Here is a 57,671-nt window from a genome sequence, read left to right on the forward strand (position 1 = left end):
AGAAGTAGCAGCTACTTCTTCCGCTGCCCCTCGACTTGCATGTGTTAGGCCTGCCGCTAGCGTTTATCCTGAGCCAGGATCAAACTCTCCATTGTAAAAAATTTAAATCATTAGAGTCCTGACTACTTGAATTTCCTGAAATAATTTAGGAATTGATAAATACTACATTTACTTGTTTTTCTCAAATATTACCAATAATTCAAAGAACCTGTTTCATGTTGCGAAAAGTTCGCAAAGACCGCTAAAAAAATCGCTCTGATTTTAAGAGCGAATCGGACTGCAAAAATACGGCGGATTTTTAAATTTCCAAATGTTTCTTTGCAAAATTTGCAAATTTTATTTTCGACAACCTTTTGAAAGAACTGCTTTACTTTCGTTTAGCGGGTGCAAATGTAGAGACTTTTTTTTATCCTGCAAATTTTATCCGATCTTTTTTTGTTTTTTTTATTCATGCATTCATCTCATCCGTCCATTTCAATACATATAAAAATCTGTATTATTGTATATTAACTACAATTATCAATCCTTCAAATATTCATCTTTTTTAAATTTCATTCTTTCTCAAAGGTCTGCATTCTTTTAAAGCGAATCGTCAATAGAGATCATTGGAATATTCAATCTCCAACCGATAAATACTTAATCGGAATCGATCAAACATCTGGCAATACAAATCAAATAGGCAACTTCGCTCTTTTAGTATTTAAGGTATATATAGACATTATATTAATCGAACTATTACCTTTACAATATTTATAACATTTGCATTTAGTCGAATGATAAGTTTTGCAAAGAAATACGGTATAACACCCGTTATCATGACTGAATATCCGGATTTTCACTTGTTCAAGAAAAACAGCAGATCCTACAATATCGAAAGATGGCCTTGTTACAGCATAACGGAAGTATCCAAATTAGACGAATTAAATACACCCTATTGTTTTGTTCTTAATCCGGATATGACAATGAGTGCTGTTTTCATTCCAGAAAAAGCACTTCCATCGGTCACCAGTCTTTACTTGCAGGGAATTCTCGACCGTTTCTTTACAGTTGACCAAAACAATTGACAAACCGTTGCACTGCACCCAAAAGAACATTTAAGGAATCTTCATTGAAACAACAATTATTCCCTCATCCATGAATAAGGCCTCTGTAAAAACAGAGGCCTTATTCATCTAAAAGAGAGAAACATCAATAACTCCTGGCAAAAAGGACGCGGCGGTGCGAAGGCTTTCCGCTGACGATGCAGACTCCCTCTTCGGCGGGGGCGTCGACCGGAATGCACCGGATCGTCGCTTTCGTCTCGTTCTTGATGCGCTCTTCCGTTTCGGGCGAGCCGTCCCAATGGGCCAGGATAAAGCCGCCTTTGTCGTCGAGCACCCGTTTGAACTCGTCGTACGTGTCGACCCGCGTAATCATACCGTCGCGGAATTTCAGCGCTTTATCATAAATATTCTGCTGTATCTCGCCGAGAAGCCGTTCGACGGCATCTTCCAGCCCTTGTTGCGGAACGGTCGCTTTTTCGAGCGTATCGCGGCGAACCAGTTCGATCGTACCGCCGGCAAAGTCGCGCGGCCCCATCGCCAGGCGAACGGGTACGCCTTTCAACTCGTATTCCGCGAATTTGAAACCGGTGCGGACATTGTCCCGCGCATCGATTTTAACGCTGATTCCCCGTTTTTTCAGTTCGGCGGCAATCTCGTCCAGCCGGGCCAATATCTGCGCCAGCTCTTCGGAGCCTTTGTAAATAGGGATCATCACGACCTGTATCGGAGCCAACTTCGGCGGCAGCACGAGCCCGTTATTGTCGGAGTGCGCCATGATCAGGGCCCCCATCAAACGGGTCGAAACGCCCCACGAGGTCGCCCACACATAATCGAGCTTACCCTCCTTATTGGTAAACTGCACGTCGAACGCTTTTGCGAAATTCTGTCCGAGAAAATGCGACGTTCCGCTTTGCAGCGCTTTCCCGTCCTGCATCAGCGCCTCGATCGTCAGCGTGTCGTCGGCCCCGGCGAAACGTTCGCTGTCGCTCTTGTGCCCCACGATCACCGGCAGCCCCATCCACTTTTCGGCAAATTCCTTGTAGACGCCGATCATTTTTTTCGCTTCGGCCATCGCTTCCTCCCGGGTTTCGTGCGCCGTATGCCCCTCCTGCCACAGGAACTCGGCCGTCCGCAGGAACAGGCGCGTACGCATCTCCCAACGCACCACGTTAGCCCACTGGTTGCAAAGAATCGGCAGGTCGCGGTACGACTGAATCCAATTTTTATAGGTATTCCAGATAATGGTCTCGGAGGTCGGGCGGACGATCAGCTCCTCCTCGAGCCTGGCATCGGGATCGACGATCACGCCCTTGCCGTCGGGATCGTTTTTCAGCCGGTAATGGGTCACCACGGCGCACTCCTTGGCAAACCCCTCGACATGATGCGCCTCCTTGCTGAAAAACGACTTCGGGATAAACAGCGGGAAATAAGCGTTTTCATGCCCGGTATCTTTGAACATCTGATCCAGCGCACGCTGCATCTTTTCCCAGATCGCATAACCGTACGGTTTGATCACCATACATCCGCGAACTGCCGAATTCTCGGCCAGTCCCGCTTTTACCACCAGATCGTTATACCACTGCGAATAGTTTTCGTCCCGTGATGTCAACTCTTTCAGCTCTTTTGCCATATCAAACTACTTTTCAGTCTTAAAATACTTCGGTTTGTGAATTTACAAAGGTATAGTATTTTTCCAAAAATCGTAAAAATTGAATATCTTTGGCAACGAGGCTGGATCGGTTTTTCCCTGGAAAAAGGAAAAACATTCGACCCGCGCCACGCAACGTTCGGAGGGCGCAGATGCATTCTTTAAAACGGCGCGCGCGCCCTCCGGAACCGTGAAATTTATTTCCGGAGCAATAACTTTCGGGTATAATTTTCGTTATACCTATATATGATGGAATGCGGCGGCGGCGAAAAGGCCGCCATTCCGCGAAACAGAAAAAATAGAGTGCCATGAAAAGCCGAAAATTAATAACCGTATTGGGCAGCGTGGTCGTTGCCACGCTGCTGGGAGGATGCAGTGCAACCGTCTATTCGAGCACTTCATCCGCTGCCACCGACGATTTATACGTAACGCACAACCGGAAAGCGATCGCCGCCGAGAAGCAGCAGCGTCTCATCCGGCAGCAGGAAGCGCAGCGCGCCGCGGAAGAGGCCGAACGGGCCCGCCGCGAGGAAGTGGCCCGGGCCGTATCCGAACTGAACGACCGACAAGAGGACGAATCGCGCAGCAGCTTGATCGCGGGCGGTTACGGCGGAGATTCTTACGCAAGCCGTCTGAAAAGTCTCGGTTCGCTGAGCGACGACAGGCAGAGCGACGTCCAAAACGAAAATGCCAACACCTCGGGACGCTATGCCTCCGCCTACGATCCGGCCTATTACGACGTGACGGTCCTCGGCGACCAAGTGCTCGTAGAACCCAAATACGCCCCCTCCTTGTACGGCGACTGGGGAACAGCCAACGTAAACATCAATCTCGGACTGTGGGGATGGAGCTCCCCCGCATGGAACTGGAGCAGCCCGTGGTGGTGGGGATGGAGCCCGTCGTGGAGTTGGTATTCGGGATACTACCCTTATAACAGTTGGAACTGGGGATGGAATTGGGGATGGAACAGTTGGAACGGCTGGTACGGAGGATGGTACGGCGGCTGGTATCCGCCCTATTACGGAGGATGGTACGGCCCGCATCATCACTGGGGATACGATTATTACCCTAAATACAATAATAAGAACACGGTTTGGAACCGTCCGAGAACCGGAACGGGCGGCACGGTATCTTCCGCAGGGCGGGGGTCGTCGGGACCCAGCTACCGCCGGGGAGGAACCACTTCATCGACCTACCGGCCCGGAACGACTACCGGCTCGTCGCTGAACGGCGGCTCGTCGTACCGCCGGGGCGGTACGACCTCGAGCGGCAGTTCGATCGGCAGCACCGGTTCGGGAACGTCTTCGGGCAGTTCGTCCTACCGGCGCGGCGGAACCGCATCGGGGCCGACTACCACCGTAAGCCCGTCGGTTAACAACAATTCGGGATCGTCGTACCGGCGCGGAAGCACCGCTCCCTCTTCGGGCAGCAGCTACTCGCCGAGCACCGGGTCCGGCTACCGGGGCGGAGGAGGAGGATACACCGGCGGCGGACAATCGTCGGGCGGCGGCGCAAGCTATCGGAGATAATCTTCGGCCGGCTTCCGGCAACGACAAACCTCGAACACGAAACTCAACATCGAATTAATCAAAGAACGAATTATGAAAAAAAACAAATTCGTCACGCTATGCGTCATCGCGGCGCTTCCGTTCGCAACGGCGACCGCCCAGACTCCGGGCGACCTACTGAATCTATCTCAGTACAACTATTCATTCGGAACGGCACGCAGCGCGGCGCTCGGCGGAGCTTTCACATCGCTCGGCGCGGATCTCTCTTCGATGAACATCAATCCGGCAGGTCTGGGAATCTACCGGGGATCGGAAGTCGGCATATCGCCGTCGCTGACCTGGAGTAACATGGAAAGCGGCTTTCAGGGACGGAGCAACGACTATTCGCGCACCCGGTTTTCGCTGGGCAATGTCGGGGCAGCGCTGAACCTCTACCAGGGAACAGGCGCGCTGACCAGCTTCACGCTGGGCGTAGGTTATACGAAACTGGCCGATTTCAATACCACGTCGGCGGCTTACGGACAAGGGATCGGACAGTCGATGACCGAAGTATTCGCGGAAGATATCCGCGGAGTCAGCGAATCGACGCTGCGAATGACTCCCGAAGACCCGATCAGTCCGTTCCAGAGCCTCGCTATCGGACAATGGGGTGGAATTCTGGCCTACAACACCTATGTGCTCGACCCGGTAGGCGACAACTATTACGCCCCGTGGAACAACCTTTCGAAAGACGCGCGGATCAACCCGTCGCTGTACAACATCAACAAGGGAAGTATCGGCGAATACGACATCTCCGGCGGATTCAACTTCCAGAATATCCTCTACCTCGGATTTACGGTCGGGATTCAGGATATTTACTTCCGGAACGAAAACAATTACAGCGAAACTTACAGCAACAATACGCTGCCGCTGAATCGCCTGAATTACATCCGGACGCTGCGTCAGGACGGCACCGGCGTGAATTTCAAGTTCGGGGCCATCCTCCGTCCGGTCGACAACCTGCGGATCGGCGTGGCCGTCCATACGCCGACCTACGTCAGCATGAACGAGGAGTACACCGAATACATGTCGGCGGAATTCAACACCCAGCAAAACTGGCAGGAGAGCCCGTACGCCCCCAACCAGTACAACATCAACACCCCCACGCGGCTGCTCACGGGTATTTCGTTCACGCTCCCGGGCGTAGGGCTGATCACGGCCGATTACGAACGGGTATGGTACAACAACATGAAGATTCGAAACATGAACGGAAACAACTGGGAATTCGAACAGGATCTCAACCAGGACATCAAGTCGTTCTTTCAGCCGGCGAACAACTTCCGGGTGGGCGTCGAGGCGACTCCGCTAAAAAACTTCTACGTGCGGGTCGCTATGCCAATTACGGGGAGTGCATCCGGACGAAGGACGCCTTCATCAACCAGGCGAACGTCCGTTCTTACGAGAACTATTCGGCCGGCTTGGGATTCCGTTTCCAAAATTTCTACCTGGACGCGACCTATATTTACACCGCGTACAAATACGCTCCCTACCAGATGTTCTATTTCTACGACGATAAAGATAAATACACCATCCAGTCGGGAGCCGTCGATACCAAGCAGAACCGCAACACGATCACCCTGTCGGCGGGACTCAAGTTCTAAACGCCGTCCCCGTTATACGACACTCCCGGAACCGTTCGTAACGCGTTCCGGGAGTGTTTCGTTTCATATCTCCACCAGGTTGTGCTTGATCGCATAGACGACCAGGTTCGCCGTATTCCGGCATCCGGTTTTAGCCAGGATATTCGACCGATGCTTATCGACAGTGCGTTTCGAAATAAACAGCGCATCGGCGATCTCGTTGTTCGACTCGCCGCGGCAGATGTGCAGCAGGATCTCCGACTCGCGTTGCGAAAGCTGTTCGGGACTATCCTCCGGCACCGACGACGGAGTCGATTTGAGGTTGCTTACCAGATTGAACAACAGCTCCTGCGAGAAAAAACTTCCTCCGTCGACCACCGTTTCGATCGCGGCTACGACGTCCTTGATTTCTGAATTTTTCAGAATAAAACCTTTCACGCCGAGCGACACCATTTTGAAATAGTAATCCTCGTCGCCGTACATCGAGAGCGTGATAATCCGCAGGTCGGGCCAACGTTTCAGCGCTTCTTCGGCGGCCACAATGCCGTTCATTTTCGGCATCTCGATATCCAACAGCACGACGTCCGGAGTTTCGCGCCCCAGCAGTTCGAGCAACTCGCAACCGTCGGAAGCCTCCCCGGTCACTTCGAAATTCCGGATGCCCGACAACAACGTCTTGAGTCCGTTGCGGAACAGCGTATGATCGTCCGCCAACACTATTTTACAAGTTCTTTCCATAACCGTCCTTTTTTACACATGCACCTCGACCACCGCATTCATTCCGCGGCCGGGCGTGCTTTTCAACGCGAAATCGCCTTTCAGCGAACTGACCCGAGACTGAATGTTAGCGATTCCCATTCCTTTCTGTTCGACCTTCGCTACGTCGAACCCGCATCCGTTATCGCGGTAATCGAGCCGCAGCACGCCGTCGGCGTAAACCAGCGAAACGGTAGCGACCGAGGCCCCGGAGTGTTTCAGGCTGTTGTTAATCAACTCGCACACGATCCGGTACAGGATCACTTCGATATCCATATCGAAACGTTCCGTCCGCAGGTTCGTCGAAAAATTGATCCGCATCGCGCCGCGCGGCAGCCTATTGATGAAATTCGAGATCGCCCGCGATAACCCGAAATCGTTCAGGATATGCGGGCTGAGATTGACCGAGATCTCGCGCAGGCTGCGGATCGCTTCGTCGATCACGTAGTTGGCATTGCGCAGTATCTCGCGGTTGCGTTCATCCGTATCGCCGGACGAAAGCGCCGAAATAGACATCTTTGCGGACGAAAGCAACGGCCCCAATCCGTCGTGCAGATCTTTCGAAAAACGCTGCCGTTCTTTTTCCTCGGTACGCAACACGGTGTTCAGTATCCGCCGTTCGCTGATCCGCCGCTGACGCTCGGCACGGGCGATGTAATTGAAAATTTTCTGCACCAGGAGCATCCCGACCGCGAAACAGAGCGAAGTAACGATCCCTGTCCAGATAAAGAACTCCGACGGCAACCGCCACTCCTTCAGATCGGTGATCTGAACGTACTCCCCGAGACGCAGAAACGCCATGCAGGTCAGCGCGACCGTAAACAACATCCACGACAGGTTGTATTTGGTACGGCGCGTCAGCCCGATAGCGACGATCGCCGCAATGATTTGCAGGATGACGGATATGATCAGCAGTATCTCTTTAACCATTGCAGAATAGCCGTTTAACAGTGGAACGGAGTTCGAATATTTTGTAAATATACAAAATTTTCAGATTAACCGTCCCCGCCGCTGGCGAAGCGTCCTGTCCCGGCTGCCGAAAACAACTATCCGCCCGGCGGGGACGGGAACGACAAAACGGGGAACCAGCCTGCTGGTTCCCCGTCGTATAGAATCTTTCGTATCCGAAAAGCTATCCGGACTATTTGGCCACCACTCTTTTCTTCTCTTTGATACGGGCTTTTTTACCGGTCAGTTCGCGCAGGTAGTAAATACGCGCACGGCGAACGACACCCACTTTATTCACCTCGATACGGTCGATATGCGGCGAGTAAACCGGGAAAATACGTTCCACGCCAATACCGTCCGAAATTTTACGAATCGTGAACATCTTCGTAATACCGCTGCCCTTGATCTGAATGACCGTGCCGCGGAAACTCTGGAGACGTTCCTTGTTACCCTCGACAATCTTGTAGGTCACGGTAATCGTGTCGCCGCTTTTGAACGAGGGAACTTCCGGCTTCACCCACATCGAATCCTGGGCGATCTTGATTAAATTATCCATCTCTTTTCAATTAAATTTATAGTGGGAATATTGCGGGCCCCTACGTCCTCGCAAGAGATTCCTGCACTTTGGGAGGGCAAAGATAACGCTTTCCGTTGAAAAAACAATATTTTGCACTCGAAACCCGTGATATTTTCGAACTTTCAGGGAATTCCGGACGGACGATCCGCGCCGTCCGGCCGGAAAATACCGCTGCAATTCGTTAGCAGTTCAATGCGGCTCCCGCCTTGAACCACTTGATTTGCTGTTCGTTGTAAGTATGATTGGCTTCGAACGACTCGGACGTTCCGTCGCTGTGGCGCAGCGTAACGGTCATCCGGCTGCCCGGCGCAAACGTTTTCAGGCCGGTCACTTCGATCCGGTCGTCCTCGCGGATGCGGTCGTAATCGGCCGGATCGGCGAACGTCAGCGCCAGCATACCCTGTTTTTTCAGGTTCGTTTCATGGATTCGCGCGAACGACTTGACAAGCACGACCTTCACATTCAGGAAGCGCGGTTCGAGCGCGGCATGTTCGCGCGACGATCCCTCGCCGTAGTTCTCCTCGGCCACGACGATCGAACCGATCCCCTTCGCCTTATACTTTTTGGCCACAGACGACACGCCGTCGTAACTGCCGTCCAGCGTATTGAGCACCGAATTGGTCTGTCCGTTGAATTTATTGACGGCTCCCATCAGCAGGTTGTCCGAAATGTTTTCGAGGTGTCCCCGGAAGCGCAGCCACGGCCCCGCCATCGAGATATGGTCGGTCGTGCACTTGCCGGACGCCTTGATCAGCAGCCGCAAATCGGTAAAGTCGTTCCCGTCCCACGCGGCAAAAGGCTCCAGCCGTTGCAGACGATTCGAACCGGCGGCGATCGCCACCTCGCCGGAAGCGTGCGGATCGGGCGCGACGTACCCGTTGTCTTTCACGTCGAACCCGGAGGCGGGCAACTCGTCCCCTTTCGGTTCGTCGAGCATCACGGACTGTCCGGCAGCATTTTGCAGCGTGTCCTTCATCGGATTGAACGTCAGGTCGCCGGCGATGGTCAGCGCCATCACCAGTTCGGGCGAAGCCACGAAAGCGTGCGTATTCGGATTGCCGTCGGCCCGCTTCGCAAAGTTCCGGTTGAACGACGTCACGATCGAGTTCGGACGCGTGTTGTCCGGCTCGTGCCGCGCCCACTGCCCGATGCACGGACCGCAAGCATTGGCCATCACGGTGCCGCCCGCCTCAAGCAGCGACTGCAAGATTCCGTCGCGTTCGGCCGTATAGCGCACCTGCTCCGAACCCGGATTGATCAGCAGCTTCGCTTTCGTCTCCAGCTTTTTGGCGGCCGCTTGACGCGCCACCGAAGCGGCGCGGCTCAGATCCTGGTACGAAGAGTTCGTACACGATCCGATCAAGCCGACTTCCATCCGCTGCGGGATCCCTTTTTCGCGCACCCAGGCGCCGAATTCGGAGATCGTATGCGCGGCATCGGGCGTAAAAGGCCCGTTGATATAGGGTTCCAACGACGACAGGTCGATTTCGATCACCCGGTCGTAATATTTTTCCGGCTCGGCGGCCGTTTCGGCGTCGGCGCGCAGCGAACCGGCTATGCCGTCGGCCAGCGCGGCCACTTCTTCGCGTCCGGTAGCGCGCAGGTAGCGCGCCATCGACTCGTCATAGGCGAACAGCGAAGTGGTGGCCCCCACCTCGGCGCCCATATTGCAGATCGTCGCCTTGCCGGTCGCAGACAGCGAAGCCGCCCCGTCGCCGAAATATTCCAGAATCGCATTGGTTCCGCCCTTGACGGTCAGTATCCCGGCCAGTTTCAGGATCACGTCTTTCGGCGAAGCCCAGCCGCTGAGCCGCCCGGTCAGTTTCACGCCGATGATCTTCGGCATTTTCAGCTCCCACGGCATCCCTGCCATCACGTCCACCGCATCGGCCCCGCCGACGCCGATAGCTACCATGCCGAGCCCGCCGGCGTTCGGCGTATGCGAATCCGTCCCGATCATCATGCCGCCCGGAAAAGCGTAGTTTTCCAACACGACCTGATGAATGATACCGGCCCCGGCTTTCCAGAAACCGAGCCCGTAGCGATTGGCCACGCTTTTGAGAAAATCGTACACCTCGCGGTTCGAATCGTTGGCGGTAGACACATCGGAAGCGGCCCCCCGGTCGGCCTGAATCAGGTGGTCGCAGTGCACCGACGCCGGAACGGCCGAACGGTCGCGGCCGGCGTTCATAAACTGCAACAGCGCCATCTGCGCCGTGGCATCCTGCATCGCCACGCGATCCGGACGGAAATTCACGTAATCGACCCCTCTGCGGAACGCTTTCGCATCCGACGCATCGTACAGGTGCGCATAGAGGATTTTCTCCGCCAGCGTCAGCGACGTTCCTTTCACTTTCCGGGCCTGCTCCACCCTGGCGGCGAACGAGCCGTAAACTTTCCGAATCAACTCAATGTCAAATACCATTTTCTCTATATTTATTAAATTACCCTGCTTTTCGATACGGGCATAAAAACGCAAAACGGAAATTCTCCCGTTTTGCAAAGATAATCAATTTATCAAAAAGAGTCCCCGCTCCCGACGGATTTATCGGCTCTGCGGAACGGTCATTTCGCGATCTGCCCGGCCGTGTGCCTGAGTATCTCGGCCCGTTTCCGGTCGCGGGCTTCCGAAACGAAAGCGATCAGCCCATCCGGGTCGTCGCAACTGACGATGTAGGTATCCTCGTAAATATCCTCGATCAGCACCAGGTTGTTCCGCTCCGCCGCATAGACCTTGTACAGCGTCCACTCCCGGAAGCTGAAATAGTAGCCGTAATATCCCCAGAACCCGTAGCTGCCGAGCAACGGCCACAGCCGGCGGAATTCGCTGCGTTCGATCCGCCGGATCAGTTCGATATCCTCGATGTGAATCCGCGTCAGGTCGACGATGCAATGGATCTCGAGCGCCGCGTCGTCCAGCAGGATGTAACGCGGAATGGACAGGATGTACAGCGTGATGATGCAGACGACGAAAAAGAGTCCCCAGGCCGGCAGGTAATCGCCTCCCAGGACGAAATGAAACCAAACGAACAGCCCGGCGAGAATCAACAACAGGGCCGCCGTAATCCGCCGGCAGCGCCGGTCGTAGCGGTATTTATATTTTTTTTCCATCGGTACTTCCTCCCTAAGACGGCTGGCGATTATCCTTTCCCGGCCGCGTTTCTGCGTTCCTCCCTTTTTTTGTCGTTGCGCTCTTTCTCCCGTTCGGCCCGGCCGGCTACCATACATAGGAAAACGGCGAAAACGGCCGCAGCCACGCCGGATTCGACCAGCATCGACTGCATGTTCTTGCCGCTGTGGAACGCCCATGTTTCCGCCCCGTACGTAATCGCGAAAATCACGACGAAAAAAAGCGCGGCGTACAAAAGAAAATTCAGAACCACTTTCATAACGAATCACCTATTTCGGTCATCGATCCAATACGTTTTACGAACGTTTCCGGCGACGATCTTATTTTACATCAAATGTGAAAAAACGATTTTCCGACGAAAAAACTACGCCCCGAAATACTCCTTAAGATACGTATGGAAATTTTTCAGCGTTTCGTCCATCGACACGTACGATTTGCCGCCGGCGGCGTTACGGTGTCCCCCGCCGTCGAAATAACGGCGCGCGAACACGTTGACGTCCACGTCGCTGCCCCGCGAACGGAGCGACACCCGGATGCTGTGCTTCGTCTGGATAAACATCGCCGACATGCGGATACCCCGGATCGACAGCGGATAATTGACGAACCCCTCGCTATCGCCCTGTATGAAGTTGAAGCGCCGCATCTCCTCCTCGGTCAGGGACACGTACGCCACGCCGTACCGATAGTCGGTCACCATCTTGTCGTTCAGCATGTACCCGAGCAGCCGCATCCGTCCCTCCGAAAAATTGTCGTACACGCTGCTGTTGACGTACGGCACGTTCACTCCGCGGTCGATCAGCACCGCTACGGCCCGGAACAGATCGGAAGTCAGGTTGCTGAAACTGAAATTGCCGGTATCGGTCATGATGCCGACATACAGCGCCTCGGCCATCGCCTGGTCGATCGCATCGGTTCCGGCCAGCGCCTCGATCAGCTGATAGACGATATAGGAAGTCGAACAGGAGTGCGTATCGGAAAACTGCACCGTATAACCGTCCACCGGCGGATGCAGGTGATGGTCGATCAGTACGCGCTGGGCCGTCGTATTGGCCGTCGCCGTATCGGTCACCCGGTCGAGCCGGTTGATCTGATTGAAATCCATGCAAAAGATCACGTCCGCCTCGCCGATGAACTTCGCCATCTCCCCGTCCGCATCCTCCTTGAAAACCCCGATATACCCGATATCGGTCATCCATTCGAGAAAATAAGGGTACCGGTTCGGCGCGATGCAGCGCGTCGTATGCCCCAGACGTTCGAGGTACGCGCGCCACGCCAGCGCGGCGCCGATCGTATCGCCGTCCGGATTGGTATGTGAAAGAAGCGCCATTTTTTTGGGAGCGCCGCCCAATATCTCCCGCAGTTGATCCAGTTTCTGTTCCGTAATTACCATAAAAATTTTTCTTTTTTTAATCGAACGGCCCGTCCGTCCCTCCCGGAGCCGTAAATATCATCCCCCGTATCCTTCCTTCCGGCTGCGGTTCGCCCGCCGGCGTATAAGGCCCGCGCAGCAGGTCGTCCGCCTTCGACGTCGCGGCGACCGGCGACCCGGCTATGTCCGCCAGGGCGTACTGCAATACGAACTCGTCCGGATCGCCCAATTCGAGCATCTGATCCTGATTATCGTCGTCGTCCGCCGGAAAATCGGGATCGAAACCGTCCGCGTAATCCGATTCGTAATCGCGGTTGAAAGCCCGGCCGGTAATCGGACGTAAAACGATCCCGTAAACGTTCGACCGGATCTCCGACGATCCTACGTTTTTTCCTTCCGTCGTCGTTCCCACCACCTTCACCGGCATATACGGCCGCAGGTTGTTGATCACCAACTCGCTCGACGAAGCCGTCCACGGGCCGGTCAGCACATAAAGCCGGGCGAGATTCAGGTTGCAGCCGCCCACCTCGCCTTCCGGCAGGAACCGCAGCACCGTCTCGCCGTACAGCGCATGCAGGTCGTCGTTGAAACGTTCGATGCAGAAAACCTGTCCCAGCGCGCTCTGCGGCGCGATCATGCTGCACAGCAACCGACAGGTATTGACGTAACCGCCGCCGTTATAACGAAGATCCAGCACCAGTTCGTTGATATGCTGTCGTTTGAAATCGGCGAATACCGCTTTGAGTTGTTCGTCGTACCGCCCGTCCGACGCCCCGGCAGGCTCCGACAGGAATTCGTTGTATACGAGATAACCGATCCGCCGGGAACCGCGTACGATCAGCGTATCGGTCAGTACCGGAGAGACGTCCAGCGTTTCGGCGGCGTCCATCGAAACAGATTTCTCGTAAACGGTTTGATAAATTTCGAACCCGCCCTGCATCGTTTTTTCCATCCGCTCCACCCACAGTGTGACCGCTCCGCCCCGCCGCAGTACCGACGTGTTGTTCGACCCGATCGGTTTTCCGTCGACCAGACAGATCCAGTCCCCGCGCCGTATTCCGGCTCTATCGGCGGGCGATCCCTTCACCACGAACTGCACCCGGGCCGCCACATACGTTCTGGAATAGTCGGTATAATAGCACTTGTATTCGATCCCGTAAGTGGCAACCTTGCCCGAAACGGCCGTTTTCGACGTTCCGCTACGTTCCATAGACGAGTAAAAATAGTTATCCGTCCCGGTATGTTTCCCGTCGTTGTCGGTCGGACGCGAGGACAACAGTCCGGTGAAAAAGTTTTCGCACGACTGGTTGTAATCGGGAGTTATCGTCTTCGTATAATCGTTATAGAGGTACTGCCGGATCATCTGCGAATAGATCCAGCGGTTGGCGGCAGCATCCGTAGCAGGATCGGACGCTCCCCCTTCCGAAGGGCCTTTGGCACAGGATATCAGCGCCAAACCCGCCAGCACGGCAAACCACCCTTTCAGTCCGTTCATAACTCCGGTTTTAATCCGACAATTCCGTCCCCGGACGCCGACCGCCCGAAGGTGGCCTGATCCGGCATTTTACAAAAATAGTAAATTATCGGCAGATCGTCGCAAAAAATCACTTTTCCTTTCGCCCGTAATAACGACACCACGGAGTCAGGCCGCACTGATCGCATTTGGGTCTACGGGCCAGGCATACGTAACGCCCGTGCAGGATCAGCCAGTGGTGCGCGATCGGGAGCAATTCGGGGGGAATATGCGCCGTCAGCTGATGCTCGGTCTGCAACGGCGTTTTGGCCCCCGTGGTCAGCCCCAACCGGTCGGACACCCGGAACACGTGCGTGTCCACCGGCATCACGGCCTCGTTGAAAACGACGATCCCGATCACGTTGGCCGTCTTGCGCCCCACGCCCGGCAATCGCTGCAACTGATCGAGGTCGGACGGCACCTCTCCGCCGAACTCCGACACCAGCATCCGCGCCATGCCGGCCAGGTTTTTCGCCTTGTTGTTCGGATAAGAAATACTTTTGATATAAGGATAGATCTCCTCGGGCGTCGCTTCGGCCATGCGTTGCGGGGTCGGGAAACGCTCGAACAGCGCCGGAGTAGTCATGTTGACCCGTTTGTCGGTGCACTGCGCCGACAGGATGACCGCCACCAGCAATTGGTACGGGTCTTTGTAGCGCAATTCGCTCTCGGCGACGGGCATATTCTGCTGAAACCATTCCAGGATTCGGGCGTATCGTTCAGTCAGTCTCATGGCAAATCGATTTTAAATAGTTCGAAACCGGATAGATTATTCTATGACAATGACAAAGTTACAATATTTTTCCAAGGATCGGAACGAGGATCGCCGTAGCCAGCCCCATCAACCCGATGGCCAACCCGCTGATAGCCCCCTCGACGGCCCCCAGTTCCATCGCGCGGGCCGTTCCGAGCGCATGAGCCGCCGCGCCCATCGCCAGTCCTTTGGCGATCCGGCTTTCGACGCCGACCCGGCGGAGCACCCACGGCCCGACGATGCCGCCGAACACGCCGACCACGATTACCGCCACGGACGTCAGGGCCGGAATCCCGCCCGAGTTGGCCGACACCGACAGCGCGATCGCCGTCGTAACCGACTTCGGTTCGAGCGAAGCGACTACGGCAGGCTCGGCCCCCATCCAACGGGCGATCAACGCGACGCTGACGATCCCCACGGCGCTGCCGACCAGGATCGCCACGACGATCGAAATCACGTTCCCCCGGATGTTGTAAATCTGATCGTGCAGGATATACCCGAGCGCGACGACCGACAATCCCAGCAGAAAATCGATCACCTGCGTCTGCCGCATGTAATGCTCGTATTCGATCCCGCTCAGCCGCAAAAAGGCGATCAGCACGACGATCGAAACGAAAATCGGATGCAACAGCGCCCAGTTGACCTTGCGGCGCAACCACATCGCGCCGATGTAAACGCCGACGGTCAGCGTCAGCAGGAACACCTGCGAATCAGCGATCTCCTTTATCATCATCTTCTTTTTTAGACCGTTTTTTCGACTCCAGTTTCTGCTCCACCAGCCCGACCACCGCGATCACCAGCACCGTGCTGACCAACGAAGCCACGATGATGGCCAGCATGTAGCGGCTCAGCAACGTGTAGGACGTGATCAGTCCGACGCCGACCGGAATAAAGAACAACATCATGTTGTCGAGTAGGAACATCGACACCTTTTTCACATGCCCCGGACGCACCCACTTCAGCGACAGCGCACAGAAAAGCAGGATCATCCCGATCACGCTGCCCGGAACGAAATTCCCGATCAGGGCCGCGACGAAGCATCCCAGCAGATAAAACAACAAAATCAGAAATATACCGTACATTTTCAGGAACTAGTCATAAATAAAATACAATACGCCGAAACCTTTCGGTCGATTTTCATCCGCCTTACCCATTCCATTCCGTCCGACGGCCGGCACAGGCCGGACGCGACCCGTCACCCCCGCCGCAACGGGGTCAACTTCGCGAACCGCCGGAGCAGCGTTTTCCGTCCCGCTCCGTCGAACTCGACCGTAATTTTCACGTCGCCCGACCACTCTTCGACCTGCGTCACGCGTCCCGTTCCGAATTTGTCGTGCCGCACCAACATTCCGACCTCGAACTCGTCTCCCGAGCCGGCACTTTCCGCCGGACGGGGAGCGGACGGAATCCGCTGCTCCGGTTCGACCTGCGGGCGGCTGCCCACGCTGCGGAAACGACTGTCGGGCACGACCGGCGACATCTCCCGGACAGAAGCCGCCGCATATCGAAACCCTCCCTGCGCAGGACGTTCGGACGAACGTTCCCCGCGGGACTGCTCCCGGCCGGAATAATACGTCCGGGCGTTCCCCGTATAATCTTTGCGCCCGGCTTCCTGCTTCCGGTAACCGCCCCGGCCGCCGTATGCCGTCCGCACCGGAGCGTCGTTCCCTCCTTCCGGCGCCGACAGGTCGTCGGCGTCGAACTGGATGTCGAGAAACTTCGGGTCGATCTCGCCGAGAAAACGGCTGGGCCGGCAAAAAGTCATTTCGCCCCATTTAAAACGCGACTCGGCGAACGAGAGCACCGCTCCCCGTTTGGCCCGCGTCAACGCCACGTAAAACAGCCGGCGCTCCTCTTCGAGCCCCTCCTCGTTGCCGAGGCTCATCATGCTCGGGAACAAGTTCTCTTCCAGTCCCGCCACGTACACGTATTCGAACTCAAGCCCTTTGGCGCCATGCACCGTCATCATCGTCACTTTATTGCGCTCTTCGGGCTTCTCGTTGTCCATATCGGTCAGCAGCGCAACGTTTTGCAGCCATTCGTCGAGCGTCACGCGCGCCTGCGCGTCGTCGCCCGATTCGGCCGCGATCCGCTTTTGTTCGTCGGTATAGGCCCTGACCGAGTTGATCAGCTCTTCGATATTTTCCAGCGCGCTGACCGCTTCCGGGGTCTGCTGCATTTTGTAGGTTCCGATAATTCCGGAACGGACGGCGATTTCCAGACCGAGCTCGTAAGCTTCGGCCGTGGCCCGCATACCGGACAACTCGCCGATCATCCCCGCAAAAGCGGTCACTTTTTTACCGGCGGCCCCTTTCATCTCCATATCGTCCGACGAAAGCGTGCTGACCGCTTCCCACAGGCTCAGATTCCGTTCCGCCGCGGCTGCCGCAATCCGGTTCACCGTCACGTCGCCGATCCCGCGCGCCGGGGTGTTGATTACCCGGCGGAACGCCTCGTCGTCTTTCGGGTTCACGACCAAGCGCACGTAAGCCAGCAAATCCTTGATCTCCTTGCGTTGGTAGAACGACACGCCGCCGTAGATTTTATAGGGAATGTTTCGCCCGCGGAGCGACTCCTCGAGCGAGCGCGACTGCGCATTGGTACGGTACAGAATCGCTATCTCGCTGTAAGAAAGATCCTTTTCTCGCACCGTCGAAGCGATGTCGCCGGCAATCAGGATCGCCTCCTCCTTATCGGTATAGGCCTTGATCACCTTGATTTTTTCGCCCTGCTCGGCAGTCGAGAAGGAGCGTTTGCGGATCTGCTTCGTATTTTTTTCGATGATGCTGTTCGCCGCATCGACGATCGTCTGCGTCGAACGGTAATTCTGTTCGAGCTTGAAAATCCGCGCATCCGGAAAGTCGTTGCGGAACCGCAGGATGTTTTCGATCTTCGCTCCGCGAAACGAGTAGATGCTCTGCGCATCGTCGCCGACGACGCAGACGTTCGAATGCTGCTCGGCCAACCGCCTGATAATCACGTACTGCGCGAAATTGGTATCCTGATACTCGTCGACCAGAATGTAGCGGAACTGCGCCTGGTAGCGGGCCAGCACATCCGGGAAATCTTTGAACAGGATATTCGTATTGAGCAGCAGGTCGTCGAAATCCATCGCCCCGTTCTGCCTGCATTTCTGCACGTAGAGTTTATAAATATCGACGAACTGCGGTCGGCGGCGCTCCCGGTCTTCGGCCTGCAGCGAAGCGTTCGCCTCGTAAGCGCCCGGCGTGATCAGGTTGTTCTTCGCCAGCGAGATCCGGGCGGCGATATCGCCGGGCTTGTAAGTCTCGTCGCTGAGATTCATCTCGCGGATGATCTGCTTGACCAGGTTGCGGGCGTCCGACGCGTCGTAGATCGTGTAGGAAGAGGGATAGCCCAGCTTGTCGGCCTCGGCGCGCAGGATGCGCGAGAACAGCGAGTGGAACGTTCCCATCCAGATCCGGCGAGTGGCCTGCGGCGACAGCAACTGCCCGATCCGTTCGCGCATCTCGGCCGCCGCTTTGTTCGTGAAAGTCAGCGCGAGGATCGTATCGGGGGCTACGCCCTGTTCGAGCATATAGGCGATGCGGCAGGTCAACACGCGGGTTTTGCCGGAACCGGCCCCGGCCACGATCAGCGACGGACACCGGAAGTTGACGACGGCCTCGCGCTGCGCATCGTTCAGTTTTTGGATATATTCAGACACAACGATCGACATTATTAACGCCGCAAAGGTAAGCATTAGAATCCGGAAATTTTCGCAAAAACGTCCCTTCGGAGAGCAAATCCCTCCGGCGGACGGCGCGCAAACGACCGCCGAAACGGATAACGGTCTGAAATTTGGCACAAGAGGGCATAAATTAAAAATTTTACAATAAATTTGCGTGTCAATCGTTTAAATCAATGCCCGAAACAGAGAACGGCATACGGATTATACGTAATTTTTCAAGATATGAGTGAAGTAATCAATATCAAGGAACTCAACGAGCGGATCGAGCGCGAAAGCGTCTTCGTCGATACGCTGAACCTGGAGATGAGCAAGGTGATCGTCGGCCAGAAACACCTGGTTGACACGCTGCTGATCGGCCTGCTGTCGAACGGCCACATCCTGTTGGAAGGCGTCCCGGGACTGGCCAAGACGCTGGCCATCACGACGCTGGCGCAGGCCGTGAACGCCCACTTCAGCCGCATCCAGTTCACCCCCGACCTGTTGCCGGCCGACCTGATCGGTACGCTGATATACAGCCAGAAGACCGAAGAGTTTTCGGTGAAGAAGGGGCCGATCTTCGCCAACTTCATCCTGGCCGACGAAATCAACCGCTCCCCGGCCAAAGTGCAGAGCGCGCTGCTCGAAGCAATGCAGGAGCGTCAGGTTACCATCGGGGACACGACCTACAAACTGCCGGAACCGTTCCTCGTACTGGCCACGCAGAACCCGCTCGAACAGGAAGGCACCTACCCGTTGCCCGAAGCGCAGGTCGACCGTTTCATGCTGAAAGCGCGGATCACCTATCCGAAGAAACAAGAAGAACGCGACATCATGCGACTGAACATGCTGGGCGGCGGGCTGCCCAAACCGAACCGGGTCATCGCGCCGGAAGACATTCTGAAAGCCCGCGAGGTGGTCAGCGACGTCTATATGGACGAAAAAATCGAGAAATACATCGTAGACATCATCTTCGCCACGCGCGAACCGTCTGAATACAACATGGCGAGGCTCGCTTCGCTGATCAGCTACGGCGGCTCGCCGCGCGCGAGCATTTCGCTGGCGAAGGCGGCCAAAAGCTACGCCTTCATCAAGCGGCGCGGCTACGTGATCCCCGAGGACGTGCGCGCCGTATGCCACGACGTGCTGCGGCACCGTATCGGACTGACCTACGAAGCTGAGGCCGAAAACGTCTCCACCGAAGAGATCGTCACCGAAATCCTCAACAACGTCGAAGTACCTTAGTCCGTAAACCGTCATGGAGAGCAGCAGCGATATTCTCAAACAGGTCCGCAGGATCGAGATCAAGACGCGGGGGCTGAGCAACGATATCTTCGCCGGCAAATACCACAGCGCTTTCAAAGGGCGCGGTATGGCCTTCAGCGAAGTGCGCGAATACCGCGTGGGCGACGACGTCCGCGATATCGACTGGAACGTCACCGCCCGCAGCCGCCAGCCGCACATCAAGATCTACGAGGAAGAGCGCGAGCTGACGATGATGCTGTTGATCGACGTCAGCGGTTCGCGCATGTTCGGCACGACCGAAAAGCTCAAGAAAAACACGATCACCGAGATCGCCGCCGTGCTGGCCTTTTCCGCCGCGCAGAACAACGACAAGGTAGGCTGCATCTTCTTCAGCGACCGCGTCGAAAAGTTCATCCCGCCGAAAAAGGGCCGCGCGCACGTGTTGATGATCATCAAGGAGTTGATCAGCTTCATGCCCGAGAATAACGGCACGGACATTTCCGAAGGGCTGCGCTACCTGACCAATATCCTGAAAAAACGTTCGACGGCCTTCGTACTGTCCGACTTCATGGACACGGCCGACGGTCACGCCCGGTTCGAAGACGCGCTGAAAATCGCCTCCGGCAAACACGACATGGTCGGAATCCGGGTCTACGACCGCCGCGAACAGCAGCTTCCGGATGTGGGAATCCTCGAACTGAAAGACGCCGAGACGGGCGAAAAAGTGTGGGTCGACACGGCTTCGCGCGCCGTCCGCGACGCCTACGCCCGTAACTGGGAACAGACCAGCGCGCTGATCGATTCGTCGTTGAAACGCTGCCGGGTCGACAACGTGAAGATCGCGACGGGAGAAGACTATGTCACGTCATTGATGAAACTCTTTAAACGCCGGTAACCGGCGCCAAGCTGACAAACCGTATGTTTTACGTTAAAAAAATATTCACCGTAGCTCTGCTGCTGATCGCAGGTTCGCTGTCCGCACAACCGAAAACGCCGTCCGTCGAGGCGCGGTTCTCGGCCGACTCGGTGTTGATCGGCGACCAGTTCCGGCTCGACATCGAGGTCGACAAGGACGTGATGGAGGTCGTCGAATTCCCCGTTTTCGACAGAGGACATCTGGGCGGCGATTCGACCGACATCGAAATACTCGCCGAAGGACCCGTCGATACGTTGAAAACCGACGGACGCCGGATTACGCTGAAAAAATCCTACTTGCTGACCTGTTTCGAAGAGGCCGACTACCGTATCGGAAAGTTCCCGGTGCTTTACATCAATAAAAACATAATCGACACGTTGTGGTCGATGGATTCGCTGCGGATTTTCGTCAATACGCTGTCGGTCGACACGGCCACGCAGACGATCCACGACGTCAAGCTCCCGCTCGAAGTTCCCGTCCGGTTCGGCGAATACGGCGGCTACTTGCTGACGGGTCTGCTCGGGGCCGCGCTGATCGCCCTGGTCGTCTTCCTGCTCGTCAAACGGTTCCGCGGCAAACGGCAGTCCGGCGGCAAACGCGTCCCGGCCGAACCGCCGCACGTAACGGCGATCCGGCAGCTCGAAAAACTGCACTCGCAGAAACTATGGCAAAGCGGGAAACAAAAAGCCTATTACACCGGCATCACCGACATCCTGCGCGAATACCTGAGCACCCGTTACCCGGTCAAAGCGCTGGAAATGACTTCGCAAGAGATCTTGGACAGGATGATCCGCGAATCCTTACCGGAGAAATCGATCAAGCGGCTCAAAGACATCCTGATCACCGCCGATTTCGTAAAATTCGCCAAATTCACACCGGATGCGGATCAGAACGAAACGGTCTACACGGACGCTTACTATTTCATCGAAGAGACCAAAGCGGTCGAGGTGGAACAGCCCGCCGCCGAGATCGAACCGATCAAAACCGAGGAAAAGAAGGAGGACGACGCATGATACGCCATACGATCATAACCTGTCTGCTGCTATTGGCGGCCGGGACGGCGGCGGGACAGAAATACCCCGAACGCCGCGACATCCGTTCGGGCAACAAATTTTACGGGAAAGCGGAGTACTCCGAAGCCGAGATCTCCTACCGCAAAGCGCTGGAAAAACAGCCCGATTCCTACGAAGCGAACTTCAACCTGGCCGACGCGCTGTACAAACAGAAACGTTACGACGAAGCGGCCGGACTGAACGAACAACTGGCTGCCGACTCGGCCCGTCTGGACAACGCGGCTTCGGCCTATTTCAACCAGGGAAACGCCCTGTTCCAGCAGCGCAAACTGCAGGAAGCCCTCGAAGCGTACAAAAACTCGCTGCGGTTGAATCCGGCCGACATGGAAGCAAAGTTCAACTACGCCTACACAAAAAAACTGCTCGACAAAGACAAAAACGATCAGAACAAGAACGATCAAAACAAAGACCAGAACAAGGACAACCGGAACGACCAAAATAAAAACGATAAAAACGATCCGAACCAAAATCCGGATAAAGACCGAAACAAAGACAATCCGGATAATAATCAAAACGGCAACGATCCCGACAAACAGGATCAGCAGCCTCCGTCCGGCGGACAGCAACCGCCGCAGGGGGGCATGAGCCGCGAAGAAGCCGAGCGGATGCTCGACGCCGTCCAGGGCAGCGAGGACAAGACAAAGAAGAAAGTGGACGAAAAGAAGGCGGTGACCGTCGGAAACTCGGGAAAAAACTGGTAGGGCCGTCCGGTGAAAAAATCTGTTTAAATCAGCAATCGACGTGGTGGACATAACAAAATTCGCGAATCCCAAATTATTATGGCTGTTGCTGCTGCTGCTGCCGATGGTCGCCTATTACATCTACCGGATGCGGCAGGGGAAGGCTACGATGCGGATATCGACCGTAGCCGGCGTACGGCGGCTTCCGCACGGGCTCAAATACTACCTGCAGCACCTGCCGTTCGTTCTGAGATGCCTGGCGACGGCGCTGCTGATCGTGGCGCTGGCCCGCCCGCAAAGCACATCGAAAAACACCAGCAGCTCGACCGAGGGGATCGACATCGTGCTGGCGCTCGACATCTCCGGCAGTATGCTGGCAAGGGATTTCCAGCCCGACCGGATCTCGGCCGCGAAAGAGATGGCCGCCAATTTCATCATGGACCGTCCGAACGACCGGATCGGCCTGGTGGTATTCGCCGGCGAAAGCTTTACGCAGAGTCCGCTGACCACCGACAAAGCCTCGCTGGTCAATATCCTCGGCACCGTCAAAAGCGGCATCATCGAAGACGGCACGGCAATCGGCAACGGGCTCGGCACAGCGGTCAACCGGCTGCGCGAGAGCTCGGCCAAAAGCAAGGTGGTGATCCTGCTCACGGACGGCGTCAACAACAGCGGGCAGATCGCTCCGCTGACCGCGGCCGATATCGCCCAAACGCTCGGCATCCGTGTCTACACGATCGGCGTCGGCAGCGAAGGGACGGCTCCATACCCGGCGCTCGACATGTGGGGCAACATCAGCTACGTACCGATGAAAGTCGAGATCGACGAAAAAATGCTGACCCAAATCGCCGAAAAAACGGGCGGCAAATATTTCCGGGCGACCGACAACAACAAACTGCGCGACATCTACGAAGAGATCAACCAAATGGAAAAAAGCCGCGTGGAGGTGGAAAACGTCACCCGTTATTACGAACGGTTCGCCCTTTTCGCGCTGGCCGCGCTCGCGTTGCTGGTTTGCGAAATGTTGATCCGTAAACTGTGGCTGCGCCAGATTCCGTAAAACCGTACGACTATGTTCAGATTTGCAACACCCGAATATTTCTACCTGCTGATCCTCGTCCCCGTGCTGATCGGCGTCTACTGGTACTCGGTACGCGTCCGGCGACGGGCGTTGGAACGCTTCGGCGACCCGGAAACCATCCGGGGACTGATGCCGGAGGCCTCTCCGAAACGGGTACGCACCAAGTTCACGATCTTCGCGCTGGCGCTGGTCTTCATCGTCATCGGCCTGGCGCGACCGCAGTTCGGTTCCAAGCTGAAAGAGGTCACGCGCACGGGGATCGAAATGATGCTGGCGGTCGACGTATCGAACAGCATGTTGGCGCAGGATTTCGAACCGAATCGACTCGAACGCACCAAATTCGCGATCGACCGGCTGATCGAACAGCTTCATCAGGATAAAATCGGACTGATCGTATTCGCCGGCGATGCCTATATGCAGCTTCCGATCACCTCCGATTACGTCATCGCCCGCACGTTTGCGAACAACATCTCCCCTACCATGGTTTCGAGACAGGGAACGGCCATCGGCGCGGCCATCGACCTGGCGTCCCAATCGTTTTCGTCGGGTAGCGACGGCAGCCGCGTCATCGTCATCATCTCGGACGGCGAGAACCACGAAGACGACGCCATTGCCGCAGCAAAGGCCGCCGCCGAAAAGGGGATCAAGATCTATACGATCGGCATCGGAAGTCCGGAAGGCGCCCCGATCCCGATCGACGGGAATTTCATCAAGGACGAAAAAGGAAACATGGTCGTATCGAAACTCGACGAAGCGACGCTCGAACAGATCGCCCTGTCGACCGGAGGCGCTTACATCCGCGCCACGAACCGCAGCCTCGGACTCGACGAAATCGTCAAGAAGATCAACGAAGTCGAGAAAAAACAACTATCGTCCAGCGTTTTCGAAGATTTCAACGAACAATACCAATACCTGATCGGAATCGGACTGCTGCTGCTACTGATCGAATTCGTCATGCTCGAACGGAAAAGCCGTATCCTGAGCCGCTTGAATATTTTCCGAAAACAATAAAGCCCTCCGGGAAGCATTATTTTTCCTGGACGGTCGATCCGTCGGTAAAGCCGGCAAAATTCGAAAGGATTTTCGCCGGCTTTTCGGTTTCTCCCGTCTTCCAAAATCCGCTTCCCGGGCACTGTATCCGATTCAGAATATCGACATACCAAACAACCCGGACAAAAATGTATAAAATTACTTTTTAGGCGATTTTTTTCGCGGGCGCACATGAATCTCATGGAAAATCAAGTAAATTTGCAGAATATTCGATTTTATTCAGAAAACTAAACCCGACGACAGATGCCGGTACGCTACTTCAAATACGACCAACCTTTCGCGCTCGAAAACGGAGAGAAGCTTCCCGAGCTGACCATCGCCTACCACACGTTCGGAACGTTCAAAGGGAACAACGCGGTCTGGGTCTGCCACGCGCTGACAGCCAACTCGGACGTAGCCGACTGGTGGCCGCATACGGTCGAACAGGGCCGGTTTCTCGACCCGAAGCGTTATTTCATCGTCTGCGCGAACATCATCGGCTCGCATTACGGATCGACCGGTCCGTTGAGCATCGATCCCGCGACCGGGAAGCCGTACTACGGCACATTCCCCTTCATCACGGTACGCGACATGGTCAACGCCCATTTTCTGCTGGCCGACCACCTCGGCATCGCATCGGCTCACGCCGTCGTCGGCAGTTCGATCGGCGGATTCCAGGCCCTCGAAATGGCGCTGACGCGACCGAACTTCGCCCGAAAACTGGTATTGATCGCAACGGCGGCCCGCAGCCAGCCGTGGGCCATCGCTTTCAACGAATCGCAGCGCATGGCCATCGAAACGGACGCCAGTTTCGGACAGGAAGACCCTGAAGCCGGGAAAAAGGGTATGCGGGTTTCCCGGTCGATCGGTCTGCTCAGCTACCGCGGTTCGTCGGCTTACAACGCCACGCAGCAGGAAAACGACAACCTGTACAAAATAGCCGGATTCCGGGCGACGACCTACCAGCAATACCAGGGTGACAAACTGTGCCGCCGTTTCGACGCCTACTCCTACTACCGCCTGACGCAGGCTTTCGACTCGCACAACGTCGGACGCTACCGCGGCGGCATCGAAAGCGCGCTCGGATCGGTCGCGAGCCCGACGATGGTCGTGGGAATTTCGTCGGACATGATCTTTCCCGTCTCGGAACAGGTCTTCCTGTACCGTCACATCCCGCAATGCCAGCTACGGCTGATCGACTCGCCGTTCGGCCACGACGGGTTCCTGGTCGAATACGACAAGCTGAACGCGCTGCTCAAACCGTTCATCGGTACGCCGACGGCCCGGTAACATCCCGTTATTTTCACCGGGAATGTTGCTTTTCGGCATTTTTTTTTCGATATTGCCGCAACCCGGATCAAATCGGAATACCTAAAATATTTAACCAAACTGATATGAAACTTTCTACTTTTTGCCGGATTCCGGCCCGCCGCATTGCGAAAACAGGCATCTGCACCCTCTCCGTACTACTGGGAACGGGACTTTTCGTATCGGCGCAAACCGTTACGGACCGGTTCGCGCCGCTTCCGGCAGGCGCCGTCCGGCTGACCAATTTTCTCGAAAACGACATCCGGAACTCGATCGAACATTGGAACAAAGGCGAACTGCCCTACCGCGAATTCGTGGAATTTTTCCGTTCCCAGGCTGCGCCCCAATTCGCCCTCGGCGAAATGTGGGGCAAAGCGGTGCGCTCGGGCTGCATGTTTTACCGATACACCCAGGACCCGGAACTCAAAAGCATCCTGAAGGCGACGGTCGAAGACCTGCTTTCGGTACAGAATCCCAACGGCAGTATCAGCTGTACGCCCGAAGAGCAGCAGCCCGGCGGGGAGAACGGCGACCTGTGGGAGCGCAAGTACGTCATGCTCGGACTGGATGAATACTATCGCTGGGTCGAACAGAACCCCGCCGTACTGGAGGCGTTGAAAAAACACGCCGACTGCCTCATCGCGCAAATAGGACATGCGCCCAAGACGGAAATCGTCGATCTGGGCTGGAGCGCCACCAACATCGGCCACGAAGCGTGCCACATCGAATCCAGCACGCTGCAGGAACCCTTCATGCGGCTGTACAACTGGACCGGCGAGCAACGGTACCTGGACTTCGCCTCGTACATCGTCGAATCGGGCGGAACCAAGCATTTCGATCTGATCCAGCAAGCCTGCGACAACACTCTCCCTTACAAGATGAGCGGCCATTACCCCAAGGCGTACGAAATGATGTCGATGTTCGAAGGGGTCGTAGAATACTACCGGGCAACGGGCGACGAGCGCTGCAAACAAGCATTCATGAACCTGTACGACAACATCCGGAAAAACGAAATCACCATCATCGGCAACGCCGGGGCCGATCAGCCTACCACCCCTACGTCGCCGGGGAGGCGTGGGGCAACACCGCTTTCGAACAAACCAACCCCGACATCACCCGCATGATGGAGACCTGCGTGGGGGTAACCTGGCTGAAATTCTGCTCCCAGATCATGCGCCTGACCGGCGATCCCTCGCCCGTGGACGAGATCGAAAAATACGTCTATAACGGCCTGCTCGGGGCGATGAAACCTTCGGGCGACGGGTTCAGTTACGTGAATCTGCTGAACGGCAACAAGGTCGTCAATTACGGCTGGGGCTGGCATTTCGGCGATTTTTACGTCACCTGTTGCAACCTCAACGGTCCGATGGGACTGGCCTACATTCCGTACGTAGCCGTCATGGAAGACGATCGGGGGCCGATCGTCAATCTGTACAATGCGAGCGAAATCGACATGACGACGCCCCGTAAACGCCCGCTGAAACTCTCCCTCGAAACGGATTTCCCGCTGACCGGCAACGTGATCATCGAAGTCACGCCCGAAAAGAAAGAAGAATTCACCCTGAAATTGCGCATTCCTTCCTGGAGCGCGAATACCGTCGTCAAAGTGAACGGAAAGACGCAGGAAGTCGCGCCGGGCACCTACGCCGAATTGACGCGCAAATGGCAGGCCGGCGACCGCATCGAGGTCGCTTTCGACATGACCTGCCGCGTCATCGACGCGCCGCACGGCAGCAACCGCAAAGGAGATAATTTCCAGGCGGTCGTCTGGGGCCCGATCGTACTGGCCCGCGACCAGAACATCGATCCCGATTACGACAAGCCGGTACGGATAATCGCCGACGAAAACGGAATCGTCAAAATCAGAAAAGTGAACCCGACCCTGCCGACCACACGAATAGAGTTTGCGGTTCCGACCGCCGACGGCGAGATCCGGATGACCGACTACGCCTCGGTCAACGGATGGGAGGGAGCCCAAATATGCACCTGGCTGCCGGTAAAAACGGAATAGACGGCCGGATTCATCCAAAAAGCGGAGATACACGGACGAACGCGTTCATGTGTTTTCCAATCGAACGCACGATCCTCCCGGCAAGACGCTCCAGTCTGTCCGGACGACATACGGAAACGAATCAGCGACGGGAAACTCTGAAATTCCGTCGCCTGATTCGTATTCATTCCGGAAATCTGACAATCCGGAAATTTCGCCGGGCGGCAGTCAGGCCTATGCTCCCGGACGCACTTCGTTCGTCAGTCTCCGCCCGTCCGAGAAATCGCGGACATTTTGCAGGGTCGTATGCGCGATGTTATCCAGCGCCTCACGGGTGAAAAAACCTTGGTGGGAGGTCACGATCACATTGTTGAACGACAACAGGCGCGCCAGCATATCGTCGCCCATGATCCGGTCGGAGGTATCCTCGTAAAAGTAAGCCGCTTCCTCCTCGTAAACGTCGAGACCGGCCGAACCGATCTTTTTCTTTTTCAACCCCTCGATCAAAGCCTCCGTATGGATCAGTTGTCCCCGCCCCGTATTAATGAGCATCATCCCTTCTTTCATCTGATCGATGGCTTTTTCATTGATCATATACCGGGTCTGCTCGGTCAGGGGACAATGCAGCGAAATGATGTCCGATTGCCGGAACAACTGTTCGAGCGGCACGTACTCCACTCCTTCGTTCGCCGCGAACTCCCGGTCGGGATAAAGGTCGTACGCCAGTATATTCAACCCGAAACCCTTTAATATGCGGATCAACACCTTCGCTATTTGGCCCGTTCCGACGATTCCGGCCGTTTTTCCGTACATATCGAACCCCAACAGGCCGTGCAATGAGAAATTACCGTCGCGCGTACGCCAGTAGGCGCGGTGGATCTTGCGGTTGAGCGCCAGCATCAACGCTACGGCATATTCGGCCACGGCATAAGGCGAATAGGCCGGCACGCGCACCACCGGAATGCGGTGCCTTGCCGCGGCATTCAAATCCACGTTGTTGAAACCCGCGCAACGCAATGCGATCAGCTTCACTCCCATGGCGGCAAGCCGGCCGATGGTTTCGGCATCGGCCGTATCGTTCACGAAAATACACACGACGTCGGTATCCTGCGCCAGAGCCACATTATTGAGATTCAAATGGCTCCGGTGGTAGTTGAATTCGAATCCGAGGCGGCATTGGCCCGGTCGAACGAATCCCGGTCGTAAGGCTGTGTTCCGAAAAATGTTATTTTCATTTGTATTTTTTTAATGTATCGGTTTTTGACAAAACAGTCGTTCTACTTTTCACGGTTATGGTGAATCATAACAAATATCATGAAAATCTTCCGCGCAGCGCTTTAAATTTAACCGCATTTTCCACAATACCGCAGAATTACCCCATGTATCCAACGGCTGAAAGCCGACGGAGCAGTTCCGAAGTATAAAACCGGCTGGTAAAACGGTCTATCCATCACGGTCTGCCGTCGGCTTTATCAGTAAAACCGTGAAAAGCGGAGACGATCTTACCGCCCCTTACGTCGAATGATTTCGGCCGGCATGTCCTTTTGAAAAAACGGGCCGCAAAAAACAAAATATCAAACGTTTCGACCGTTTTTTAGTATTTTGTTTATTTTTTTGGCAGGAAATATGGTGAAATTGCCGGGAAGAGGGTTACTTTTGTATTCATTTTGAAAAGACCGGAACCGGCGAAAGACGCATCCCGAAGCGGACGGGTCCGCAACCGGATTCGAAAAACAGTCATAAAACGATAAAACCGATGAAATATCCCGAATCAGTAAATATCCTTTTATTGGGCTCAGGGGGCCGTGAACATGCCTTTGCATGGAAAATCGCTCAAAGCAAGCGGCTGGCGCGGCTGTATATCGCTCCGGGGAACGCAGGCACCGCCGTATGCGGGACGAACGTGGACATCAATCCGGTCAATTTCGCGGCCGTCAAACAGTTCGTGCTGTCGAACAACATCAACATGGTCGTCGTCGGCCCGGAAGAACCGCTGGTAAAAGGGATTTACGATTTTTTCAAGGAAGACCATCAGATCAGCAACATCCCCGTGATCGGCCCGTCGACGGTCGGGGCGCGGCTCGAAGGGAGTAAGGATTTCGCCAAGGATTTCATGATCCGCCACCGTATTCCGACGGCCGCCTACCGTAGTTTCACGAAGAAAAACGCCGACGAAGCCAAAGCCTTTCTCGAAACGCTGAAAGCGCCTTACGTGTTGAAAGCCGACGGACTGGCCGCCGGAAAAGGAGTGCTGATCGTCGATTCGCTCGAAACGGCGAAAGCCGAGTTGGATACGATGCTCAACGGGCGTTTCGGGCACGCCGGCGACACGGTCGTGATCGAAGAGTTCCTGTCGGGAATCGAATGTTCGGTTTTCGTAGCCACCGACGGCAAGAATTTCAGCGTGCTGCCCGTCGCAAAAGATTACAAGCGGATCGGCGTCGGGGACACCGGCCCGAACACCGGCGGCATGGGGGCCGTATCGCCGGTTCCGTTCGCCGACGCAAAATTTATGGACAAGGTCGTATCGACCATCGTCGAACCGACCGTCAAAGGGCTCTCTGCCGATAAGATCGACTACAAAGGATTTATTTTCATCGGATTGATGAACGTGCAAGGCGATCCTTATGTGATCGAATACAACGTCCGCATGGGCGATCCCGAAACCGAAGCGGTGCTGCCGCGCATCGAATCGGACATCGTCGAACTGTTCCAGGGCATCGCTTACGGCGGACTCGACCAATACGAACTGAAAATCACCCCGGCGACCGCCGCCACAGTGGTCTGCGTATCCGGCGGCTACCCGGGCGACTATGCCAAAGGCATGGAAATCAAAGGACTCGGCAACACGGCAGACAGCATCGTCTTCCATGCGGGAACCACGGCCAAAGGCGGCAAAACGTTTACGGCAGGCGGGCGCGTGCTGGCCGTCACGTCGTTCGGCGACAACATTACGGACGCCGTCGGCAAATCCTACAAAACGATCGAAGGAATCGGCTACGAAGGGAAATACTACCGCACGGACATCGGAAAAGACCTGCTGTAACGGCAGGGGAAGGCCATGGGAGAGATCACCCGCCTGAACCTGAGTTGGACGCTGCTGTTCTTCGGACTGTTCCTGGGGCTTTTTTGGGGACGGTCGGAGTTGCTACCGACAGCGGCGGGCGGCGCCGATATGCCGCTGGGATCGTTGCTGAACCGGTTCTCCGCGACATATCCGATTGCGGCGAAAACGCTGGCTGCCGTACTGCTTTTCCTGAACAGCATCCTGTTGCTGCGGATCGTCTCCCGCAACATGATCCTGACCGACCGGAGCTACATGCCGATCATCGTCTACCTGCTCGTCGCTGCCGGTTGCGGTTTCGGCAGCTCGGCGCTCGGCGCCATAACCGTTTCGCTGCTGGCAGTCTGCTCGTTCGATCAGATGTTGGGTTCGTTCCGGAGAGCCGTCCAATACGGAAAGCTGTTCAATGCGGCGCTGCTGGCCGGTCTTGCACCCCTGGTCTGGTCGCACGCCGTCGTTTATGCGTTTCTGCTGCCCGTTTCGTTGATCCTGTTCAAAAAAGGCGGCCGCGAATGGATCGTGGCATGGGTCGGCTTTTTGTTGCCGTGGGCGATCTGCTCGTACGTCTACTGGGGAATGGGGTATCCGTTCGGCCACGTAACCGACCTGCTCGCCGGGAACCTCGGGAACCTGCTTGCCGGCGGAGATTTCCCCGACGTCCTGCGCCATCCGGAACTGCCGGTCTTCTGGGGAATGTGCCTAACGACCGTCGTGCTTTCGCTGATCTCGTTTATCCGGCGCTCGGACACGATCCGCACACGGGCCTATAAATCCTACATCTACTTTCTGTGGATTCTGCTCTTCTCGGCGGTACCGTTCGCTTTTCCGGGCCGGTCGGTACAGGATTTCCCGATGATCGCCGTCCCTTTGGCGATCATCATCCCGCCCTATTTCATCCGCTACCGGGGCTGGATTCCCGGCCTGATCTATTTCGCGCTGATCGGCAGCATCGTTTTTTACAACCTCGCTCCGGCATTACTTCCCTGACCGTTTTTTCCGGCGATCCGCAACGGGACATATCACACGCAGCGCCCCGGCCTCGCAGGTAATATGCACCGGGAAGCGCGGCCCGGGCTGTCCGTCGATGTCGGTCGACTCCTCGCTGTACGAATACAACGTCACGTCGTCGCTCTTGAAATACACCACGCCCGGAGGGTAGCTGCCATTGTTGCGCTTGATGAAATGAAAAATCGTCCGGATCGTCTCGATCGGGCTGTCGCCCTTGATAACGATCACGTCGAGCAGGCCGTCGTCCGGCTCGGACAAGTAAGCGAAACGCATCTGCCCGGCGGTGCGTCCGTTGAATACGAAAAAGATCAGCGAAGAACCTTCGTAATTCCCGTGCGCCGACTCGATCGAAATATGCATTTTACGGAAATTCGGCAGTTCGCCCAGCCCGCCGAAATAGTAGGCCAGTTTCCCGAACGTGTTTTTCAGGATCGTCGGCGTTTTCTGCGAAACGTCGGTAAACAGCCCACAACTAAACACGTTGACGAAGTATTCGTCGTTGGCGCGCCCCAGATCCATGGTTCTGATCTCCCCGTTCAGGATCCGGCGACAGGCTTTCGCCAAATCGGACGGCACTCCGAGCACATGGGCGAAATCGTTGGCCGTCCCGGTCGGAAGCACCGCCACCGGAACGTCGAGCCCGCGCCGCTTCATCACGTTCACCACGTAATTGACCGTTCCGTCGCCGCCGGCGATCAGCGCGTGGTGGTAGCTCTGATCGACCCCGTCAAACATGTCGGTCTCCTCGGTATCCCCGAAGCAAAGCCGGTACGGCACGACCGTATAACCGTGCCCCTGGTAAATCTCGATGATGTGGTCGAGCCACTCCGAAATCACGGTTTCTCCGGACTTGGGATTATAAATGAATCTGACTTTCTGCATCTTTTTTCACGTTTCTGAACCATAATGATATCGTCATTGCCGGGTCGACGCCTGCCGGGCGATCATCGCCTCCATTCCGGGAGTAAGATAGGTCTGATAATTCCCCCTATCGTCCGAATAGATCAGGTAAGCGTGCAACTCCGGATGCCCGGCCAGGAACTCCTTGCTTTTTTCGAGGCCGAGGATCATACAAACCGTGCCGTAAGCGTCGGCCAACGTCGCGGTAGGCCCCACGACCGTTACCGACAGCAGGTTGCTGATGATCGGCTCGCCGGTTCGGGCATTGATCGTATGCACGATCTTACGGCCTTTGTCGTCGGTATAGAATTTCCGGTAATTGCCCGAAGTGGCGAGTCCCTGCCCGCTGAGTCCGATCACCGTCTCCAGGTCGGCCCCCGGCAGCACGTTCCCTTCGGCCGGACGGTCGATTCCGACGCGCCAGGGTTTCCCTTCGGCATTCGACCCCCGACAGAAAATCTCTCCCCCCACTTCGACGATATAATCCGTCAGACCGAGGCTGTCGAAATAGGCGGCGATATAGTCCGAAGTCGCTCCTTGCGCAATCGAATTCAGGTCGAGCTGCATCCGCGGATCTTCTTTCCGCAACCGGCCGCCATCGACCGCGATTTTCCGATACCCGACGAATCGCAACAGCGAATCGACGTTCGGCTGCTGCACGACCGAATCGCCTGCAAACCCGTAAGCCGCCGTAAGCGGTTTGACCGTGATGTCGTATGCGCCGTCCGTCTCGCGGCTCAGCCGCTCGGCTTCGGCGATGCAATCCGCAATGAACGCATCCACCGAATCGGTCTCGTTGCGGTTCAGGCGGCTGAGCCGCGAATCGGGATTGAACAGCGACATCGAATTGTCGATCTCACGCAACAGACTGTCCACCTGACCTTTCAAATCTACCGGCCGGTCGCTTTTTATCACGATATGATAAGTTCCCCCCTGTGCGAAACCGTCGATTACGGTTACCCGATTGTCTTTCTTCACTCCGCCGCATGCGGCCACAGCCAGCGCAACAATCCCGAGCAAACCAATTTTAAATTTCATTATCAGCGTTTTAACATTCGAACATCGCACAAATTTATTTATTTTCCACAATATACGAATTATTTTTTATTACTTTGCAGGACAAATCAAGGAAGGAAGACGGGGGTGCCGCAGAACCGGCGGCTGAGATCAAACCCCAACACCTGATACGGTTAATACCGTCGGAGGGAGTTTTTCCAAAGGATAGCGCATTCGCCGCCTCTCTTTCTGCAAATCGTTTTTCGTATGGAAATATTTCTGAACGGAGTGAAAACCCCGACGCAGGCGTCGACCCTTTCGGAACTGATCGCAGAACAGTCGATCGCTACCGCCGGGCTGGCCGTCGCCATCGGGCTCCGCGTAATCCGCCGCGACGAGTGGGACGCTACGCCGGTCGCCGACCAGGCCGAAATCACGCTGATCCGCGCCACACAGGGAGGATAGAACAATGGTTGCAGATATTTTCCCGGAATCCCCGATCCTGATCACGCTGCCCCGTATTCTGAAAAACGAGGCGGAGACGCTGGCCGCACTGTGCGGCGCAGGAGTTTCCGTCATCCATATCCGCAAGCCGGAGGCGTCCGAACCGGAAATCGAAGAGTTGCTGAAAACGTTGCAGGCCCTCGGCGCGGACATGTCGCGGCTGACGATTCACTACAACGAACCGCTGGCCCGCAAATACGGGCTCGGAGGCGTGCACCTGCGCATCGAAGAACTGCTTGCCGGAGCCGGCGAAGGGCTGCGGCGGAGCTGTTCGGCGCACGGCTGGACGGAAGCGGAACGCGCGGCGACAGACGCGGACTACGTATTTCTGAGCCCGCTGTTCGATTCGATCTCGAAGCCGGGCTACCGCAGCGCGATTGACCCGGCGGAAGCCGCCGAACGGTTACGGCGCCGCAAAGGGAGGATCGTCGCGCTCGGCGGGATCCGTCCGGCGAACATCGCACGGGTAAGGCGGATCGGATTCGACGGGGCCGCCGTACTCGGGGCCGCATGGAGCGCGGACGAAAAGGCTGTCAATACCGAACGCACCCTGAAAAATTACCATATCCTAAACCGCAAATGGAAAGCGGCCGGAGGAACGCTACAACTGATCTCGGACGGCGACCTCTCCGTCGCCGCGCAATTCCTCGACGCGGGCGGACGCTGGATCCAACTGCGGATGAAAGACGCCTCCGCAGAGGTTATCGTCTGCCGGGGCAAAGAGATGCTCGCCCTGTGCCGGAAACGCCGGGCCGTGCTCGTCGTCAACGATGCGCCGCAACTGGCGGTCGCGATCGGCGCCGACGGCGTGCACCTCGGTCAAGCCGATATGCCGCCCATCGAAGCGAGGCGGATTATCGGCGACGGAGCGGTTATCGGTTCGACGGCCAACACCTTCGAACAGATCGCAGCGCGCAACGACGGCGAAACCGACTACGTCGGACTGGGACCCTTCCGTTTCACGACAACCAAGAAAAACCTGTCGCCGGTGCTCGGCACGGAGGGTTACCGCACGATCCTCGGACGTATGCGGACGGAAAATATCCCCCTGCCGGTCGTGGCGATCGGCGGCATCGAACTGCCGGATATACCGCAGATCATGCGGACGGGGGTCGACGGGATCGCCCTCAGCGGAGCGATCGCCCGCGCGGACTCGCCCGCCACGACGACCGCGAATTTTCTGAACGCAATCCGGAACGCATGAACCGCAGGCCGGGCCGACAGATAACAAAACAATACGTTATTATAAAACAATGGAAAATTTAATTATCGGAAACAAAACGTTTCACTCGCGGCTCTTCGTCGGAACCGGGAAGTTTTCATCCGCGGAACTGATGGGCAAAGCCACCGCCGCCAGCGGCAGCGAACTGGTAACCGTCGCGCTGAAACGAGTAGAACTCGAAAACCCGCAGGACGACATGCTCAGTCACCTGCACCTGCCGGGAGTCAACCTGCTGCCGAACACATCGGGGGTACGCAATGCCAAAGAAGCGGTTTTCGCCGCGCAGATGGCGCGCGAAGCGCTCGGGACGAACTGGATCAAACTCGAAATCCATCCCGATCCTCGCTACCTGCTGCCCGACCCGATCGAAACGCTGGCCGCGGCCGAACAGCTCGTAAAAGACGGCTTCATCGTGATGCCGTACATCAACGCCGACCCGGTACTGTGCAAACGGCTCGAAGAGGTAGGCACGGCCTGCGTCATGCCTCTGGGCGCCCCGATCGGATCGAACCGGGGACTGAAAACCCGCGACCTGCTGAGAATCATCATCGAACAGAGCAACGTCCCGGTCGTCGTCGACGCCGGAATCGGCGCTCCGTCGCACGCCGCCGAAGCGATGGAGATGGGCGCGTCGGCCGTACTGGTCAACACCGCAATCGCCGTAGCGCAGGACCCGGTACAAATGGCCGTCGCTTTCAAAATGGCCGTCGAAGCCGGACGCATGGCATACGAGGCGCAGCTCGCGCCGCAAACGACCGCCGCATCGGCCACCAGCCCGTTAAACCCGTTTTTGGAAGGCATTAAAGGTCTGCAACAATGAGTTATTACGACATCATTCTCCAGTACGACTGGGAAACCACGCGGCGTAAGATCTACGCCTCGACCGAGGCCGACGTAGAACGCGCCCTGAGTCACGACCGCCCGTCGATGGACGACTTCGCGGCGCTCGTTTCCCCCGCGGCGGACAAATACCTGAACGAAATGGCCGCCAAAAGCTACCGCATCACCCGCCGCCGTTTCGGCAACACGATGCAACTGTACATCCCGCTCTACCTCGCGAATATTTGCCAGAACCACTGCGTTTACTGCGGTTTCAACTGCACGAACAAGATCCACCGCGCGATCCTCACGCCGGACGAAATCCACGCCGAATGCCAGGCCATCAAAAAAGATCCGTTCGAACACATCTTGCTGGTGACGGGCGAAGCGCCGCGCTCGTCGAGCGTACAATACATGGCCGATTCGATGGAGATCGTCAAACAGTATTTCCAGCAGATCTCGCTCGAAGTGCAGCCGCTCGAAACGGACGAATACCGGATGCTGATGGACCACGGCCTGCACTCGGTCTACGTCTATCAGGAGACCTACAACCGCGAACGCTATCCGGTCTACCACCTGCGCGGCCGCAAAGCCGACTACCGCTACCGGCTCGAAACGCCCGACCGGTTGTGCGAAGCCGGAGTGTACAAGGTCGGCGTCGGCAACCTGATCGGCCTCGAAGACTGGCGCACCGAAGCGTTCTTCACGGCATTGCACGTCCGTTACCTCGAAAACCGCTACTGGAGGCAAAAATATTCGATCGCCTTCCCGCGGCTGCGCCCTTATTTCGGCGAGGACGGGTTCAATCCCGAACACCCGACCACCGAACGCAACCTGCTGCAACTGATCTGCGCCTACCGGTTGCTGAGCGAAGACGTCGAACTGTCGATTTCGACGCGCGAAAGCGCCGCCTGCCGCGACACGGTGCTGCCGTTCGGCGTGACGGTCATCAGCGCCGGTTCGAAAACCACGCCGGGCGGTTATGCGCACCCGACGCAGGAGCTCGAACAGTGGGCCATCAACGACGATCGCACGCCGACCGAAGTGTTCGACGCGGTCCGGGCCAAAGGGTTCGAACCGGTATGGAAAGACTGGTCGGGCTTTATGCAGGAAGCCAATATTCCCGCTTAAAACACGAAAACGTAAACCGCAGCCGGAAACAGGGAGCCTTCGACAAACCGGCCTACCTGTTTCCGGTTGTTTTTAATAACGACAAATTATGCGTATTCTGATCCAGCGAGTACGACGCGCCTCGGTAACGATCGGGGAACAAACCCATTGCGCTATCGGCAACGGGCTGCTCGTCCTGGTCGGCATCGAAGAGGCCGACAACGACGAAGATATCGCGTGGCTGACCGGAAAATTGACAAAACTTCGTATATTTGCCGACGAATCCGGCGTGATGAACCGGTCGGCAGAGGAAACCGGGGCCGACATACTGATCGTCAGCCAGTTTACGCTGTATGCGCAGACCAAAAAAGGAAACCGGCCGTCGTACATACGGGCCGCGCGTCCCGAAACGGCGATCCCGCTGTACGAACGGTTCGTCGAATCGGTCGAACGGGCGATGGGACACCGGATCGAAACGGGAGTCTTCGGCGCCGATATGCAGGTGGAACTGGTCAACGACGGTCCGGTGACCATCTGGATCGACTCCAAAAACCGGGAATAAGTTAATACGCGAAAACTATGACTATCAAAGAGGCTCAGGAACTGATCGAAACCTGGACGGCGAAAAACAACGTCCGCAACAACGAACTGACCAACATGGCGCTGCTGACCGAAGAGATCGGCAAACTGACCCGCGTGATGGTGCGCCGTTTCAACGATCACGCCAATGAGCCGAATTTCCGGTACGAGGTTTCGGACGAGATCGGCGATATCCTGTGGGCGTTGGTGAACGTCGCCAACCAGACGGGCGTCGACCTGACCGTATCGCTGATCAACGCCCTCGAACGTAAAAGCAACCAGCAGAGCCACCTGTCCTCTCCGAAGAAAAAATAAATCCGTCGGTTACGCAACGGCGCGAAACTTCCTTTCTCAATTTTGAAACCGCCCGTTTTTCCGACAGTCTTTTATTAAATGACTGACAACATCCGCCGCATATCCGGCCAAACAGCATCATCCGTACACCGGCCGGCAAGCCCCGCGACAAACAATCACATTTCAACAATACACACCCTATTTTCAAAAAACGAACAGTCTTCGTATTAAAAACAATATTTTCTTAACTTTGAAAAGTGCATCCCCATTGGAAAATATTGATTACGAAAGCCTTTATACTATCGCTCGTCGCACTGGGCTGGACGGTCGCGCTGCAAGCACAGAACTTTCAGGTTCAAGCCGTTTCAGGAGAAGAGAAACTCAGCTATGCCTACATTTATCTCAACGGCAGGGTGTGCGGGATCGCCGATCAGGACGGCGCGTTCAATATTCCCCATAGCAAATTGCACATCGGCGATACGATTCCGGCAAGTTATGTCGGAGCTCGGCCCGCTTTCGCGGTCTATACAAAAGAATTGGCCGGCGAATCCGAATGTACGCTCGAATGCAGTCCGATGAGGTGTTGGACGCGGTCGAAGTAAGTTCCAAATTCAACATCTGGCGCTTTTTCAACAAAAACGTCCGGAAACGCATCCCGCCGGACTGATTGCCCCGGAGCGAACCGGCGGGCCGATGATTTTCGTATCTTTGCCGGTAAAATCATGCGGACATGACGACAAATCTCAGACAACTGTTCCTCGAACACGTCGGACAGACATCCGATAACCCGATGATGCTCGAAGTGGAGCGCGCCGAAGGAATCTACCTGTACGGGCGAGACGGGAAACGGTGGATCGACCTGATCTCCGGCGTCTCGGTCAGCGCCGTAGGGCACGGCAACCGGCAGGTAATCGACGCGATCTGCTCGCAGGCGCAGGACTACCTGCACCTGATGGTCTACGGCGAAGCGGTCGAATCGCCTCAGGTACGCTACGCACAGCGCATCGCATCGCTGCTGCCCGATCCGCTCGACACGGTTTATTTCGTCAATTCGGGCAGCGAAGCGGTCGAAGGGGCGTTGAAACTGGCCAAACGCTATACCGGACGAACAGAAATCATCTATTACAAGAACGCTTACCATGGCAGTACGCACGGCTCGCTCAGCGTGATGGGCGGAGAGGAGTACCGCAACGCATACCGCCCGCTGCTGCCGGACACCCGGCAAATCCGGTTCAACGAACCCGCAGACCTGCGATACGTCACTCCGCGCACGGCCTGCGTCATCATCGAACCGGTACAGGGCGAAGGCGGTATTTTCCCGGCCGACCGGGACTACCTGCAGGCGCTGCGCGACCGGTGCGACCAGACCGGAACGCTACTAATCTACGACGAAATCCAGACCGGACTCGGACGTACCGGCACCCTCTACTTTTTCCAGCAGTACGGCATCGTCCCGGACATCTTGTGCACGGCGAAAGCTTTCGGCGGCGGCATGCCGCTGGGCGCGTTCATCGCGTCGAATCGAATCATGTCGGTGCTGAAAACCAACCCGGTACTGGGCCACATCACCACGTTCGGCGGACACCCGGTTTGCTGCGCCGCCGGACTCGCCGCCCTGGAATACATCCTGTCCGAACGACTGACGGAGCAGGCCGACGCAAAAGGAGCGTTGTACGAAAGCCTGCTCGCCGGGCATCCGCTCGTCCGCGAAATCCGGCGGACGGGTCTGCTGCTGGGCGTCGAATTCGGCGACAGCGAACTGACCGCGCGGATCGTGCTGCGGTCGATCGACCGGGGGCTGATGACCGAATGGTTCCTGTTTCACGACACGGCAATGCGGATCGCCCCGCCGCTGACAATCACCGACGCGGAGATCCGCGAATCCTGCGAGATTCTGCTGGAAGTGCTGAACGGAGCTGCCGAATAGCCTTTCCCGACGCTCCGTGCCGAAGCCGGGATATCCGTTGCAAACGGGCGGCGAACGCTCTCCGGCGGTTTAAAACCGAATGGTTTGATATTCGCAAAAAAGTCTTAATTTTGCAAGGTTATGACTGATTTTTCCGAGCAAAACTAATCACTAAATAAACAAACTCAACAATGAAAAAAACGTTGAAAATAGTTGTTCTGGCCAAACAGGTTCCCGACACCCGCAACGTCGGCAAAGACGCCATGAAAGCCGACGGAACGGTGAATCGCGCAGCCTTGCCGGCCATTTTCAACCCGGAAGACCTCAACGCGCTCGAACAGGCCCTCGTCCTGAAGGACATGTTTCCCGGCAGCCGCGTCGACATCCTGACGATGGGCCCCGGACGGGCGGCGGAAATTATCCGCGAAGGCATGTTCCGCGGAGCCGACGGCGGCGTACTGCTGACCGACCGCAAATTCGCCGGATCGGACACGCTGGCCACTTCCTACGCTCTGTCCCGCGCCGCAGCCAAAATGAACCCGGACATCATCATCGCCGGCCGCCAGGCCATCGACGGCGACACCGCCCAGGTAGGCCCGCAGGTCGCCGAGAAGATGAACCTGCCGCAGGTAACCTACGCCGAAGAGATCGTCGGCGTAGAAGGCGACGAACTGGTGATCCGTCGCCGGCTCGAACACGGCGTCGAAACGGTAGCCTGCCGTATGCCGCTGGTAATGACGGTCAACGGCTCGGCCGCCGAATGCCGTCCGCGCCACGCCAAACTGGTGATGAAATACAAATATGCGATTACGCCGAGCGAATGCCAGCAGGACGAAGTGGGCTGCTACGCCGACCTGCGCGCACAGCGCCCGTACCTGAATATTACCGAATGGAACGTAGCCGACGTCGATGCCGACGACCGGCAACTAGGCCTCTCCGGCTCTCCGACCAAGGTTAAAAAGATCGAGAACGTGGTGTTCGCCGCCAAGGAAGCCAAGAAGCTGACCGCTTCCGACCAGGACATCGACTCCCTGATGCAGGAACTGATCGCCAGTCATACCTTAGGATAACCCGAATCGTAAACTGATAAAACGCATATTGATGAACAACATATTTGTATATTGCGAAATCGAGGACGGCAAGGTGGCCGACGTGTCGCTGGAACTACTGACCAAAGGCCGCGTGCTGGCCGACACGCTCGGGTGCGAACTCGAAGCGCTGGCGCTGGGACACAACCTCGCCGGAATTGAAAAAGAACTGGCCGAATACGGCGCCGACAGGGTGCACGTTGCCGACTGCGAATGCCTCGCCCCGTACCGCACGCTGCCGCATGCCGCGGTCGTCTGCGGGATTTTCAAGGAAGAGCAACCGCAGATCGCGCTGTTCGGCGCCACGCCGGTCGGACGCGACCTCGGCCCGCGCGTATCGTCGACGCTGCACAGCGGTCTGACGGCCGACTGCACGAGCCTCGAAATCGGCTCGCACACCGACGTGAAAAGCGGCAAAGAGTATAAAGACCTGCTTTACCAGATCCGTCCTGCATTCGGCGGCAACATCATCGCGACGATCATCAATCCGGATCATCGTCCGCAGATGGCCACCGTCCGCGAAGGCGTGATGAAGAAAGAAAAGGCCAAAACGCCGGGTAAAGGCATCGTTAAAAAAGTCGATCCGAAGAAATACGTGAACGACGCGGATTTCGTCGTACGGATCATCGACCGGCAGATCGAAGAGCGCAAGATCAATATCAAGGGCGCTCCGGTGATCGTAGCCGGCGGTTACGGCATGGGATCGAAAGAGAATTTCGACCTGCTGTTCGAACTGGCCGACGTGCTGGGCGCCGAGGTAGGCGCTTCGCGCGCGGCGGTCGACGCGGGAATGGCCGAACACGGCCGGCAGGTCGGACAAACCGGCGTTACGGTGCGTCCGAAACTGTACATCGCCTGCGGTATCTCGGGCCAGATCCAGCATACGGCCGGTATGGATCAATCGTCGATGATCATCTCGATCAATACCGATCCGGACGCGCCGATCAACAAAATCGCGGATTACGCGATCACGGGCGACGTGACGGAAGTGATCCCGAAAATGATCAAATACTACAAACAGAACTCGAAATAACGCACGACGTGCCTAATTCACAATAAACGATGGCTAATTTCTTTTTAGACAATAAAGACCTCCAGTACCACATGAACCATCCGTTGATGAAGCGGATCGTGGAACTCAAGGAGAAAGGCTATGCCGACAAGGATTTATACGATTATGCGCCGACCGATTTCGAGGACGCGCAGGACAGCTACCGCCGCGTGATGGAGATCATCGGCGAGGTCTGCGGCGACGTGATCGCCCCGAACGCCGAAGGCGTCGACCACGAAGGCCCGAAGGTGGTGGACGACCATGTGGTCTATGCCCCGGGAACGGCCCGGAACATCGAGGCGCTGAACAAAGCCGGTCTGTTCGGCCTGACGCTGCCGCGCAAGTACGAAGGACTGAACTTTCCGCTGATCTACTTCGTGATGGCGAACGAAATGGTAGCCCGCGCCGACGCCGGATTCGAAAACATCTGGGGTTTGCAGGACTGCGCCGAAACGCTGAACGAGTTTGCTTCGGAAGAGATCAAAGCGAAATACCTGCCGCGCGTATCGCGGGGCGAAACCTGCGCGATGGATCTGACCGAGCCCGACGCCGGCAGCGACCTGCAGGCCGTAATGCTAAAGGCCCACTGGGACGAAGCGAAAGGGACTTGGTTGCTGAACGGCGTGAAACGGTTCATCACCAACGGCGACGGACACATCTCGCTGGTGCTGGCCCGTTCGGAAGAGGGAACGGCCGACGCGCGCGGACTGTCGATGTTCGTTTACGACCGCAACCACATGGCCGTAAAGGTGCGCCGCATCGAGAATAAACTCGGTATCAAAGGTTCGCCGACCTGCGAGCTGGTCTTCACGAACGCCCCGGCCGAACTGGTCGGCGACCGGAAGATGGGGCTGATCAAATACGTGATGTCGCTGATGAACGCAGCCCGTCTGGGCATCGGCGCGCAATCGACCGGCCTGTCGGAAGCCGCTTACCGCGAAGCGTTGAAATACGCCCGCGAACGTCAGCAGTTCGGCAAGGCGATCATCGAATTTCCGGCAATCCGCGAACTGCTGGCGAACATGAAGGCCAAACTGCAGGGATCGCGCGCGATGCTGTACGAGACGACCCGTTTCGTAGAGATCTACAAAGACCTCACCCACATCAGCCACGACCGCAAGCTCACGCCGGAAGAACGCGCCGAGATGAAAGCCTACACCCGGCTTGCGGACGCCTTCACGCCGATGCTGAAGCTGATGAGCAGCGAATACTGCAACTCGCTAGCCTACGATGCGATCCAGATTTTCGGCGGCTCGGGCTACATGAAAGACTACCCGATCGAGCGCATTTACCGCGACGCGCGTATCACGAACATTTACGAGGGCACTTCGCAGTTGCAGGTCGTTGCGGCGATCCGCCACGTCACCACGGGCACCTACCTCGCCCAGATCAAGGAATACGAGGCCCAGACCTACGAACAGAAACACCTGCACGAAAAGCTGGTCGCCCTGCGCGAAGAGTACGAACAGAGCGTCCAGAAGGTCGTTTCGGCCGAGAACAACGAGTTTATCGACTTCCATGCCCGCCGCATGGTGGAGATGGCCGCGCACATCATCATCAGCTACCTGCTGATGCGCCAGGCCGGCGAAGTGGAAGACTACCGCAACTCCGCGGAACTCTACGTGAAATACGCAGAGGCTCAGAACAGCGCGGCGGCACGCTACATCGAAAGTTCGACGCTGGCCGATCTGGATCTGATCTCCGCCGTCAAGGAAGAGGAGCTCTGATTTCCATATCCCGTTTAACGGGCGGGGCCTCCGGGAATCGTGAAGATTTCCCAGAGGCCCCGCTTCTATTCAAACTTCACGGTCAGCGGCGTTCATTGTAAAGCGCGAGACGCGCTTTACACAGCCGTTCGATCAGTTCCTTCATTTTCTGCGTCCGTTCGACGTATCCGCCGATCTCGGCCCGGCACGGGCCGCACCGGAACAGGAAAAGCGCATCCCTGCGGTATACGTCCAGCCGGCTCAGCATCCGGCTGTTGGAGGTCTGTTCGGGATCGAGCAGCAGGTACAACTCGGGCGAGATCGTCCGCATACGCAGCAGCAGCGTCGTCAGCGTGTGCAGGTCGGTATCTGCGGCGTAATAAACGCCGTAGAGCGCATGCAGCAGCATTTCGGCAGCGCAGGCGGTCAGGAACGCCGTCTGCCGGAAATCTCCGGCTGCAAGGCTCCGCCCGGCGGCCGCAAGGAATCCCCCGGCCTGCCCCGAAAACAACTCGTAACGGTCGAGCGCCGCGAAATAAAATTTCTCGTAATTGCAGGGATTCCGGACGACCGTTTCCCGGCTGTACAGCACCTTCCCTTCGGACAACGCCATGCGGTAAAACCATTTCATTTTGCCGACGGCCTCGGCTGCCGAATACAGGTAGGTTGATGAAAGAGATCGCCCGACTCCTGGTAGGATATTTAAATTTGAGGTAACCGTGCAGGTCGAGCCATTCCATCGTGGGATGCATCGGGGTAACGACCAGCAGGTCGTAAGCCGCCATTTCGCTGAACGGCATCGCACCGGCCAGCGAGCCGAACAGAACGACCCGTTCGGGATCGACCGCCTGCCGGATCGTCCGGACGATCCGGCCGAGCTCGCCGGGATCGTAACTCGCAGCGACCGCAGGTTGTCCGACCGCTTGTTCGGCGGATTGTTCGTCCGCATCCCGGAATAAATTTTCCTGCAAAAAATCCTGTTTCTGTAAAAAATTCGGTATCGTTTCCATTTTTATCAATTTTAAAAGTTTAGGGAATAAAAGTCCCGGCCTTGCCGCGCACGGACTGCGGCAAAGCGAATAAAGTTTTGACCGACAGGAATTTGTCAGATCAACAGATAAAAATGGAAACGGGATAACCTGTCACGGGGCGGATACCCGGAGTTGGCCTTGCGGCTAGTCGGTACCGGAGTACGGACGGGATACATGGTTCGCATAAAATAAAAAATGCGCAGTTGCGAACCATATATCCCCTTGTTACAGGCTCAATAAAGTGCCATTCGCGGGTCGCTAAACCCCAACAGCTCTGCGCATACCTTTTTAAATTGGTTGCTTTATCGAGCACCATAGTAACAATTAATAAATATATGATTCGCAAGAGCAAAGATACAAAATTTTAATTCCCGAGTATACGAAACGGCAAATAAAAACAGAAACGGGATAACCTGTCGCGGGGCGGACGCCCGAAGTTGACCTTGCGGCCAGTCGGTACCGGAGTACGACGGGACACATGGTTTGCATAAAATAGTAGGCAGAAGTTATGAAACTAATTCTATATATTTATAAACATATTCGGTTGATATACATATAAATATCTTTAAAAAGACGCAAAAAAGCAATGTTTTACCTATGTTGTACCCGTTAAAAAAACAAACGCTCAACTCATTAAAAGTTAAGCGTTTACGACATAGTCTTGTTGACCCACCAGGATTCGAACCTGGAACGACAGAACCAAAATCTGCTGTGTTACCATTACACCATGGGTCAAACTTATTTCAGAACCGGATTCGAGCGACAAATATAGTGCAAGAAATTTTTATCTGCAAATTTCGTCCATGATCCGGGCGGTAGCTCCTTTGTGCTGCAATACATACTCCTTGCAAATCGTTCCGCTGCGTCCCGTGGCGTCCGGATCGTCGTGCAGGCCTGCGAACCATCGTTCCAGTTCTTCCGCCGAGGCGATACTCGCCGCACCGCGCAGCGTCACCAGATCGCGTGCCTCCCTGAATTTCCCGTAACGGGGTCCGAAAGCCAACGGCAGTCCAAAGGTGGCCGCTTCCAGCGTATTGTGTATCCCGGCGCCGAAACCTCCGCCGATGTATCCCCAGCGGCCGTAGCGGTAGATGGACGACAGGATCCCGATCGTATCGACGAACAGGACGCCCGCTGCGGCGAGGTCGCTTTGCGGAGTCAGCTGCGTGTAGCGCAGCGCCGGGCGGGAAATACGCTCGCAGAACTTTTCGATCCGTGCGGGATCGATTTCGTGCGGCGCGACGATGAATTTCACGTCCGGATACCGTTCGATCAATCCCACTAACAATTCTTCGTCGGGCGGCCATGTGCTGCCAGCGATAAATACCGGAGCGTCTGCCGCGAACCGTTCGATTTCGGGTAGCCGTTTCGCTTGCTGCGCGATTTCGTATACCCGGTCGAAGCGGGTGTCGCCCGCCACACTGACCTGCTCGATGCCGATGCTTTTCAGCAAATTTCGCGAAGAGTCGTTTTGGACGAAGATATGCCGGAAAGCTCTCAGCGCGCTGCGGAAAAGTCCGCCGTAAGGACGGAAAAAAATCTGTCCGTCGCGGAATATCGACGAGATCAAGTAGAGTTTCGTGCCCGCCCGTTTCATCGCCAGCAGGTAGTTGACCCAGAATTCGTATTTGACGAAAACGGCGATTTTAGGCCGCACGATCGCCATGAAACGGCGCACGTTGCGCGGGGTGTCGGGCGGCAGGTAAAAGATGTAGTCGGCTCCGGGGTAGTTTTTGCGGATCTCGTAGCCGGACGGAGAAAAGAAGGTGACCAGTATCTTGTAACCCGGACACGCTTTGCGGAACGCTTCGATCACCGGCCGTCCCTGTTCGAATTCGCCGAGCGAAGCGGCATGGAACCATGCGATGTCGGCTCCGGAGTCCACCGTCCGGGCCAGTTTGTCGAAAATGCCCTTCCGTCCCCGCACCCAGAGTCGCGCTTTGGGGTTGAACAGGGCGGCAAGCCGTATCGCGGCGTTTGTCAAATAGATGCCAGAGTTGTAGAGCAGCCGCATCGGTCGTTATTTGAGAATATCCCGCAGCCCTTTGCGGTTCAGTACGGCAATCGACGACGCTTCGGATCGGATCAGGTGTTTCTTTTCCAGTTCCATGAGTACGGTTTGCAGCGCGCTGCGCGTGGCGTCGAAATATTCGGCGATTTCGCGGATGTCGGGCACCGGTACCGAGCCGGATTCTTCGGAAGTGTGTTCCAGCAGGTAAGTGGCGACTTTCTCTTTCAGCGACCGGAACGACAGGAAAAAGATTTTTTTCGACCAGACGTTGGCGCGGTTCGAAATGATGTCGATAAAGTTCGACATAATCAGCACGTTGGCCTGCATCAATTCGAAAATATAGCCCCGGTGCAGCGTCATGATCGTTACGTCGCCGTCGGCGATCACGTCGATCGGCAGTTTGTTGTAACCGCCGAACAGGAAAGCGGGGGCGATCAACTGCGGAGCCTCGATCGGGTCTACCACGATCGTTTTGCCGCCCGAAACCATCTCTCCGTGCACCCGTCCTTTCAGGATGATCATCAGGCCCGAATAGGCGGTATCCCGGTGGGCGATGCAGTCTTTATCCTTGTATTCGGTCAGGGAGAATTCGCCCCTTTCACCGATCGTTTCCCTGATCTGTTCCGCCGTCAGACCTCTGAACAGCGGGCACTGAGCCAATATCGCATACATATCCTTCACAGATTTAAAAGGTTCTCTAATAACGCGTGAAGTTACTACTTTTTCTTCATTCCGCCAAGCGGTTTCGGCAGATCGGCGGTTACCAGCGCGGAACCATCGCGTTCGGAATGTAGCGCAGCCGGTGCGTGGAATCGGGCAGCAGGTCGACGGCGATTAAGTCGAACTGCGTATCCGCGTCGATCCGGTACAGGGCGACGTATTGCTGTGCGGCCCGGAACAGCGCGTTGAATTTTTTCCGGGTCATGGCCTCTTCGGGCGCGGTCAGTCCGTCCGCCTTCCGGGATTTCACTTCCACGATGTGCAACACGCCCTCTTTACGGGCGACAATGTCCAGCTCGTAACGGCCGCTGCGCCAGTTGCGGTGCAGCAGGTCGAAACCTTCCGAAAGGAGAAAGCGGGCGGCGATCTCCTCGCCGCGTTGTCCAATACGTATCGACGACATGCCGCGAAGTTACATCAGAAAACTCAGGTCTTCGTCCGGATGCACATCGAACGGCTGCGTCCCGCAACGGAAGATCCGCATCGGGCGGTTGCCGATCAACGACAGCCGGTCGCCTTCGACCCGCAACATGCACCCTTCGCGCAGTCCGGCGACGTAAGTTTCCGGATTCGCAGCGATGTATTCCAGAATGCGCTGTTCGCGGGTTTCGCCGGCATGACCGTCGGGATGGGCGTCCGTATAATGCGGATTGATCTGGAATTTGACCAGTCCGGCGGCGATGAACGACGCCGGTTCGACGATCGGCATGTCGTTCGTGGTGCAGATTGTCGGACAGGCCACGTTGCTGCCGGCGCTCCATCCGATATAGGGCATACCGTCGAAGGCCCGTTCGCGGATTGCCTGCACGAGGCCCTGTTGCTGCATGGCCCGGATCAGCACGAACGTGTTACCGCCGCCGACGACGACCGCTTCGGCCGCACGCACGGCGCGGGCCGGGTTGCTTTCGCGGTGTACGGAACGCACCTCGACGCCCAGTTCCGAAAATCGTGCCTGTACTTTGCTCTGGTAGTCGTCGTAAGAGAACGTAACGGCGGCGTAAGGGATGAACAGCACTTCCCGGACAGGGCCCAGGAACTCCCGGATCTGTCCGACCGGATATTCGAGAAACCCTTCGCCGGCATTGGTCGAATTACTGATAAGCAGTAGACGCATGATATACTGTGTTTTACGAGACGCCTTTACAATCGGGCGATCTCTTTTTCTATTTCTGCCGGAAAGTGCTCGTATTCCAGCGCGTGGACTTTGGCCGCTACCGTCTCCGGCGTATCGGTTTCGGTTACCGGCACGCGGTACTGAGCCAGGATGTCGCCGCTGTCGTAGCGCTCGTTGACGCGGTGGATCGTGATTCCTGTTTCCCGGTCTCCGGCCTCCACGACCGCGCGGTGCACCCGGTCTCCGTACATACCCTTGCCGCCGTGGCGCGGCAGCAGGGCCGGATGGATGTTCACGATCCGGTTCGGGTAAGCGGTCAGCAGGTTTTCGGGTACCAGCCACAAGAATCCGGCCAATACGACGTAATCGATCTGCCGCCGGCGCATCAGCACGACGATCCGGTCGCTATTATAGAAGGTGTCCCGGTCGAATACGACCGATTCGATCTGCAGTTTCTCGGCGCGGCGGAGCACTTTGGCATCCGGTCTGTTGGTCAATATCAGTTCGACGCGGGCCGTATTTCCGGCGGCGAAGTAGCCGGCGATGTTTTCCGCGTTGGAACCCGACCCGGATGCGAAAATGGCTATTTTCTTCATTTTTAGATTTTTATGCGATAGTTAACGTGTCGTATCCGTAAAAAAAAGAAAGAATTATCAAAAATAATCGAAAAAGTGTTACTTTTGCAAAAATTTGGCTTTGAAATATAAAGTTATTTTTGGAATAAACACAATTGTTAAACTTAAACTAATTTGATTATGTCAGACGTTTCATCAAAAGTGGTTGAGATCATCGTTGACAAGCTCGGCGTTGATGCTGCTGAAGTTGTTCCCGCCGCAAGCTTTACCAACGACCTGGGCGCGGATTCGCTGGACACCGTGGAATTGATCATGGAATTCGAAAAGGAATTCGAGATTTCGATTCCGGACGAAGATGCTGAAAAGATCACCACCGTAGGTGATGCTATTAACTACATTTCTGCCAAGAAATAATTAAGAGCCTTTGAGACAGGGCGTTTGTCAAACGAATTTGTTGTATTTTATGAAACAGAGAAGAGTTGTGATTACGGGGATAGGTACCATTAACCCCTTAGGTAACAGCATTGAGGAGTACTTCACTAATCTTGAAAAAGGTGTAAGCGGAGCAGGACCTATTACTCATTTTGACCCTTCTAACTTCAAGACAAAATTTGCCTGCGAACTCAAAGGTTACGAACCGAATAACTTCTTCGATCGCAAGGAGGTGCGTAAATACGACCTCTATTCGCAGTATGCGTTGATCGCCGCCGAACAGGCGGTGCAGGACTCGGGGATCGAGCCCGAAAAGCTCGACCTCGAACGCGTGGGAGTTATCTGGGGATCGGGTATAGGTGGATTGGAAACATTCTACCAAGAGGTAAAGAGCTATGTCGAGGGAGGTTTCATTCCGCGATATAGCCCTTTCTTCATACCTAAGATGATTGCGGATCTGGCTGCCGGCCACATTTCGATGAAATACGGTTTCCGGGGCCCGAACTATTGTACGGTTTCGGCCTGCGCTTCGTCGAACCATGCGATGATCGATTCGTTGAATTACATTCGCTGGGGCAAGGCGGACATGATTCTCACGGGAGGTTCCGAGGCCGCGATCAACCCTCCGGGAGTCGGAGGTTTCAATTCGATGCAGGCCCTCTCGACCCGCAACGACGACCCGCAGAAAGCTTCGCGGCCGTTCGATGCCGATCGCGACGGGTTCGTGATCGGAGAAGGCGCCGGAGCGTTGCTGCTCGAAGAGTACGAGCATGCCGTTGCCCGCGGGGCCAAAATCTATGCCGAGGTAGCCGGCGGCGGCATGAGCGCCGATGCTTACCACCTGACCGCTCCCGATCCGGAAGGGAAAGGCGCGAAAAAGTCCATGCTCGACGCCGTTGCGGATGCGGGGCTGAAAGTTGAGGACATCGATTACGTGAATGTGCACGGAACGTCCACTCCGGTAGGCGACATAGCCGAGATCAAAGGATTGTTCGCCGCGTTCGGAGACCACATTTACAACCTGAACATCAGCTCCACGAAGTCGATGACCGGGCACCTGCTGGGCGCCGCCGGTTCGATCGAAGCGCTGGCTTGCGTGATGGCCCTGACCAAAGGGATCGTGCCTCCGACGATCAACAACGAAAACCTCGATCCGAATATCGATCCGAAGCTCAACCTGACGCTCAACGTCGCCCAGAAACGCGATGTGAAGTGCGCGCTGAGCAACACGTTCGGTTTCGGCGGACACAACTCGACGGTCGTACTCAAAAAGATGTAATGTTTGGAACGATACAGTCTTATTTCAGGCTGCGTTACGGCAGGGATAAGGCGTATTATCGAATGCTGAAAACTATTTTCGGGCTTCGTCCGAATAATATAGAACTCTATAAGCTGGCCTTGATTCACAGGTCAGCTTCCTTGTTTCTGGACGACGGGCCCCGATCAATAACGAACGGCTCGAATTCCTCGGCGACGCGGTGATCGAGTCGATCGTATCGGATTTCCTGTTCATCGAGTTTCCCGAGGCGGATGAGGGGTTTCTGTCCCGGTTGCGTTCGCGGATCGTCCGGCGTTCGTCGCTGAACCGGCTGGCGATCGAGATCGGGCTCGACCGGTACGTGATCGCCCAGGGCGGCAACGGCTTTGCCCAGAAACACCTGTACGGGGATACGCTCGAAGCAATGATGGGAGCGGTTTACCTCGACAAGGGATACGATTTTTCGAACCGGCTTTTTATCAACGGGATTCTGCGGAAATACGTCGATCTGGACGATATGTCCGAGCAGGAGACCGATTTTAAGAGCCGTTTGATCGAATGGAGTCAGAAAAACCGGAAACGCTTGCAGTTCGATTCGGCGCCCAGCGCGTCGTATACGGCCAAATCGCCTCATTTTCGGACGACCGTTTTGGTGGACGGCCGACCGTCCGGCGACGGGGAGGGAGACAGTAAAAAGGAGTCTGAACAGCGGGCGTGTCAGGAGGCGATCCGTCGGCTGGAACGGCTGGGGGAATCGGTGCTTTCCGAGGCAGCCGGAGGTTCGGACGGCGAATGACGTTATAAACGGAATGATGCGGGATATTTCATCGGTTACGGACAAACAGGTGCGCGAAAAACTGGTTGCGCAAGGACCGTCTGCGCTGTCGGATGCCGAATTGCTGAGCATTCTGCTTCGGGACGGCGATGCCGGGGATTCGGCCGTCGGGCTGGCGGAGCGATTGCTGGCGCACTTCGGCGGAAGCCTTGCCCGGATGGAACGTTGCGATTTGCCGGCCCTGCGCATGGTGGGAGGGCTCGGTATCCGCAGAGCCGCCACGGTTGCCGCCGCGCTGGAACTGGGGCGCAGGCTTCGGATCGAAGAGGGACAACAGATCGATTCGGTGCGTACCGATCAGGATATCGTCGCGATGTTCCAGCCGCAGCTCGGCGCGTTGCCTTACGAAGAGTTCTGGGCGGTTTATCTCAATGCTTCGAACCGGGTGATCGACCGGATGCGGGTCAGCCAGGGGGGCGTTTCTGCTACCGTCGTGGATCACCGGCTGATCGTCAAGCGGGCCGTCGAAAAACTGGCGAATGCGCTGGTACTGGTGCACAATCATCCGTCGGGAAACGAACTGCCGAGCGACGAAGACAAAGCCCTGACCGGTCGGGTCGATCTGGCGGCTTCGCTGTTCGACATTACGCTGCTCGATCATATCATCGTTACGGCGGGGCCTTGTTACAGTTTCCGCAGTCACGGCTTTTTCGATAAACGGCCGAATCCGTAGGAGTCCGGTGCGCAACGCATGTTTTTATTTACGGAAGAGCGGTGCGCTTTTGATCGAAATTCATTTACTTTGCATTTCCAAACGGCAGAAAAATGGCACTTATTTTATGTATAGAAGCGGGGACGGACGTAGGTTCGGTGGCGCTGGCCAAAAACGGCGAATTGCTTTCGCTGCTTGAGAATCTCGAAGGAAGACAGCATGCGCAGAACCTGGCCGTTTACGTGCAGGAAGTATTGCAGGAACATGACCTGGATGCGGGAGATCTGGATGCGGTGGCGGTCGGCAAGGGGCCGGGTTCGTATACGGGGCTGCGGATCGCCGTCTCGCTGGCTAAGGGAATCTGTTACGGCGCCGGGATTCCGCTGATCGCCGTGAACAGCCTCGAGGCGCTGGTTCACGTTGCTCTGGAAGATTTCGATGCGGGGATTCTCGGCGTGGACGATATGCGGAACATGAAGTTGCTGCCGATGATCGACGCCCGCCGGATGGAGGTATACTGCCAGTTGTTCGATGCGGCGGCGAAGCCGCTCTCGGAAGTGACGGCGCATATCGTCACGCCCGAAAGTTTTCTGGAACAACGTACCGAAAAGGGCGGATTGCTGGTGTTCGGGAATGGCGCGGCGAAGAGCCGGGAGCTGTTTACCGAGCCGGGCGTACATTTTGCGGAGGTCACTCCTTCGGCTCGCGGACTGGTCAAACCGGCTTTCAAGGCCTTTGCGGCGAAGAAATTCGAAGATACGGCCTACTTCGAACCATTTTATCTGAAAAATTTTGTCGTAAATTGTTCGTCAAAAAAAATATTTTGATTACATTTGCACCGTAAAAATAATCATTGACCCATGGTGTAATGGTAACACTGCAGATTCTGGTTCTGCCTTTCTTGGTTCGAATCCAGGTGGGTCAACAGAAAGGAAGCTCTTTTCAGGGCTTCCTTTTTTTGTACCTGGGTGGAATCAGGATTTTTCTCGTGTCCGTAAAAGGCCGCAGGGATCGCTGTAAACGATCCCTGCGGTTCCCCGAAAAAGGTTAAGTTTGGGTTAAGTGAAGTTGGGTTTATTTCGTTTCGACCAGGAATACCGATTGCGAAGGCTCCACGCGGAGTCTTACCAGGCTGACCCGGTCTTTTCCTTTTTTGGCGTATTCCGGCTGTAAAGCGGTGACTTCGCCGGTATGCGGATTCCAGAGTTCGTAGCGTTTTTTGCCGCGCAGCGCGACGGCGGAATCGAACGCTTTCCCGTTGAGGTTCGCAAAATAATAAATGTCTTTTCCGGCGCGCTCTTTATGGATGTAGCGCATCGGTACGATGCCTTCGGGAAATTCCACGTCGAACGTTTCCGACGGACGGGCCAGCGCGTTGCGCAATGCATCGGCACCGGGCTTGGCGAGGAAAACGACGCGGCCTCCCGCCGGATTCGTATGGGGCTCGCCGCTGCTGCGCAGCTTTTCCGGCAGCAGTTTGTCCATCAGGGCTACGACCTGCGCGTCTGCATTCGGCTCGGTCGACTTGACCGGCAATTGCGTTGTGAAGATCACCTGGCCGCCGGCTTCGAAGAAGGTCAATATTTTGGCTAGATTCGCGACGCTGATCGTCTTCGACGACGGAACGATCAGCGTGCGGAACGTGTTGTATTGTTTCGTGTTGGCCAGTGTCAGACCGTTCTTGTCGACTCGGCAGGCGTCCTGCAGCACTTCCGGGTGCAGAAACTGGAAATCGCGGCCGAGTTCGTTGGTCAGCCGCTGGCTGATCTGCACGTAATCCATGTCGGGGATCTTCACGCCTCCCGCGTAAGCTCCCAGCGGTCCGTCGAAGTAGTGCTCCCCCTGCATCGTTTCGATCGGATACAGCATCGCGACGTCGGTGACGAAGCGGTCGTCGTTGCGCAGCAGCATGTTCAGCCGCGCCAGGAAAGTGTTGAATTCGTACAGTCCCTGGTTGTACAGCCTGTTTCGGTGGGACAGCTCGGGCTCGAACGTAACGTCCCGGTCGTTGAACCATACCGCGTGCGGGATCAGCATGTTGATCCCCTTTGAGTATTGATCCATCGCTACGTTGTAGAGGGTGTCCCACGGGATGTTACCCATCGCTCCGTAGGTTTCCGACATGACCAGCGAATGATCCCAGTTGTAGGCCGCCGAGCTGACTATTTTGTAGAATTTCTCGGCCGGCCGGTCGCCTCCGATTTTGTCGATTCCCGGAACATCCTGGTATTTGAAGCATTTCATCAGGTCGGCGGAAGTTCCGACCGGGTTTTCGATCTCTTCGTTATCCTGATGTCCGGTCGCAACGATGCCGTGCGCTTTGCTCCACTCGCTGACCGCTTTCGGATAAGCCGCTGCGTAAAGCTCGGCCCGCAGACCGAACAGGGCGTTCCGCGCGGCCTGCGTTTCCGGGCCGATGTCGTACCAGAGTGCCGGATAGTACAGCGCCGGGCTGGAGCCGTATTTTTTTATGTAGGTCTCGTTGAATGTCGGCGTCCAGCAACGGGCCTGCGCGCGGTACAGCGTCGGTTCGTCGAAAAAGGTCGAAGTGATCGTCTTTCCGAAATATTCGGGCATCCGTTTGTAGTAAGCCTCGTGCGTCATCGAAATGTAGGCTTTGGCCGCCTCTTCGCTCAGATAATCCATGTTCGGATCGTCGTCCGCGACGCAGACGAACTGCATGATTTTCCAGTTCCCTTCGGGTACTTTCCAGACGATGGTTTCCTCGGTGATGTTGCCTGACAGGTCGATCCGTTCTTTCGTGTCGGCGTTCATGGCCACGGCGGCCATCAGTTGACCCGTTTTACTGACCGGGCTGACGTAGGTGGCCCCGCCCCGGGTTTCTTCTTCGATTTTGTCGAGCCGCTTCATCGTGAGGTTCGGGAAGCGGTTCCGAAACCGGGGAACTCCGTCCGCGTTGATCGCTCCGCCGCTGCCGCTCGGGAATCCGTATTCGTCGTACAGCGAGAGGGTCAGCCCCAGTTCGGCGGCCTTTTCGACGGCGTATTTATAACGTTCGAAATACTCTTCGGTCAGGTACTTGGGCGTCAGATTGGGGCCGAACGGCAAAATCGCCAATCCTCCGTAGCCGCATTTTTCCAGAAAGCCGGGCATTTGGGCGTCGATACCTTCTTTGGTAATGTCGGTATTGTTCCAGAACCACAGCGGATCGGGACGGAATTTCGTAGGGGGAGTTTTGAATTCGGACGGCTCCTGCGCCACGGCCGTAACGCAAAAAAACAGACACAATAGGCTCAGACGAAAGGTTCTCATAAGATCGTATTTTTAGGATAATGCAAAATAAACGGATAAAAACGGGTCGAAGGTGCTATTTTTGACATTATAAGTCGATTTTTTGTTTTCGAAAAAGCAAACTTTCAATCGCGCGCGGTGTCAAAACTATCGTTTTTTAACGGGACTGGTAAAATGGTCGTGAAAAATAATGTTTGAAATTGTAAAAATAAACTCGGAAAAAATTTTTTATTTATGACTGAATTATTATCTTTGTTACGTATCTACACGCGTTTTACAGCCAGTTATCTATAAATTAAGGTGTAGAGGACTGGAAAATAGGATGGGTGAAGTGCGTCTTCCGGTGAAGAAGAGGCGATGGAGAAAGCGGGGCGGAAGACGAATATTTTCCTTGGCGATTTTGGAAACCCGTGGGATTACGTGTTGGCCGCGAGGGATATGCGGCATTTGGTGAACGGAACGGAATAACCGGAAAACTATTGACTTAACGATTAACGCGACTCTATGAATAAACCTCGACCTTGGCTGTATTGGGCGGTATTGTCGGTTTTGTGTCTGCTGGGCGTGTCCTGCTGTAAACAACAGCAAAAGGACCCGTTTCGGTACAAGGTCGCGATCATCGGCAACCCGTCGAATCCCGACATCCGGTACGACGAGTCCCAGATGCAGGCCCTCAAGGATTTGGGGTATAATACGTTGCAGTTGAACATTGCCTGGGGAGCCCGTCCGGCCGACGAACCGCTGAATCTGGAGGATATCCTTTATGTCGACGGAATCGGCAGCCGGAAAAAAGCCGATCAGCGTTTGCAGACTATCAAAGAACGGGCTCGGATCGCCAAAAAATGGGGATTCCGGACGTTGTTCCATTTCGGCGCCCCGAGAGTCGATTCGCTGTATAAGATCCTGACGCCGGATCTGATCGACATCGCCACCGAAAAAAACAGCATTCAGAAAAAAGAGATCGTCGACAAATACGTTTCGTTGTTGAAAAGGCTGAAGCAAGAGGTTCCCGAGTTGGACGATATCGAAGTTTATACGTTCGATCAAGACGCATGGGTCGCCAACGAGTTCGGAAACGGCCCGACCGACCGGGATATCCCGTTGCACGAACGTATTCCCGCCTTTCTACAAGCTTTGACCGGAGCCTGGGCCGAAGTGAGTCCGGACGGGATGGTCTGGTGGGAACCGTGGGAAATTTCCGCGGGACAGATCTATGCCTGCATTCCGTCGCTTCCGACTCGGAACTTCGGGATGTTTCTGCATTCCAACATAGCGGAAGTACAACTGAGCCGGCCGGTGGATGTCTGGTTTAAAAATACGGTGCAGCTTTGCGCCGAACGCGGCATTCCGGTAGTCGGTGAAATTTTTATGGCCAGCGCTAACGAGGAGTTGCAGCCGCTGACGCATATCGCCGCGCCGCGTCTGGTCGCCGAAGAGTTGGATGCCGTGGGAAATGTCCCGAATATCCAGGGCGTAAAAGAGTATTTCGGACTTACTCCCGACCGTTACGATCCGAATCAGTTGATGGCCGGGATCAAACTGCATGACCTGGCTGTGCCGAACGAACAGGCGTTGGCGGAGTTGGCCGAGCCGTTCGGAACGGCTGCCGCGGATGTGCTTTCCGCTTGGGAAGCCAGCGCGACGGGACTTGCCGTGTTCCCGTGGGACGCTA

Annotated in this window: 53 protein-coding genes, 2 tRNA genes, 1 rRNA gene, 1 pseudogene and 1 riboswitch (1 of these 58 running past the window's edge); of the genes and pseudogenes, 32 read left to right on the forward strand and 25 right to left on the reverse strand. The window is 56.0% G+C overall.

Going from position 1 to position 57,671, the window contains the following annotated elements; all coding sequences use genetic code 11:
* Together DW082_RS06290 and proS are read right to left on the reverse strand one after the other, a co-directional pair.
* Positions 1–95, reverse strand: a 16S ribosomal RNA gene (locus DW082_RS06290); the annotation flags it as partial.
* A 1,093-nt stretch (positions 96–1,188) separates the two neighbouring features.
* The gene (proS, locus tag DW082_RS06295; RefSeq protein ID WP_055203223.1) at positions 1,189–2,673 is read right to left on the reverse strand and encodes a proline--tRNA ligase; all 1,485 of its coding nucleotides are present in this window, start codon (positions 2,671–2,673) and stop codon (positions 1,189–1,191) included.
* Between the two features lie 326 nt (positions 2,674–2,999).
* Here proS and DW082_RS06305 point away from each other — a divergent pair, with 326 nt between their 5' ends.
* Positions 3,000–4,220 carry a hypothetical protein gene (locus DW082_RS06305; protein WP_125147128.1) on the forward strand — a complete coding sequence of 407 codons (1,221 nt, stop codon included), beginning with the start codon at positions 3,000–3,002 and terminating at the stop codon, positions 4,218–4,220.
* Between the two features lie 72 nt (positions 4,221–4,292).
* Positions 4,293–5,936 carry a hypothetical protein gene (locus tag DW082_RS06310; RefSeq protein ID WP_259335538.1) on the forward strand — a complete coding sequence of 548 codons (1,644 nt, stop codon included), beginning with the start codon at positions 4,293–4,295 and terminating at the stop codon, positions 5,934–5,936.
* Here DW082_RS06310 and DW082_RS06315 read toward each other — a convergent pair.
* The 12 genes from DW082_RS06315 to DW082_RS06365 all read right to left on the reverse strand — a co-directional run bounded on the left by DW082_RS06315 (position 5,903) and on the right by DW082_RS06365 (position 18,550).
* Positions 5,903–6,556: a response regulator transcription factor gene (locus DW082_RS06315; protein ID WP_101573658.1), complete on the reverse strand. Its 654-nt coding sequence runs from the start codon at positions 6,554–6,556 to the stop codon at positions 5,903–5,905. The genes DW082_RS06310 and DW082_RS06315 overlap by 34 nt on opposite strands.
* A 12-nt stretch (positions 6,557–6,568) precedes the next feature.
* A complete protein-coding gene (locus DW082_RS06320) occupies positions 6,569–7,504 on the reverse strand; it encodes a sensor histidine kinase (protein ID WP_055203215.1) in 936 nt (311 codons plus the stop codon).
* Between the two features lie 211 nt (positions 7,505–7,715).
* Complete coding sequence (gene rplS / locus DW082_RS06325; protein WP_055203213.1) at positions 7,716–8,078, reverse strand: 50S ribosomal protein L19; 363 nt, start codon at positions 8,076–8,078, stop codon at positions 7,716–7,718.
* Positions 8,079–8,280: 202 nt separating this feature from the next.
* Positions 8,281–10,524 carry an aconitate hydratase gene (locus DW082_RS06330; protein WP_101573459.1) on the reverse strand — a complete coding sequence of 748 codons (2,244 nt, stop codon included), beginning with the start codon at positions 10,522–10,524 and terminating at the stop codon, positions 8,281–8,283.
* A gap of 140 nt (positions 10,525–10,664) precedes the next feature.
* On the reverse strand, positions 10,665–11,210 hold the full coding sequence (locus DW082_RS06335) for a PH domain-containing protein (RefSeq protein ID WP_055203209.1): 546 nt from the start codon (positions 11,208–11,210) through the stop codon (positions 10,665–10,667).
* A 29-nt stretch (positions 11,211–11,239) separates the two neighbouring features.
* Positions 11,240–11,488, reverse strand: a complete 249-nt coding sequence (locus tag DW082_RS14495; RefSeq protein ID WP_055203208.1) for a hypothetical protein — start codon at positions 11,486–11,488, stop codon at positions 11,240–11,242.
* A 105-nt stretch (positions 11,489–11,593) separates the two neighbouring features.
* A complete protein-coding gene (locus tag DW082_RS06340) occupies positions 11,594–12,619 on the reverse strand; it encodes a bifunctional oligoribonuclease/PAP phosphatase NrnA (protein ID WP_055203206.1) in 1,026 nt (341 codons plus the stop codon).
* Between the two features lie 16 nt (positions 12,620–12,635).
* The gene (locus DW082_RS06345; RefSeq protein ID WP_118457877.1) at positions 12,636–14,093 is read right to left on the reverse strand and encodes a S41 family peptidase; all 1,458 of its coding nucleotides are present in this window, start codon (positions 14,091–14,093) and stop codon (positions 12,636–12,638) included.
* A gap of 109 nt (positions 14,094–14,202) precedes the next feature.
* A complete protein-coding gene (nth, locus tag DW082_RS06350; protein ID WP_055203202.1) occupies positions 14,203–14,844 on the reverse strand; it encodes an endonuclease III in 642 nt (213 codons plus the stop codon).
* Positions 14,845–14,902: 58 nt separating this feature from the next.
* Positions 14,903–15,592 (reverse strand): LrgB family protein, encoded by a 690-nt coding sequence (locus tag DW082_RS06355; RefSeq protein ID WP_101573660.1) that lies wholly within the window; start codon positions 15,590–15,592, stop codon positions 14,903–14,905.
* Positions 15,576–15,947, reverse strand: coding sequence for a CidA/LrgA family protein (locus tag DW082_RS06360; RefSeq protein ID WP_055203200.1), 372 nt, complete (start codon positions 15,945–15,947; stop codon positions 15,576–15,578). The genes DW082_RS06355 and DW082_RS06360 overlap by 17 nt, the downstream gene beginning before the upstream one ends.
* Before the next feature lie 113 nt (positions 15,948–16,060).
* Positions 16,061–18,550, reverse strand: a complete 2,490-nt coding sequence (locus DW082_RS06365; RefSeq protein WP_118457941.1) for an ATP-dependent helicase — start codon at positions 18,548–18,550, stop codon at positions 16,061–16,063.
* 246 nt (positions 18,551–18,796) lie between these two features.
* Between DW082_RS06365 and DW082_RS06370 the strand changes: the two genes are divergently transcribed.
* From DW082_RS06370 to DW082_RS06410, 9 genes are all read left to right on the forward strand, one after another.
* Positions 18,797–19,795, forward strand: coding sequence for a MoxR family ATPase (locus DW082_RS06370; protein ID WP_055203198.1), 999 nt, complete (start codon positions 18,797–18,799; stop codon positions 19,793–19,795).
* 13 nt (positions 19,796–19,808) lie between these two features.
* Complete coding sequence (locus tag DW082_RS06375) at positions 19,809–20,690, forward strand: DUF58 domain-containing protein (protein WP_101573465.1); 882 nt, start codon at positions 19,809–19,811, stop codon at positions 20,688–20,690.
* A 23-nt stretch (positions 20,691–20,713) separates the two neighbouring features.
* Positions 20,714–21,724, forward strand: a complete 1,011-nt coding sequence (locus DW082_RS06380) for a hypothetical protein (RefSeq protein WP_101573467.1) — start codon at positions 20,714–20,716, stop codon at positions 21,722–21,724.
* On the forward strand, positions 21,721–22,485 hold the full coding sequence (locus tag DW082_RS06385; RefSeq protein ID WP_118457879.1) for a tetratricopeptide repeat protein: 765 nt from the start codon (positions 21,721–21,723) through the stop codon (positions 22,483–22,485). Before DW082_RS06380 ends, DW082_RS06385 begins: the two co-directional genes overlap by 4 nt.
* Before the next feature lie 43 nt (positions 22,486–22,528).
* A complete protein-coding gene (locus tag DW082_RS06390) occupies positions 22,529–23,524 on the forward strand; it encodes a VWA domain-containing protein (RefSeq protein WP_118457881.1) in 996 nt (331 codons plus the stop codon).
* Positions 23,525–23,536: 12 nt separating this feature from the next.
* A complete protein-coding gene (locus DW082_RS06395; RefSeq protein WP_118457883.1) occupies positions 23,537–24,556 on the forward strand; it encodes a VWA domain-containing protein in 1,020 nt (339 codons plus the stop codon).
* 282 nt (positions 24,557–24,838) lie between these two features.
* Positions 24,839–25,864: a homoserine O-acetyltransferase gene (gene metX, locus DW082_RS06400; protein ID WP_101573471.1), complete on the forward strand. Its 1,026-nt coding sequence runs from the start codon at positions 24,839–24,841 to the stop codon at positions 25,862–25,864.
* Between the two features lie 104 nt (positions 25,865–25,968).
* A complete protein-coding gene (locus DW082_RS06405) occupies positions 25,969–27,006 on the forward strand; it encodes a beta-L-arabinofuranosidase domain-containing protein (RefSeq protein ID WP_182424110.1) in 1,038 nt (345 codons plus the stop codon).
* Positions 27,003–27,893 carry a beta-L-arabinofuranosidase domain-containing protein gene (locus DW082_RS06410; protein ID WP_118457886.1) on the forward strand — a complete coding sequence of 297 codons (891 nt, stop codon included), beginning with the start codon at positions 27,003–27,005 and terminating at the stop codon, positions 27,891–27,893. The genes DW082_RS06405 and DW082_RS06410 overlap by 4 nt, the downstream gene beginning before the upstream one ends.
* Positions 27,894–28,106: 213 nt before the next feature.
* Here the strand turns inward: DW082_RS06410 and DW082_RS06415 are convergent.
* A pseudogene (locus tag DW082_RS06415) lies at positions 28,107–29,107 on the reverse strand (2-hydroxyacid dehydrogenase).
* A 521-nt stretch (positions 29,108–29,628) separates the two neighbouring features.
* Between DW082_RS06415 and purD the strand changes: the two are divergent.
* Both purD and DW082_RS06425 read left to right on the forward strand, forming a co-directional pair.
* Positions 29,629–30,918: a phosphoribosylamine--glycine ligase gene (purD, locus tag DW082_RS06420; RefSeq protein ID WP_101573475.1), complete on the forward strand. Its 1,290-nt coding sequence runs from the start codon at positions 29,629–29,631 to the stop codon at positions 30,916–30,918.
* Positions 30,919–30,933: 15 nt separating this feature from the next.
* On the forward strand, positions 30,934–31,923 hold the full coding sequence (locus DW082_RS06425; RefSeq protein WP_118457888.1) for a hypothetical protein: 990 nt from the start codon (positions 30,934–30,936) through the stop codon (positions 31,921–31,923).
* Here DW082_RS06425 and DW082_RS06430 read toward each other — a convergent pair.
* Both DW082_RS06430 and DW082_RS06435 read right to left on the reverse strand, forming a co-directional pair.
* Complete coding sequence (locus tag DW082_RS06430; protein WP_055203180.1) at positions 31,912–32,826, reverse strand: YegS/Rv2252/BmrU family lipid kinase; 915 nt, start codon at positions 32,824–32,826, stop codon at positions 31,912–31,914. The two genes, DW082_RS06425 and DW082_RS06430, sit on opposite strands and share 12 nt — an antisense overlap.
* Before the next feature lie 33 nt (positions 32,827–32,859).
* A complete protein-coding gene (locus tag DW082_RS06435) occupies positions 32,860–33,882 on the reverse strand; it encodes an FAD:protein FMN transferase (RefSeq protein ID WP_118457890.1) in 1,023 nt (340 codons plus the stop codon).
* Between the two features lie 91 nt (positions 33,883–33,973).
* Positions 33,974–34,069, forward strand: a riboswitch (TPP riboswitch).
* 38 nt (positions 34,070–34,107) lie between these two features.
* On the opposite strand from DW082_RS06435, the gene thiS reads away from it, so the two are divergent.
* The 11 genes from thiS (at position 34,108) to DW082_RS06490 (ending at position 44,140) form a co-directional block, all read left to right on the forward strand.
* The gene (gene thiS, locus DW082_RS06440; RefSeq protein ID WP_055203176.1) at positions 34,108–34,305 is read left to right on the forward strand and encodes a sulfur carrier protein ThiS; all 198 of its coding nucleotides are present in this window, start codon (positions 34,108–34,110) and stop codon (positions 34,303–34,305) included.
* Positions 34,306–34,309: 4 nt separating this feature from the next.
* Positions 34,310–35,548: a thiamine phosphate synthase gene (locus tag DW082_RS06445; RefSeq protein WP_118457892.1), complete on the forward strand. Its 1,239-nt coding sequence runs from the start codon at positions 34,310–34,312 to the stop codon at positions 35,546–35,548.
* 49 nt (positions 35,549–35,597) lie between these two features.
* Positions 35,598–36,386 (forward strand): thiazole synthase, encoded by a 789-nt coding sequence (locus tag DW082_RS06450; protein ID WP_055203174.1) that lies wholly within the window; start codon positions 35,598–35,600, stop codon positions 36,384–36,386.
* On the forward strand, positions 36,383–37,516 hold the full coding sequence (thiH, locus tag DW082_RS06455; protein ID WP_101573482.1) for a 2-iminoacetate synthase ThiH: 1,134 nt from the start codon (positions 36,383–36,385) through the stop codon (positions 37,514–37,516). The genes DW082_RS06450 and thiH overlap by 4 nt, the downstream gene beginning before the upstream one ends.
* A gap of 88 nt (positions 37,517–37,604) precedes the next feature.
* Positions 37,605–38,057: a D-aminoacyl-tRNA deacylase gene (gene dtd / locus DW082_RS06460; RefSeq protein WP_055203171.1), complete on the forward strand. Its 453-nt coding sequence runs from the start codon at positions 37,605–37,607 to the stop codon at positions 38,055–38,057.
* 17 nt (positions 38,058–38,074) lie between these two features.
* Positions 38,075–38,389, forward strand: coding sequence for a MazG nucleotide pyrophosphohydrolase domain-containing protein (locus DW082_RS06465; RefSeq protein ID WP_055203169.1), 315 nt, complete (start codon positions 38,075–38,077; stop codon positions 38,387–38,389).
* A gap of 257 nt (positions 38,390–38,646) precedes the next feature.
* A complete protein-coding gene (locus DW082_RS06470; protein ID WP_118457894.1) occupies positions 38,647–38,970 on the forward strand; it encodes a hypothetical protein in 324 nt (107 codons plus the stop codon).
* Between the two features lie 128 nt (positions 38,971–39,098).
* Entirely contained in the window at positions 39,099–40,295 is a 1,197-nt protein-coding gene (locus DW082_RS06475) for an aspartate aminotransferase family protein (protein WP_118457896.1), read from the forward strand.
* Positions 40,296–40,465: 170 nt separating this feature from the next.
* Positions 40,466–41,344, forward strand: a complete 879-nt coding sequence (locus DW082_RS06480; protein WP_055203164.1) for an electron transfer flavoprotein subunit beta/FixA family protein — start codon at positions 40,466–40,468, stop codon at positions 41,342–41,344.
* A 31-nt stretch (positions 41,345–41,375) separates the two neighbouring features.
* Positions 41,376–42,395: an electron transfer flavoprotein subunit alpha/FixB family protein gene (locus DW082_RS06485; protein ID WP_055203162.1), complete on the forward strand. Its 1,020-nt coding sequence runs from the start codon at positions 41,376–41,378 to the stop codon at positions 42,393–42,395.
* A 29-nt stretch (positions 42,396–42,424) separates the two neighbouring features.
* Positions 42,425–44,140 (forward strand): acyl-CoA dehydrogenase family protein, encoded by a 1,716-nt coding sequence (locus DW082_RS06490; RefSeq protein WP_101573493.1) that lies wholly within the window; start codon positions 42,425–42,427, stop codon positions 44,138–44,140.
* A gap of 82 nt (positions 44,141–44,222) precedes the next feature.
* Here the strand turns inward: DW082_RS06490 and DW082_RS06495 are convergent, their stop codons facing one another.
* A complete protein-coding gene (locus DW082_RS06495) occupies positions 44,223–44,750 on the reverse strand; it encodes a hypothetical protein (protein WP_118457898.1) in 528 nt (175 codons plus the stop codon).
* Between the two features lie 115 nt (positions 44,751–44,865).
* Between DW082_RS06495 and DW082_RS06500 the strand changes: the two genes are divergently transcribed.
* Positions 44,866–45,078 carry a hypothetical protein gene (locus DW082_RS06500; protein WP_118457899.1) on the forward strand — a complete coding sequence of 71 codons (213 nt, stop codon included), beginning with the start codon at positions 44,866–44,868 and terminating at the stop codon, positions 45,076–45,078.
* Positions 45,079–45,814: 736 nt separating this feature from the next.
* On the opposite strand, the gene DW082_RS06505 is transcribed toward DW082_RS06500, so the two are convergent.
* The 6 genes from DW082_RS06505 to DW082_RS06530 form a co-directional block, all read right to left on the reverse strand.
* Positions 45,815–45,885, reverse strand: a tRNA-Gln gene (locus DW082_RS06505).
* Between the two features lie 49 nt (positions 45,886–45,934).
* On the reverse strand, positions 45,935–47,164 hold the full coding sequence (locus tag DW082_RS06510; RefSeq protein WP_118457901.1) for a 3-deoxy-D-manno-octulosonic acid transferase: 1,230 nt from the start codon (positions 47,162–47,164) through the stop codon (positions 45,935–45,937).
* Between the two features lie 6 nt (positions 47,165–47,170).
* Positions 47,171–47,833: a Crp/Fnr family transcriptional regulator gene (locus DW082_RS06515; RefSeq protein WP_055203116.1), complete on the reverse strand. Its 663-nt coding sequence runs from the start codon at positions 47,831–47,833 to the stop codon at positions 47,171–47,173.
* 88 nt (positions 47,834–47,921) lie between these two features.
* The gene (locus DW082_RS06520; protein ID WP_055203118.1) at positions 47,922–48,284 is read right to left on the reverse strand and encodes a YraN family protein; all 363 of its coding nucleotides are present in this window, start codon (positions 48,282–48,284) and stop codon (positions 47,922–47,924) included.
* Positions 48,285–48,293: 9 nt separating this feature from the next.
* Complete coding sequence (gene pepE / locus DW082_RS06525; protein ID WP_118457902.1) at positions 48,294–48,995, reverse strand: dipeptidase PepE; 702 nt, start codon at positions 48,993–48,995, stop codon at positions 48,294–48,296.
* Positions 48,996–49,021: 26 nt separating this feature from the next.
* Positions 49,022–49,591: a phosphoribosylglycinamide formyltransferase gene (locus DW082_RS06530; protein ID WP_101573503.1), complete on the reverse strand. Its 570-nt coding sequence runs from the start codon at positions 49,589–49,591 to the stop codon at positions 49,022–49,024.
* A gap of 159 nt (positions 49,592–49,750) precedes the next feature.
* Between DW082_RS06530 and DW082_RS06535 the strand changes: the two genes are divergently transcribed.
* The 6 genes from DW082_RS06535 (at position 49,751) to DW082_RS06560 (ending at position 53,672) form a co-directional block, all read left to right on the forward strand.
* Positions 49,751–49,984: an acyl carrier protein gene (locus tag DW082_RS06535; RefSeq protein ID WP_055203124.1), complete on the forward strand. Its 234-nt coding sequence runs from the start codon at positions 49,751–49,753 to the stop codon at positions 49,982–49,984.
* A gap of 49 nt (positions 49,985–50,033) precedes the next feature.
* The gene (gene fabF / locus DW082_RS06540) at positions 50,034–51,281 is read left to right on the forward strand and encodes a beta-ketoacyl-ACP synthase II (RefSeq protein WP_055203586.1); all 1,248 of its coding nucleotides are present in this window, start codon (positions 50,034–50,036) and stop codon (positions 51,279–51,281) included.
* Positions 51,282–51,480: 199 nt separating this feature from the next.
* The gene (locus tag DW082_RS06545; protein WP_259335540.1) at positions 51,481–52,056 is read left to right on the forward strand and encodes a ribonuclease III family protein; all 576 of its coding nucleotides are present in this window, start codon (positions 51,481–51,483) and stop codon (positions 52,054–52,056) included.
* 13 nt (positions 52,057–52,069) lie between these two features.
* Positions 52,070–52,768, forward strand: a complete 699-nt coding sequence (gene radC, locus DW082_RS06550; RefSeq protein WP_310648306.1) for a RadC family protein — start codon at positions 52,070–52,072, stop codon at positions 52,766–52,768.
* Positions 52,769–52,860: 92 nt separating this feature from the next.
* Complete coding sequence (gene tsaB / locus DW082_RS06555; RefSeq protein WP_118457903.1) at positions 52,861–53,574, forward strand: tRNA (adenosine(37)-N6)-threonylcarbamoyltransferase complex dimerization subunit type 1 TsaB; 714 nt, start codon at positions 52,861–52,863, stop codon at positions 53,572–53,574.
* Positions 53,575–53,601: 27 nt separating this feature from the next.
* Positions 53,602–53,672 (forward strand) — tRNA-Gln (locus DW082_RS06560).
* 149 nt (positions 53,673–53,821) lie between these two features.
* On the opposite strand, the gene DW082_RS06565 is transcribed toward DW082_RS06560, so the two are convergent.
* The gene (locus DW082_RS06565; RefSeq protein ID WP_055203129.1) at positions 53,822–56,020 is read right to left on the reverse strand and encodes a glycosyl hydrolase; all 2,199 of its coding nucleotides are present in this window, start codon (positions 56,018–56,020) and stop codon (positions 53,822–53,824) included.
* A 483-nt stretch (positions 56,021–56,503) separates the two neighbouring features.
* Between DW082_RS06565 and DW082_RS06570 the strand changes: the two genes are divergently transcribed.
* A protein-coding gene (locus tag DW082_RS06570; RefSeq protein ID WP_118457904.1) for a hypothetical protein crosses the window boundary here: on the forward strand, positions 56,504–57,671 show its 5' portion. 566 nt of this gene lie beyond the right edge of the window; 1,168 of the gene's 1,734 nt are visible here — the first part of the coding sequence; its start codon is at positions 56,504–56,506; the stop codon falls past the right edge of the window.

The organism is Alistipes sp. AF48-12 (assembly GCF_003477565.1).
In the GTDB taxonomy this organism is placed as follows: Bacteria; Bacteroidota; Bacteroidia; order Bacteroidales; family Rikenellaceae; genus Alistipes_A; species Alistipes_A hominis.

Bases quoted from the DNA above. Each gene is read 5' to 3' on its own strand.
- DW082_RS06485 (WP_055203162.1), top strand. From the start codon at position 41,376: ATGAACAACATATTTGTATATTGCGAAATCGAGGACGGCAAGGTGGCC.
- DW082_RS06480 (WP_055203164.1), top strand. From the start codon at position 40,466: ATGAAAAAAACGTTGAAAATAGTTGTTCTGGCCAAACAGGTTCCCGAC.
- DW082_RS06520 (WP_055203118.1), bottom strand. From the start codon at position 48,284: ATGTCGTCGATACGTATTGGACAACGCGGCGAGGAGATCGCCGCCCGC.
- DW082_RS06370 (WP_055203198.1), top strand. From the start codon at position 18,797: ATGAGTGAAGTAATCAATATCAAGGAACTCAACGAGCGGATCGAGCGC.
- purD (WP_101573475.1), top strand. From the start codon at position 29,629: ATGAAATATCCCGAATCAGTAAATATCCTTTTATTGGGCTCAGGGGGC.
- DW082_RS06410 (WP_118457886.1), top strand. From the start codon at position 27,003: ATGATGGAGACCTGCGTGGGGGTAACCTGGCTGAAATTCTGCTCCCAG.
- DW082_RS06345 (WP_118457877.1), bottom strand. From the start codon at position 14,093: ATGAACGGACTGAAAGGGTGGTTTGCCGTGCTGGCGGGTTTGGCGCTG.
- tsaB (WP_118457903.1), top strand. From the start codon at position 52,861: ATGGCACTTATTTTATGTATAGAAGCGGGGACGGACGTAGGTTCGGTG.
- metX (WP_101573471.1), top strand. From the start codon at position 24,839: ATGCCGGTACGCTACTTCAAATACGACCAACCTTTCGCGCTCGAAAAC.
- DW082_RS06565 (WP_055203129.1), bottom strand. From the start codon at position 56,020: ATGAGAACCTTTCGTCTGAGCCTATTGTGTCTGTTTTTTTGCGTTACG.
- pepE (WP_118457902.1), bottom strand. From the start codon at position 48,995: ATGCGTCTACTGCTTATCAGTAATTCGACCAATGCCGGCGAAGGGTTT.
- DW082_RS06315 (WP_101573658.1), bottom strand. From the start codon at position 6,556: ATGGAAAGAACTTGTAAAATAGTGTTGGCGGACGATCATACGCTGTTC.
- fabF (WP_055203586.1), top strand. From the start codon at position 50,034: ATGAAACAGAGAAGAGTTGTGATTACGGGGATAGGTACCATTAACCCC.
- thiS (WP_055203176.1), top strand. From the start codon at position 34,108: ATGGAAATATTTCTGAACGGAGTGAAAACCCCGACGCAGGCGTCGACC.
- DW082_RS06395 (WP_118457883.1), top strand. From the start codon at position 23,537: ATGTTCAGATTTGCAACACCCGAATATTTCTACCTGCTGATCCTCGTC.
- DW082_RS06450 (WP_055203174.1), top strand. From the start codon at position 35,598: ATGGAAAATTTAATTATCGGAAACAAAACGTTTCACTCGCGGCTCTTC.
- thiH (WP_101573482.1), top strand. From the start codon at position 36,383: ATGAGTTATTACGACATCATTCTCCAGTACGACTGGGAAACCACGCGG.
- dtd (WP_055203171.1), top strand. From the start codon at position 37,605: ATGCGTATTCTGATCCAGCGAGTACGACGCGCCTCGGTAACGATCGGG.
- DW082_RS06380 (WP_101573467.1), top strand. From the start codon at position 20,714: ATGTTTTACGTTAAAAAAATATTCACCGTAGCTCTGCTGCTGATCGCA.
- DW082_RS06430 (WP_055203180.1), bottom strand. From the start codon at position 32,826: ATGCAGAAAGTCAGATTCATTTATAATCCCAAGTCCGGAGAAACCGTG.
- DW082_RS06375 (WP_101573465.1), top strand. From the start codon at position 19,809: ATGGAGAGCAGCAGCGATATTCTCAAACAGGTCCGCAGGATCGAGATC.
- DW082_RS06405 (WP_182424110.1), top strand. From the start codon at position 25,969: ATGAAACTTTCTACTTTTTGCCGGATTCCGGCCCGCCGCATTGCGAAA.
- DW082_RS06445 (WP_118457892.1), top strand. From the start codon at position 34,310: ATGGTTGCAGATATTTTCCCGGAATCCCCGATCCTGATCACGCTGCCC.
- DW082_RS06310 (WP_259335538.1), top strand. From the start codon at position 4,293: ATGAAAAAAAACAAATTCGTCACGCTATGCGTCATCGCGGCGCTTCCG.
- DW082_RS06385 (WP_118457879.1), top strand. From the start codon at position 21,721: ATGATACGCCATACGATCATAACCTGTCTGCTGCTATTGGCGGCCGGG.
- DW082_RS06335 (WP_055203209.1), bottom strand. From the start codon at position 11,210: ATGGAAAAAAAATATAAATACCGCTACGACCGGCGCTGCCGGCGGATT.
- DW082_RS06435 (WP_118457890.1), bottom strand. From the start codon at position 33,882: ATGAAATTTAAAATTGGTTTGCTCGGGATTGTTGCGCTGGCTGTGGCC.
- DW082_RS06515 (WP_055203116.1), bottom strand. From the start codon at position 47,833: ATGTATGCGATATTGGCTCAGTGCCCGCTGTTCAGAGGTCTGACGGCG.
- DW082_RS06535 (WP_055203124.1), top strand. From the start codon at position 49,751: ATGTCAGACGTTTCATCAAAAGTGGTTGAGATCATCGTTGACAAGCTC.
- DW082_RS06495 (WP_118457898.1), bottom strand. From the start codon at position 44,750: ATGAAATGGTTTTACCGCATGGCGTTGTCCGAAGGGAAGGTGCTGTAC.
- nth (WP_055203202.1), bottom strand. From the start codon at position 14,844: ATGAGACTGACTGAACGATACGCCCGAATCCTGGAATGGTTTCAGCAG.
- DW082_RS06500 (WP_118457899.1), top strand. From the start codon at position 44,866: ATGCATCGGGGTAACGACCAGCAGGTCGTAAGCCGCCATTTCGCTGAA.
- DW082_RS06465 (WP_055203169.1), top strand. From the start codon at position 38,075: ATGACTATCAAAGAGGCTCAGGAACTGATCGAAACCTGGACGGCGAAA.
- DW082_RS14495 (WP_055203208.1), bottom strand. From the start codon at position 11,488: ATGAAAGTGGTTCTGAATTTTCTTTTGTACGCCGCGCTTTTTTTCGTC.
- DW082_RS06360 (WP_055203200.1), bottom strand. From the start codon at position 15,947: ATGTACGGTATATTTCTGATTTTGTTGTTTTATCTGCTGGGATGCTTC.
- DW082_RS06510 (WP_118457901.1), bottom strand. From the start codon at position 47,164: ATGCGGCTGCTCTACAACTCTGGCATCTATTTGACAAACGCCGCGATA.
- radC (WP_310648306.1), top strand. From the start codon at position 52,070: ATGATGCGGGATATTTCATCGGTTACGGACAAACAGGTGCGCGAAAAA.
- DW082_RS06340 (WP_055203206.1), bottom strand. From the start codon at position 12,619: ATGGTAATTACGGAACAGAAACTGGATCAACTGCGGGAGATATTGGGC.
- DW082_RS06320 (WP_055203215.1), bottom strand. From the start codon at position 7,504: ATGGTTAAAGAGATACTGCTGATCATATCCGTCATCCTGCAAATCATT.
- rplS (WP_055203213.1), bottom strand. From the start codon at position 8,078: ATGGATAATTTAATCAAGATCGCCCAGGATTCGATGTGGGTGAAGCCG.
- DW082_RS06475 (WP_118457896.1), top strand. From the start codon at position 39,099: ATGACGACAAATCTCAGACAACTGTTCCTCGAACACGTCGGACAGACA.
- DW082_RS06330 (WP_101573459.1), bottom strand. From the start codon at position 10,524: ATGGTATTTGACATTGAGTTGATTCGGAAAGTTTACGGCTCGTTCGCC.
- DW082_RS06530 (WP_101573503.1), bottom strand. From the start codon at position 49,591: ATGAAGAAAATAGCCATTTTCGCATCCGGGTCGGGTTCCAACGCGGAA.
- DW082_RS06425 (WP_118457888.1), top strand. From the start codon at position 30,934: ATGGGAGAGATCACCCGCCTGAACCTGAGTTGGACGCTGCTGTTCTTC.
- DW082_RS06490 (WP_101573493.1), top strand. From the start codon at position 42,425: ATGGCTAATTTCTTTTTAGACAATAAAGACCTCCAGTACCACATGAAC.
- proS (WP_055203223.1), bottom strand. From the start codon at position 2,673: ATGGCAAAAGAGCTGAAAGAGTTGACATCACGGGACGAAAACTATTCG.
- DW082_RS06305 (WP_125147128.1), top strand. From the start codon at position 3,000: ATGAAAAGCCGAAAATTAATAACCGTATTGGGCAGCGTGGTCGTTGCC.